Consider the following 47,136-nt stretch of genomic DNA (forward strand, 5'->3'; position numbering starts at 1 on the left):
GAACGACGCCGCGCTCAGCGCGTCGCCCGGGCATGGGTGTCGGCGAGGATGTCGCGGATCTGCGCGACGAACCACACGATCTCGTCGCGCGACATCACGAGCGGCGGCGAGAACTGCACGATCGGCGGCAGCACGGGCAATGCGATGGGCGGTACGGCGGGCGGTCTCGTCGGCGCAGCCGTGGGCGGCGGCGCGGGCGCGGCGCTGGGCGGCCACGTGTCGCGCAACAACGCCCGTTCCAACGACCACTACCACGGCAACAAGCACAAGAAGAAGCGCAACAAGCACTACGACTGAGCGTCGGTTTCCCGGTGCGTGCCGGTCGTGCCGGGTGATCGACCGCGTATGAGCGGCGAGGGCGGCGGTCCGGCGGACGTCCGTCTTTCCGCCTTCGATGCGCCGTGCGTCGAGCATCCGATGCTGGAGGAGGCGTCAAGCCGCGTCGACTGCGTCGCTTGATCGCCTGCGCCGACCAAGCGCCCTGGTTGCACGACCGGTACTGGCGTATCGACAAGCTGACGTTCAGGCATCGTGGCCGTCTTGGTCATCGGTCCGGCAACGGATGACGTTGATGCAGTGATTGGCACAGGCAAGGCCCGGATAAGAAGTCGCAGAGAAGGCAAGAAAAATCTCCGTCGTAGCGTTGTTGATGACGAATATCTTCATGGCGCTTCGGCGTGCGGCGTCCAACGCTCGCCGTCGAGCGTCCCAATCGAAAATGCCAGCACTAGCCTCGACACACGCCAATCGGCCTGAGATTGCACGACCTGACGTCGCGCCGTTGCGAGGGTAGTTTGGGCGTTCAGAACATCGAGCAGGGGACCGACGCCGGCACTGTAGCGTTTGCTCGCCACGTCGTACGCTTCCTGCGCGCTTTCCTGCGTCGAAGAGGCGACCTGTAGATTGGCCGTCTTCGTTATCACGTCCTGATAGTTGCGCCATACTGCCGACGCGACTTCCAGTTCGGCTTTGTGCAGGCTTGCGCGGTCGATATCAACTTGAGCTTCCGATGCCTGACGGTGATACTCCTGACCAAACCCTGAAAAGATCGGGATGCTGATCTGAATTCCCACATATTTGCTGTACGTGCGCGTGTCGCGTGGAAATGCGCCTAATGACTTGTCGTTGCTCAACGAGCCGGACAAGGAAATCGTGGGCAGTTCCTCCCTGTGTGCAAGTTTCGCGTTCGCGTCGTCAGCTTCGATCAGGGCTTGCGCCTCGCGTACCTTCGGGTTGACAGCTTTTGCGAGCGCCAGCAGATCAGCAATCGAAGACGTGAAATTCACGTCCGGTTGAGCGCCCGCGCTCACATCGACTTCAATGGAGGTTTCGACGGGAATTCCCATGCGTAGACACAAGGTGCCCTGCGCTGCCTTGAGCGCACCTGTCGCGTTCACGCGTGTGTAAATTGCTTCCTGCCACGCGGCCTTTGCCTGCAATTCATCGTTCAGTGTACCGGCGCCTGCAAGGTGTTTATGCCGGGCAATCTGAAAGCTTCGTTCGGCATTCGCCTCGGCGTTGCCCGCAGCATCAAGTGTGCTTTGTGCAGTCCAGACTGAGTAAAACGCCGCTGCGGCCTGTTCGAACACAGATTGCAGTGCTTCGGTATGGCTCGCCTTGGAAAGCTCAAGAAGACCGTTATAGTAGGCCAGATTCGCGTCACGCCTTCCGAAATCGAAGAGCACCCACGAGAGCCGCAACTCGCCATAACGATCCGATGCGCGGCCCATCGCATCAGGCAGTGTCGGACCAGATAGGGTTTCGGTTTCAACTGTACGCGAACGTGTGCCACTGGCGTCTAGCGTCGGCAACCACGCAGATTTTGCGACACCCACCTGAGCCGCGTTCAAGACCATGTTCGCCCAGCTCTCGCGCACGGTCGGATCGCTGCACAGAGCGCGGCTGACTGCGTCATACAGGGAAACAGGCGAATGAAGGCTCGCGTCGCTACAGGCGCCTGTAGCGCGTGCCATCCGGTTCAAATAGGGCGACACGTCTTCCAGTCCTCTTCGCGTCGAAAAAGGATCGAGTTGCGCATGCGTCAGCGGAACGACGAGCATGGCGACCGCGAGGCAGGCAACAACGAGCGCACAACGGTATGAAAGCGTCTGAAGCGCGACATTCTTCTTTCTCATGCTGTTTCCCGAACCTGCCCAAGTTCGATGACGCGATCAGCTGTTGCGATGGTTTCAGGACGGTGCGCGACAATGATCCGCGTGATGTTCAGCTTGCGCATCGCCGCGTTCACGGCGCGCTCGTTGTTCACGTCAAGATGGCTCGTCGCCTCGTCGAGCAGGAGCAGTTTCGGACGGCGGTAAAGGGCGCGTGCGAGCATCACGCGTTGCCGCTGACCTGCGGACAGGGCAGACCCCATGTCGCCGATATAGGTGTAGTAGCCCATCGGCATCGCACGAATATCAGCATTGACGGAAGCCATTTCCGCGCATTCCGTGATCCACGCGAAGTCGGGCGTTGGATCGAAGAAACTGATGTTCTCGGCAATCGATCCGGCGAACAGTCGATCTTCTTGCATCACGACGCCGATCAGGGAACGATAGTTCGCAAGCCCCATTTGCCGAATCGGTATTCCGCCCGCGATAATTTCCCCAGAATACGGTGCCAACAAGCCTGCGAGCAGTTTCAGCAACGTGGTTTTGCCTTGGCCAGATGGCCCGACAATTGCAACAGCTTCGCCGGCCTCAACACGCAGATCGAGGTTGTCGATGATCTTCGGTCCGTTCTTCGAATAGCTGTATGACAATTTCTTGACTTCGAGCGTCGGCACAAATTCATCCACGTCCGGCGCTCGCATCACTTCATCCGGCTCCCGTTTCGTGAGCACGATATCCGCCAGTCGCGCCGCGTGAAGTTTGAGAATTCGCAGCTCGTAAACTTTGTCGATCAACGCAGTAAAGCGTGCGGTGAACTGCCCACGATAGGACAGGAAGGCGAACAGCATCCCGAGCGAGAGCGACCGGTCAATGACGGCAAGCGCGCCGAAGTAGGTTACGAGAATCGCTTCGAGCCCGAAGATGAAATGATTGCTTGTGGTGGCGATCAGTTGAAGCCGCCGCGTTCGCAGATCGGCGTTCTTCTCGCTTACGATCACATTCAGCCAGCGGGCTAGCCGGTCCTCCGCCTTACCAAACAGGCGCACGCTCTGAATGCCTCGGACTGATTCCATGAGCAGACTTTTGCCTCGTGCGGCGAAAACAATCTGCTTCTGGTTCGACATGCGCAGTGCGCCATAAATACAGGCGCGCAAGATCGCGTAGAGCACCACGGCAACCACACTGATAAGCGATAGCCGGGCGTTGTAGACGATCATGATAATGATGGTGCCGATCGACATGAGACCATCGAGCACGGATTCAACGAAGCCGACCGTCAGCGCTTGCTGGATCGTGTTGACGCTATCGAAGCGGGAAACGATATCGCCGATGTGACGTTTGCCGAAATAGTCGAGCGGCAGATTCAGCAGATGTCTGAACACGTTCGCCAACCATTGCACATTCACGAGCGTGCTGAACGTCGTGACAGCCCACGATCGCATTGCCTCTGTCGCGATATGGATCACCAGCACCAACCCGAAACCCAGCGCCAAAATCAGAAGTAGGTGTCGATCGCCGGTCGTAATGGCTTGGTCCGTGACCCACTCGGGATAGAAAGGTGCAACGATGGTGAAGACTTCAAGCGCAAGGGCGAGCAGGAAGATTCTGAGCAGCCCGCGCCCGACACCACTTGCACGACCCATCAGGGAACGCAGACCGATTTCCTGCTTGTCCCGGCGAGGCTGAAAGGCCGGCGTCGGCAAGAGTTCCAATGCCATGCCGCTGAAATGCAGCGACAATTCCTTGAGCGGCATGCGCCGCGCGCCGAGCGCGGGGTCAACCAACATCACATGATCGCGGCCAACTCGTTCGAGGACGACAAAATGCCGAAAATCCCAATGCAGAATGCACGGCAGCCGCAGCAGGTGAAGCTCTTCCGGCTCCAGTCGAACCGCGCGCCCGGCAAGATCGAGGGATGCGCCGATCTTGACAAGATCGAGCAGCGTAAGCCCCTTGAGTGATGGCGAAAAGCGTCGCCGCAACGTTGGCAGATCGGTGTCGTAGCCATGAAACGTTGCGATCATGCTGATGCAGGCAAGTCCGCATTCCGTTGCTTCGGTTTGCAAATGCACGTCAACACTACGCCGAAATCCGAATTGAAGTTGGCGGTTCATGGTTGCTCTGGTTAGGGTAAAGCGTGAACTGCGGTCAGGGTGAGCGGCGGGTTAGCGTGTACAGCGGTTCCAGTACCCATTCGTACAGCTTGCGCGTATCGAGCACTACGTCTGCGTCGACGCGCATCCCGTCCTGCAAGGGAATCGACTCGCCGTAGGCGTTGATGGTCTGTGAATCGAGCGCAACCGTAATCTGATACAGGTTCTCGGACCTGTCGGCATCGCCCGTTTCGGTTGCGGTCTGCAATTGCGACGGGCTCAAGGCGGTGCGAGCGATCTGCGTGACCTTGCCCGCGTAGGCCCCAAATTTCTGATACGGGAACGCTTCGTATCGCAATTCGACGGGCGCGCCGATCTTGACGAAACCGACTGCCTTGCTCGGCGCAAACAGTTTCACGTCGAGGCTCCCGCCTTGCGGCAGTAGCGACATCAAAGGTGTTGATCCGTTGACCGACTGGCCGGGACGAGTGAGCAGAGCCGTTACGGTGCCTGCGATTTGCGCCGGTATCGTGATTTCTCGGTTGGATTCGTTGTCAGCGATTTCGCCGTCCACCTGTAGCATTTGCCGACGGATCGAGTCCAGTTGGTTTTGTTCATCAAGCGGTGCATTTCGAAGATCAGCCTTAACCTGCGCGAGTTCCACTTGAGAGGCCGTACGTTGCTTTCGCAGGTCTTCGAGTTGCGCCTGACTCATCAGCATGCTTTGCTCATGCTGCTCGAATTCGGATTGGGACACCACATCGTCACGCCGCAATTGTTCGAACCGCGCACTGTCGATTTCTGCCAGTTTTGATCGCGCCTCAAGGGTCGTGATTTCCGTCTCCAGATGCCGAATACCCGCGCTCAATTCGATGGCCTTCGCCTTGAGCATCGCAATGTTCTGTTCGACGATGCTTTGTATATGCCGCGAGTCGCCTTCCAGGCTGGAACGCCGCGCATTCAGTTCAACACCGATCTGCTGCCGCGAGTTGCCGCCAGCGATAGTGCGCTCTGTTGACACGACGACCAAAGGCCGGCCGACATTAACCACGTCTCCTTCGTTGACGAGCACGCGGATAACCGTGCCGACCGTTGGCGCGAATATCTCCGCCGCGCCGTTGTCGATCATGACCCGGCCTTGTACTTCCTCCTTTCGCGTGTACTCGCCGAAGATCATGAACAACACGACGGCGGTCGCGATTGCGAAGAACACGATGCTGGTCGTGAGGCTGCGTGCCGAACCCGTCAGCACAACCTCACCGAGCCATTGATGCTGACGAAATTCGAGCGCAGCGGGGCGGAATAGCAATGCACGGTTACTTTGCCGTGGCTGTTTCTCTTCCGGCTGCTCTGCGTTGGGGACGGTCGATATCTCGCTCATGCTTATCTTGTTGTCAGCGGATGATCACACGCGCTGAGCATCGATGGCGCTTGCGGCTTCTTTAGATACAAACCAGCCGTTCGTCTTCTTCAAAAACCAGTACATCAAAGCGAAAGGCAGGACACCTTTGAGCATGGCAAAGACAACCGCGTCAGCTATCAGGACTGGATTGTTTACGAATCCGGACGTTGAAATTTGCGCATGTTGCTGCGCGTGGGAGAACAGGATCGGCAGCATCATTGCGCTGATGTTCATCATCGTATGCGCCCCGATCGACAGTTCCAGTCGTCGATCGCGTAAACTCAATGCAGAAAACCCAAGCGAGCAAAAGAACAGTGTCGTTTTGATGGGCCAGTCGTAATGTGTGTGGTAGATCGCGAAGAGGGCGGCAACGATTGCGACGACGATGAGCGGGGAACGCACATATTGCCCGAGCGTTTGCGTCAACCACCCACGGAAAAACAATTCCTCGGCGAACGCGAGAACGAGAATGCCGAGCCACGCGCCAAGCATCCCTAGAATCCGACCAAAACTTAGAATGTCCTGCAGCGGTTGAAGATGCCCGAACGGAAGCGTCCACGCGCCAATTCGAATCGACGTATAGATGGACATGACTAAGGCTGCTATCACGAAGGCAGGAAGATAAAGGACCGCGCCGAACAGGCAACGCCGAAGTCGGAAACGCAGGTCGACGGAAATCAGGGAGAGGTACGGGCGTCGCAAGACGATCTTGCATGCAAGCCAGAAGCCTATGATGCCCGTGGTGCTGGCTGTATTGGTGTACAGCGAGATAGCTGCCCGAGCGGCATCAAAATTCTTGAAATACAGCGTCCATCCTGAAAACATCAGGACTCCAAGCGTGCCGATGATACTGACGATCGCGCTAAGAAGGATCGTCGATGCTGTTGCTCGCCAATCAGTTCGGCCAAGCTTGGCAAGATCAATAAACGCACGCGCTATATTGTCTTCATTTTTCATGGAATTATGATCGAGTGAAACAACGGTTGCTTGCTTTTGGCGACGCAATTTTCGGTGCGCTGTGTGGTGCTATACCGATGAAGATAACGCGTCCAGTCGCGGGACCAGTAGCGCGCCGTCATTCATCGATCAGGCTTGGTTCATAGCCTGTACACCAGAGCGTTGCTTAGTGGTTGTGACCGCCGCCGCCGATACCGAGCCCGTGAGCGGCAGCGCCAACCGCGTATCCTGCGGCGAAACCGATCGGAGAAGATTGGAAGGAGCCGAGGTTGGCAGTTTCAGCCTGACCTAACGACAGACCCTGTTGCGCGGCGTCATATCCGGCAACGGCCGCACCGCCCCACGTGGACATTGATTCGTCCTGCAAGCCCTTCGTGGCTTCCGCGAGTTGACCGTTGTTTTCAGCCTGCCCGATGGAATCGTTGGCATCGGAGTTGAAGCCTGCGTCGGCCAACGACGTCGCGTCGCTGCCTACTGCCGAATCGGCTGCGGAATCACCGTCGCCGTCACCATCCCCGTCGCCATCGCCATCGCCGTATCCGCCACCATCACCATCGCCGTCACCGCCGCCATCACCATCACCACCAGCCACGTAGCGCAGCAAATCCAGATCGTCAATCGTTTGCATGTGATTCACTCCTGAAGTATGCGGGTTTGACGTCTACATCCACAATGGCACCCGCGCAGCCATTGATTCACAATCGGTTGTCGAAACAGCTGACGCGAAAAGGTTGTGCGTCAGGATTCCGAGCGTTGCAGCACTTGCGACGGCGGTTGCGTGTGCGCCTGCTCGATGAATGCGCCGCGCACTGGAAGGGGATTTGCGTCGTCTGCTATCGCCCACGTCAGGCAAGGAGCGACTTCCCAGGTTGAGGCCGGAATATCCGGCAGCGCCGCGATGAACGACTCTTCGTCCGTCCATTGATGCAATGTCGATACAGGCAAGAAAGCTTGCGTCTGATTGCCATTTCGGCATATCAGTGCATCCCGATCCATGCGGAAGTGACCGCGACAGCGCGAGCGATCAACAGGACGGCCTCTGAATATCAGTGACAGGAACATGTGCGATGCACCGGCACCTTGGTCCGGCAGGGACTGTTGCAGATCACGCAAATTCGCCATCTTGGGTGCCGGCACAAGCTGCGTTGTGAACGCTGCATCCATGTACCGAGTGACGGCCAGAGCGGAAAGTCGATCTACCACGCCCGAGAGCGAATCTTCCAGCTCATCCTGCTTTCGCGGATCGAGCAACCACGACACGAAGCGCGTCAGTGTCGTCGCGTCGTATGGAAGCGGAACGCCATAGGCCGGCCACGACATGTCATCGGTCTGTCGTTTAACGGTATGACGGTAAAGCGTGTGCCCTTCGCTGGGCGTCAGTTTGGCGTTGCGCAGCGCGTGCAGATACTGACCGTGTTCGTTGCAGTATTCAGGGGAGTTCGGCAGCCCACCGCCGAGCTTGCCGCCTGCCGTTGCGCGCACGAGTATTCCGAATTTCTCGTGATCCAACTGATCGACTGCGACTTGCTCAAGCGGTCCGAACAGACTTACGCCGATGGTGGTATCGCGAAGCGAATCGACGGCCAGGTTCGCGCACGCCTTCGTCACCGCCACGATGACCGACAATTCCGGTGATAGGTCGCTTGAGTCGAACGTCCATTGACCGCCGCGCCCGATGCGCTGCAAAGTCGCGCGATTTCGCAGGCTCACGAAGACACCACCTTGCGGGAGAGCGCCGGTCAATTTGTATCCTAGCGGATCAGGCAGAGCGGTGCGATTCGCAATTGCATCGACAGCACGCCGCGCAAGCTGTAATGCGGTCACGTCGACCGTCGACTGCCCGTCTTGTGCTGGTTCGCGCACGACTGGCGGCGTCACGGACACGCCGTACAGGCGATTGGCCGTCGTCGCAACCGTGAGCATCTGATTAACCGCGTCATATTCGACGGCGGTTGTCACGGCATCAGGAAGTTGAAACACACCGGCGAGCGCAAACGTTTGAGGATCGATTGCACGTACGCGCCCGTTCGTGCTTCCGAACCAAATCCATGGGCCGATGCGGGCAGGAGACGAAAAAATCTTGGAGTGCGCGCCGATCTTCGCGATGCCTTCGCCGGTCGCCAAATCGATCACGTACAGGTACTTGTCCGTAGAGCCGCAGTAGGCGCGAGCGCCGTCGATCAGCGGTGTTGTGTAGACGGCGTTGCCGGTCTGGATGCAGAACTTCAGTTCGCCGCTATCGAGGCTTACGCCGCGAATGCCACCGTCGAACGATCCGAACACGACTTGCCGGCGATCGGGATCGAGTGCGGGCGCATGCTTGACCGCGCCGTTCGTCTGAAATTGCCAACGGAGTGCGCCGGTACGTGCGTCGAGCGCCAGCAGGGCACCGTCGTTCGTGCCGCAGAGCACAAGCGAATCATCAGCGGCATAGAGCGGGGAGCCGTGGACGTAGCAACGGACCGGGCATTCCCAGACCTTGTGACCGGTTTCAGCGTCGATCGCGGCTATGCCGCCGCCTCGCGTTGGACTGGCGTATTCAACGCCGATAAAGACCAGATTCAGGTCGGATGCGTAGGCCGGTGAAGAGCCAATCCAATCGGGTTCGACGTATCGCCAGATTTCCCGGCCGCTTTGGGCACACAACGCGTACAGGTTACCGTCGTAGCCGCCGAAGAAAACGCGTCCGGGCGTCACGTACGGCGTAGACCAAATCCCTTTTGAGCGCGCCGCCTCGATCTTGAAACTCCAGCGCGTTTCGCCGCTTGCGCCATCGATGCAGCGCATTTCGCCGCTGTCGGTTCCGAAATAGATCAAGCCGCCTTGCGCGCGCGGTGCGGATTTCGGTACGACATAGTGGTGATTCGCGGAGGTCGCTTTGCTGAGCCAGCGCACGAGGAACGAAAGCTGCGTCGAATGGCTCGTCGGAACCGACAGTTTCAGGCCGAAATCACCTAGAACGTATGCGGACTCTACTGTAACGCCATGTCGCTTTTGCCAGTCCTCACCCGTATTGGACTGGTAGTCGATCACGCTCCACACTTTCCAGATGGGGCGATCAATTTCCGCTAATACAACGCGTGATTGTTCAATGCTCGCGCCGCTGTTGAAAATATCATCCACGAGCAGAATAGGTGCATCCGAAACCTCGCCTTCGATCGCGTTCATCCGGCCATAACGCTTACGCTCTTTGTGAATGATGAAGCCGCCGAGATGGTGCCCTTTGCGTGCGCCGGCCATAAGAATCGCAGCAACGAGCGGGACGGCGGCCATTTCCATGCCGCCGACCTGAAACGGCAGTTGATCCGCATAGCGATTCCAGAATAAATCCGCAAGCGTATCGAGTCCTTCCGAAGAAAGAAGGAGTGGTCGCAAATCGATCAGCCATTTAAGGGACTTTCCGCTTGACGATACAAGCTTGTATTTTGGTGCGCGAAATATGCATTTCGACTCAATTAAATTACGTAACGCGGCCCGTCTGTTCAGGTTGGAATCATTCATGGTTTTTTGTCGGTCGATTATTTCACGTGTCCCCGCCGCGATTCGCCTGTACAGGCGGATTACATCAATCTCCATCGCACTATGTGGGATCTTGCGATCGCCAAGAATTTCAGTTATATTAACGAAAGATTGCGGATGTATTCCGCATTTGACGCTCGGAATCACCTGCGTGGAGTTCGAATTCTGCATTTCTCATACGAAGCAAAGTGAAGGTATTTTTAGAATATTTTCACGAATGAATTCATTGTGAATTTTTTATTGGTGATATAGGTGGGATTATTCCGCGCGACAGAAGCGAAATATTAAATTTAGAGATAATAAAAAGCGCGGCCATCGAAATTAAATTCTCGTTGAAACCGATTTCAGTCGAGTGGGTGCTTTGGAGCGAACACGCCGGTGTTCGCAACCTGAGCGGCCTAAGAAGGCCTCTGACACGGTGTCTTTGTCTTATAAACGCGACAAAGTGCCGGATGCGTGATCGTCAACCTGGCATCAAATGAAAGGTCGGCGTGTCAGATTAATTTGACATAATTAACATGGCGCCGAAAAGTCTGTGGTAGCCATAGGGAATTCCAAGTTCTGTACGCGTGCACTCCTGGTCAGGTGTGTACCGCTGCATTGCACGAGCGGGCGGTGGAGTAAGGAAACGCCGGCTTGATGCAGTCAACAGTCGCCCATACGCGACTTCAGCGCGCAGCAGCCGGTGCATCGGTCGGTGGTCGATCACGCTGTAGCGCCGAGGGCGTGTGGCGACCTCTTCAAGCTATTGTTTTATTGAGGAACATTCGCGGGCGTTCGCAGCCGGCGTGGGTCCTTGCAAGTTCCGATTCGAACGAAAAAAATCCAAGTTGGATGCATCTCGACAGCCATGCCGGTTCATCCGACCGGGTTTCCGCCCGCTTGCTTCCGTGAAATTGCCGTGCTAATTTTTCATGAAATTTCTCGGCGTAATTTTCACGGGAGCGCGCATGTTCGTGCAGTCCGACCGTCACGTCGCAAGCTACTACGCCGGCACCTACCCGGCGCCGATCCCGCATCGTCCGGCAGTGGACGAACGCATCGATGCCGACGTACTCGTCGTCGGCGCGGGCTTCAGCGGGCTGCATACGGCGTTGCGCCTGGCGCTGGCCGGCAAGCGCGTGGTCGTGCTCGAAGCGAGCCGCGTCGCTTGGGCGGCGTCGGGGCGCAACGGCGGGCAGGCGCTGCTCGGCTGGTCGTGCGACATGCAGCCGCTCGAGGATTCGCTCGGCCGCGACGGCGCGCGCCTGCTGTGGGACAGCATGCGCTGGGCGGCGGCCGAGGTGCGCGAACTGCCGGCGCGGCACGGTTTCGACATCGACTACCGGCCGGGCAGCCTGTGGGCGGCCGTACGGCCGCGTCGCGTCGCGATGCTCGCGCAGGCGCGCGACGAGGCGGCCGAGCGCTGGGGCTACGACCGGCTGCGCGTGATCGGCCGTGACGAGCTGCCCGAATGGATCGGCGGCAAGCGTTATCTCGCCGCGCTCCACGATCCGGAGGCCGGCCACCTGAATCCGCTGAAGCTCGCGCTCGGCCTCGCGCAGACGATCGAGCGCGCGGGCGGCCACATCTTCGAGCAGAGCCGCGTGCTCGATTGCCGCGAGACGGCCGGCGGCCACGTCGCGCGCACGGCACGCGGCGAAGTGCGCGCCGACGTACTCGTGCTGGCGTGCAACGCCTACGTCGACCGCCTCGATCGCGAGCTTGCGCGCCGCCTGCTGCCGGTCGGCACCTACCAGGTCGCGACCGCACCGCTCGCGCCCGACGTCGCGCGTGCGCTGCTGCCGCAGAACAGCTGCGTGATCGACAACCAGTTCGTGCCCGACTACTTCCGCCTGAGCCCCGACAACCGGTTGCTGTTCGGCGGCGGCTGCACGTATCTCGGCGGAATTCCGGCCGATATCGCGGCGGCGACGCGGCCGCACCTCGAACGCGTGTTCCCGCAACTGGCCGGCGTGCCGCTCGACTACGCATGGGGCGGCCATATCGACATCAGCATGCGCCGCACGCCTGACATCGGCCGACACGGGCAGCGTTTCTGGCTGCAGGGCTTCTCGGGGCACGGCGTGCTGCCGACGCTGGCCGGCGCGCGCGCGGTGGCCGACGCCGTGCTCGGCGACGAACGCCTGCTCGCGCAGTACCAGCGCATCCGCAACCCGCGTTTTCCCGGCGGCGACCGGCTCGCCGCACCGCTGGAAGCGATCGGCAAGGCCTGGTACCGTTTGCGCGATACCGTCTGACCCACCGGAACCCGTCATGAACGAACAGGAAGAGATAGAAAGTCTGGCGATCCTGATCCGCGACCTGCGCAAGCACCGCAAGGTCACGCTCAACGATCTGGCTGAACGGATCGGCCGCTCGGTCGGCTTTCTGTCGCAGGTCGAGCGCGGGCTGTCGCGCCCGACGGTCGCGGATCTCACCGCGATCGGCGAGGCGCTCGGCGTGCCGACCACGTACTTCTACAGCCTGAGCAAGCCGCGCAGCGTGCCGTGGGTCACGCGGCCCGACGAACGGCGCACCGTGTATTACGCGGCCGGCATCACCGACATTCTCGTGTCGCCGAACATGCGCTCGCGCTTCTCGATCCTCGAAAGCCATCTCGCGCCGGGCGCGAGCAGCGGCGAGCGGCCGGTCGACGACAGCGACGAGCAGGGCGGTTTCGTGCTTGAAGGAGAACTGACGATCTGGATCGACGGCGACGACACGCCCGTCACCCTCGGCCCGAACGACGCATTCCAGTTGCCCGCGCACAAGCGCTTCCGTTACGCCAACCTGACCGACGTGCCGACGCGCGTGATCTGGGTATTCACCTGAGTGGCCGGCGGGGCACGCGGTGTCACAGGCCGCCGCGCTACGCAGCCTGTTTGCAGTACTGATTGAAATGCGGCGTGCAGGATCACGCGTGCCGCGCGAATCCGGTTCGCCGCGTTGCGGCACCGCCATACCAGGACATGGAAAGGATGAGACATGGCTGACGTCGTTCCCGCGCTGGTCGATGAAGTCCGCGCGTTCCGGCAGGCACACCCCGAGATCCGTTATGTCGACCTGATCTGCCTCGATTTGCCGGGACACTTCTACGGCAAGCGTTACCCGATCGATGCGCTCGAAAAGGTCGCGGCCGGTTCGCTGCTGAAGCTGCCGCAGAACTGCGTGCTGCTCGGCACGCAGGGCGGCCTCTACAAGATCGGCGACTACTGCTTCAACGACGGCGATCCCGACGCGCCGCGCCGCTTGATTCCCGGCACGCTGAAGCCGGTGCGCTGGGAGCGGCAGCCGCTCGCGCAGATGCTGATCAGTTCCGACGGCACCGATGCGCCGATCGAGTTCGAGCCGCGCGAGGTGCTTGCGCGCGTGCTGCGGCGGTTCGCGGCGCGGGGCATCCGGCCTGTCGTCGCGTTCGAGCTCGAGTTCTACCTGTTCGCCGCGCAGCTCGCGGAAGGGATGCCGCAGTATCCGCGCGACCGGTTGAGCGACGACCGCGACGATCAGCCGAACATGCATATCGAGCGCCTGTCGCGCTTTTCCGACGTGCTGCACGAGATGGTCGATGCCGCGCGCGAGCAGGGTGTCGACGCGACGGTGATCACCGCCGAGCTCGGGCCCGGCCAGTTCGAGATCAATTTCGGCCACACCGACGACGCGCTGCGCGCGGCCGACTGGTCGGCGCTGTTCTGCCGCAGCACGCGCGGCGTCGCGTTGCAGCACGGCTATCGCGCGAGCTTCATGGGCAAGCCGTACCTGCATGCGCCGGGCAGCGGGATGCACGTGCACGTGAGCCTGTACGACGACACGGGGCGCAACCTGCTCGCGGCGGACGGGCAGGAGCCGTTGCGGCATGCGGTGGCCGGCTGCCTCGCGCTGCTGCCGCACTGCATGCCCGTGTTCGCGCCGAATCACAACGCGTTCCGGCGCTACGGGTCGATGGTGAATGCGGCGAGCCGCGCAAGCTGGGGCTTCGAGGATCGCGATGCATGCATCCGGATTCCGGAGTCGGATGCCCGCAACCTGCGGATCGAACACCGGCTCGCGAGCGCGGATGCGAATCCGTATCTGGTGCTCGCGGCGATCCTGTCAGGGATGGAACACGGGCTCGACGCGCGGATCGATCCGATCGCGCCGCTCAACGAGGATCGCGGCAGCGGGATCGATTTCCCGAAGGAGATGCTGTCGGCCGTCGCGGCGATGCAGGATCATCCGGCCGTGCGCGAAGGGCTCGGCAGCGAGTTCGTGATGGTGTATTGCGAAAACAAGCGGCAGGAAGAGCTGGATTTTCGCAATGAAATCGGCGCGCGGGAGTATCGGTGGTTTCTTTGACGGCCGTGCCGGCGGCTAGAGCCGGTCAGGGAAGCGCGCGCCAGTAGCGCACCTCCTCGATCGGCGTCCCGTCGATCTCGAACGTCTTGATGTCGTCTTCGGCGACGAAGCCTTCGCGTTCGTAGAATGCCCTGGCCCGGCGGTTCTTGATCAGTACCCACAGCGACACCCAGGCATGGCCGGCATCATGCAGCGACCGGCACGCATGATCGACCAGCGCCGCGCCGATGCCTTGCCCGCAATGCGACGGATTCAGATAGATCGCTTCGATTTCGCCCCACGCGCGATCCTTGTCGGTGTCGCGGGTCGGACCGTAGGCGATCCAGCCCGTCAACGCGTTTCCCGAGAGCGCAAGCGCGACGCAAGGCCGTCCTGCGTCGAGTGCATAACGCCACCCGGCCGTGCGCTTTTCGATAGACAGGCCGGCGAGGAACGGAGCCGGCATGATGTCCGTGTAGGTCGCTTGCCAGGATGCGACGTGGATGCCGGCAATGGCGGGCGCATCGGCGGCGGTGGCGGCGCGGATGTCGATCGTCGTCGTGTTCGGTGCCATGCGTACCTCGCCTGATCGTGTGCCGTGCGCAGCGTTGCCCTGCGCGGAATTCATTCCGCCGGATCCAGGCTGCTGTCGATGGCGAAACTGTAGCCGAGATCCACGTGTGACGCGTCGCTCGGCGTGTCGGTTTTCTTCAGCACGAACTCGAACGCGGGTTCGAACCAGCCGTTGCGCGGCACTTCGCCACCGAGGACTTCGACGTCGTACCAGCCGTTGTCGAGGTCGATCACGGGCCGGCCCGGTTCGCGATAACGCGCCAGCAGCGCGTTCACCGATTCGTCGTTGAAGCGTTCGAGAATGCGCCACGTGTAAAGCATCACCGAACGGTGTTCGACGCGCAGCACGTATCCGCCGCGCCGATGCTGCAGACGGCTTCCGGCCTTCAGCAGTTCGGGCGTGTCGTCATCCAGCGTGAAGATGACCGTATACGGATGGTTCTCGATACCGGCCAGCGGAATGACGACGCCTTCGAGCACGGCGTTGTCGCCGCTGTCGCCGGTCGTGAACGCGAACGCGACGTCGTCCGGCAGCCGATGTGTTTCCTTGTAGCGCTTCAGCAGCAGAAGATCGCCGACGAGGAAACAGTCGATCAGGTCGTTGAGGACTTCGGAGAATTCATGCCGCATCGTCGTGTCTTTCGAAGGCGGCGTGCCGCGACCTGCACGGCGGCACACCGCGTCCGACGAGCTTACTCGCCGAGCTTCGACGTCACGCACCCCGTGCTCGAGCATTCGCGCTCACGCTCGCGCAGGAACGACAGCCGCGACTGCGTCATGTCGTTCGCGCACTGGATGTCCACGAGGTAGCTGTTGTTGCGCGTCTCGCTGCACTGCGCATCGCGCTGCTTCAGCCACGCGAGCTGGCCGGCCTTCAGCGCGGCCTGCTGGTCGCCGCTCAATTGCTTGCGCAGGCGACCGTACTCGTCGTTGAGATCGCGATCGGATTGCGAGAACTGCGTGCTGGTGCAGTACACCTGGTCGAACGCGCTGCGCGGCTTCCCGCAGCCAGCCGCCTGTGCGGCGAACGGAACGGCGAGCGCGAGCAGCGCGCAGGATGCGAACAGCGTCTTCTTTTTCATCGTGATGCTCCTGACTGGGTGAAAACCGTTGGGCCCGATGGGCGTTCATCGTTTATTGCGGCGTCGTGCACGCGTCGATCCCGCCCGCGATCGCGGCGGACAGGCGCTGGATCGTCTCGCGCCGCGCGAGCCGTGCCTCTTCGTCCGGATTGACGATCACGCCGGCTTCGACGAGCACGGCCGGAATCGGCGCGGTGCGCAGCACGACGAGATCGTCGAAGCGGTGGATGCCGAGTGACGGGTCGATCAGCGGGCGGTTTTCGCCGCGGATCGGCTGCGCGTGATACAGCGACGGCCGTTCGCCGGCCGCGACCAGGCGTTCGGCGATCGCCTTCGCGCAACGCAGGCTTTCCGCGTAGCGCGGATTGCGTTCCGACACGAACACCGAGAAGCCGCGGAATTCGCGCTGCCGGCCCGCGTCGATGAACTGCTGCTGCATCGAGTCGTGATGGATCGACACGAACAGGTTCGCATCCGGCGCCTGCGTCGAGCGTTGATCGAGCTTGATCTCGCGGCCGTCGGCCGACGTGCGCAGCACGCGGTCGCCGTGCGCGGCGAGCCTGTCGGCGACCGCGCCGGACAGGTCGAGGTTGTACAGGTATTCGACGCGGCCGCTCGCACCGGTGGAGCCGGGGTGCGCGGGCGTATGGCCGGTGTCGACGACGATGTAGCGCCCGGAGGCCGCCTCGGTGCCGGGGGTGCCTGCGGTGCCGGCCGCATGCAGCGCGGGCGGCGCGCCGAGCAGAGGGACGCACGCGAGCACGCGCGCGGCGGCGCGCACGAACGGGCGAAGGCGTCGATGGATTCGGTTCGTCATTGTTGTTGTCGCGGAGGGCATACGGTGCGTCGCACGGTGCGGCACCGTCGGCCTGCTCGATGCAGTCGGAATGTCGCGCGATTATAGCGTTTGGCGGCGGCGCCGCAATGACGAACGGCGGTGGTCAGGCGAGCATGCGCCGGGCCGCGAGCATGCCCCAGTACGACGCTTCCTCGAACAGCGACAGCCCGGACAGGTCGGCATGCGCGAACACGACGGGGCCGTCGGCGTCGCGCAGCGCAAGCAGGCCCGGCCGGCTCAGGAAGCCGACGTCGGGTATCGCCATCGCATGGCCGCGCACGGTGATTTCCAGTGCCGTCGCATGCTTCCAGAGTTCGCGTCCGTAGACGGCCTGCAGGTCGATCGCGGCCTGTTCGCGCAACGCATCAGGCTTGGCCTCGGCAAGCCAGCGGCGCGTGTCGTCGGGCGTTTGCGAACTCAACGCCTGATAGGCGGAGAACACCGAGCGCGTCGGCGGCGACATCCGGATCAGCTGGTGGGTCGACACGACATAGCCGAGCCCCGCGCCGTCGTAGACGACGTTGTCCCACGCGAGCGGCACGCCGGCTTCTTCGGCCGGCATGCCGTCGAGCAGGAAGTTGGACACGAGCCAAGGCGCGCGCGGCGGCAGGTCGCGCGCGGGTTCGAAGCCATAGGCGGCAAGCTGTGGAAACACGCGCGCGGCGACGAACAGCGGCATCGCGCAGACGACGCGCCGCGCTTTCAGCGTGAACGTCGACAGCGTGCCGTCCTCGCCGAGGCGCGCGCACAGTACGTCGACGCCGCCCGCGCGCTCGGTCGCGCGCACCGCGAACCCTTCCCGCGACCACGCGTTCGAGCCGGTGCGTGCGGTGATCGAATCGCCCAGCTTCGTCACCATCGTGTGCAGCCCGTCGGGCCAGGTCAGCACCGCGCCGTCGCCCGCATCGCCCGCATGGCCGCCGCGCGACGAGAAATAGTGGAGGCCGGCCCACGCCGATACATGCTCGTAGCCCGCGCCGTAGTCGTCGCGACAGCAGTAGTTCAGGTACCAGTGCAGCGCCTTCGCGGTGTAGCCCTCGTCGAGCAGCCACTGGCGGAACGAACGCCGGTCGAGCGCGCGCCAGCGCGGGTCGCGCGACGATTCCGCGAGCGGGATGCAGAACACCTTGCGGCCGTCGGCGCCGCGCGCGGTGCGCAGGCCGTCCGTGTACGCGAAGAACTTCGCCTGCTGCGCGAGCGCGTCGGGGTCGAGGCCGGCGGTCGGCACGATGCCGTCCTGCCACTGGCCGGCGATGAAGAGCCGCTCGTCCGGCGCATGGACGAGCGCGCGTTCGTCGTACACCGGGCGGGCGGAGAACGGCGCGGATTCGATCACGCCGAGATCGGCGAGCATGTCGCGCAGGTGCGTGGATTCGAGCGACGGCAACGGCAGGTAGTGCGCGCCTTTGGGGTAGCCGAGTTCGCCGAAGCGCCCGCCGGCCGCATTGCCGCCGAATTCGGGCCCCGCGAGCACCGTGAAGCGCTTGTGGCCCGCGCGGGCGAGCTGCCATGCGCACGACAATCCGGCCGCGCCGGCGCCGAGGATCGCGACATCCGTGTCGATCGTGCCCGACGGCGGCGGCAGCGCGGCATGATCGCGCAACGCGTGGCCTTCGCGCATGCCGGGGTAGCCGACGCGCGGCGTCGTCTCGATCCAGCCGGTGCGGCCGCATGCGGCGAGCGACGCGGCCGCCGACGCAACGAGGAACGTGCGGCGGTCCATCAGCGCAGCACGTGTTTCCAGTCGTCGTCGAAGCGGCGCACGAGCGGCTGGTCGTTGAGTTCGTTCGGCGACATCGGCAGCGCCGGCATGTCGGCCGGGAAGTGGAACATCTCGGCGGCCGTCTGCGCATCGAGCCAGCGGGTCGGCACCGAGTAACGCGTCGGCACCGTGAAGTCGCGGCGCTTGCCGGCGATCACGAAGCCCCAGTCGCCGAACGACGGCACGTAGCAGTGGTACGGCCACGTGTTGAGCCCGGCTTCGTGCAGGGTCGCGATGATGGTCCAGTACGCGTGCGGCGCGAAGTACGGCGACGTCGACTGGATCACCGCATAGCCGTTCTCCGACAGGTGGCGCGCAAGCAGGCGGAACACCGGCACCGAATACAGGCGGCCGAGCCCGAAGTTGGTCGGATCGGGAAAGTCGACGACGATCGCGTCGTACACGTCGGCGTTCGATTCGAGCCAGCGTACCGCATCGTCGTTGATCACACGCACGCGCGGATCCTTCAGCGAGCCCTGGTTCAGCCTGACGAGCGGCGCGGACGTCGAGAACAGTTTCGTCATCGCGGGGTCGAGATCGACGAGCGTGATCTGTTCGAGGTTGCGATGCTTGAGCAGTTCGCGCACGGCGAGCCCGTCGCCGCCGCCAAGCACGAGCACGCGCTTCGCCCACGGCAGCGCCTCGATCGCCGGATGGATCAGCGCTTCGTGATAGCGATGCTCGTCGCGCGACGAGAACTGCAGGTTGCCGTTCAGGTACAGCCGCAGGTCGTCGTGCCACTGCGTGAGCACGATGCGCTGGTACGGCGTCGTTTCCGAATAGATCGTCTCGTCGCCGTACACGCCGTGCTCGGCCCAGTGCGTGATGCGGTCCGACAGGGCGAAGCCGGCGACGAGCAGCCCGATCACGAGCGACGCGCGCATCAGCTTGCCGCGCACGTTGCGGATCTCGTCGCGGAACAGGTGTGTCGTCCACAGCGCGACGCATGCGTTCAGGAGGCCGAACAGGAAGCTCGTGCGCAGCAGGCCGAGGCGCGGCGCGAGCACGAGCGGGAAGATCAGCGACACGGCGAGCGAGCCGAGGTAGTCGAAGGTCAGCACTTCGCTGACGGTATGTCGGAACGCCTGGCGCCGCTGCTGGAACGCACGCATCACGAGCGGGATCTCCATCCCGATCAGCAGGCCGAGCGCGAGCACGAGCGCGTAGAGCGCCGCGCGGAACGGCGCGGCGAGCCACGCGAATACCGCGAACAGCAGCGCGGCCGACACGCCGCCGAGCAGGCCGACGAGCAGCTCGATATCGACGAAGCGGTCGAGCACGTCGTCGTCCTCGACGAACTTCGCGAGCCACGAGCCGATCCCCATCGCGAACAGGTAGCAGCCGATCACCGACGAGAACTGCAGGATCGAATCGCCGAGCAGGTAGCTCGACAGCGCGCTGCTGATCAGTTCGTAGCCGAGCCCGCACGACGCGAGCACGAGAATCGACAGGACGAGCGCGCGCTTATGCAGCATGGCGCGTCCGTTGTGCAGCGATCGGCAATGTGGATATACTGGCGCGGAATTTTGACCGCTGGCCCCGCGCGGGCCGGCCGGCGACGGGGCGGCGAACCGAGCACAAAATCCGAGGGAAAGAATGAATAGTGCCTATCTCTATGCGGTTCATTTACTGTCGGCGTTCGTGCTGCTTCTTGTGTTCGCGGCAGTGTACCTGAAGGTCACCCCGTTCGACGAACTGGCGCTGATCCGCGACGGCAACGCGGCCGCGACGCTGTCGTTCGGCGGCGCGCTGATCGGTTTTTGCCTGACGCTCGCATCCAGCATCGCGCACAACTCGACGCTTGGCGAAGTCGTGGTCTGGGCCGTCGGCGCGATGATCGTGCAACTGATCACCTATGCGGCGCTGACGCGCCTGATGCCCGGCATGAATCATGCAATCGAGGATCGCAACATCGCGATGGGCGGCCTGATGGGCACCGCGTCGCTCGTCGTCGGCATCATCAATGCCGCCTGCCTGACCTGACGCGCCACGCGTCCGAGGAGACCGACATGAGTCTGGGTTCATTCATCCGTAAGCAGTTCATCGACGTCCTGCAATGGACGGAAGACACCGACGGCGTGCTGGCCTGGCGCTACCCGATGGAAGACCAGGAGATCCAGTACGGCGGCAAGCTGACCGTGCGCGAAACGCAGGTCGCGATCTTCGTCAACGAAGGCAAGGTGGCCGACGTGTTCCAGCCGGGGTTGTACACGCTGGAAACGAACACGCTGCCGGTGCTGACGTACCTGAAGAACTGGGACAAGTTCTTTCAATCGCCTTTCAAGTCCGATGTCTACTTCTTCAGCACGCGCTTGCAGCTCGGCCGTCGCTGGGGCACCGCGCAGCCGGTGACGATCCGCGATCGCGAGTTCGGCTTCGTGCAACTGCGTGCGTTCGGGATCTACTCGTACCGGATCGTCGACGCGGCCGCGTTCCACCGCGAGGTGAGCGGCACGCGTGCGCAGTACACGGTCGACGATCTCGAGCAGCAGTTGCGCAACCTGGTCGTCACCGCGATGAGCACGACGTTCGGCTCGGCCGACGTGCCGTTCGTCGACATGGCCGCGAACCAGTCGCTGCTGTCGCAGCGCGTGGCCGAGGCGCTGGTGCCGGTGTTCACGCGCTACGGGCTCGCGCTCGACGCGTTCGCGGTGGAAAGCGTGTCGCTGCCGGCCGAGCTGCAGAAGGCGCTCGACCTGCGGATCGGCGCGGGGATGGCCGGCGATCTCGCACGCGCCACGCAATACCAGACGGCGCAGGCGATTCCGCTCGCCGCGCAGAACCCGGGCGGCATCGCCGGGGTCGGTGCGGGCCTGGCCGCCGGCGCGGCGATCGGGCAGGCGATGGCCGGCCAGATCGCGGGCGCCGCGCAACCGGCGCCGCCCGCACCGCCCGCGCCCGCCGCCGCGCCGGCAGAGGGTACCGACTACGTGCAGCGGCTCGAGCAGCTGAAGGCGCTGTTCGACAAGGGCCTCGTGACCGAAGACGAATATTCGCGCGCGAAGGCCGAGATCCTCGCGAAGCTCACCCGGTAAGCCTCGCGCATGTTCAGTACCTCGTGCCCCCAGTGCGGCGCGCCGGTCGAGTTTCGCTCGGCGGCGGCCGTGATGGCCGTCTGCGCGTTCTGCCGCAGCACGCTGCTCAAGCGCGGCGCCGACGTCGAGCGGATCGGCGAGCTGGCTACCGTGATCGACGATGCGTCGCCGATCCAGATCGGTACGGCCGGGCGCTACGGCAAGCGTGCGTTCACGGTGCTCGGCCGCATCCAGATGACCTACGACGCCGGCGCGTGGAGCGAGTGGTACGTCGTGTTCGACGACGGCGCGTTCGGCTGGCTGTCGGATGCGTCGGGCCAGTACGCGGTCACGGTGCGCGAGCCCGACGATGCATCCGGCGGCGCGTGGCCCGCGTTCGGCACGCTCGAGCCGGGCATGCGGATCGACCACGGCGGCCGGGCGTATCTCGTGTCCGACGTGCGTACCGCGCGTTGCACGGGCGGCGACGGCGAATTGCCGTTTCGCGTCGACGCCGGCTGGGAGGCGCGCGTCGTCGACCTGCGGACCGGCAATGCATTCGCGACCTACGACTATTCCGACGCCGATTCGAACGGCGGCAGTCCGGCCGTCTATACGGGCGAAGCGCTGGAATTCGATGCGCTCGCATTCACCGGGCTGCGCGATACCGAACACGACACGCGCGAGAAGCGCGGCGCGGAGATGGTGCCGTTCGCGTGCCCGAGCTGCGGCGCGCCGCTGACGTATCTGCCGAACGTGGCCGACTACGTCGTGTGCGGCAGTTGCCACACGGGCGTGCAATGCACGGCCGAGCAGCAGACCGTGTTCGCCGCGCAGCGCAAGCTCGATGCGGTGAAGGGCGCGCTGGAACTCGGCGCGATCGGCACGTTCGACGGCGTGAAGTACACGGTGATCGGCATGATGCGGTGCCGCGTGCCGGGCGACGCCGAGACCTGGGACGAATACCTGCTGCTGAACCCGAAGCGAGGCTTCCTGTGGCTCGTGCAGAGCGAAGGGCGCTGGGAGCGCGTGCAGGTGCTTGACCAATGGCCGACGATCGGCGGCGAGTCCGACGTGATCGACGGCGGCAAGACCTACCGGCTGCGCGAGGCATACGACTCGGAGGTCGTCTACGTGGTCGGTGCGTTCAACTGGCGCGTGCAGGTGGGCGATCGCACGTCGATCGTCGACTATGGCTGGCAGAAGGACAAGCTGACGCGCGAGCGCAGCGACACGGAAATCGTCTGGTCGCGCGCACGGCCGCTGTCGGGCAGCGCGCTTGCCGAACGTTTCGGCACGCCGGCGCTGGCGACGGCGGCGGCCGCTTCAGGCGCGGCCGCATCGACGGGCCTGTTCGGCGGAAAGGGTCCGCACAGTTTCGCGCCGCTGCCGTGGGTGTTCAGCGCATTGCTCGTGATCTTCAACATGGGATCGCTGTTCGCGTTCAGCGGCCGTACCGTCTACGTGCTGATCGGCCTGCTGGTGCTGTGGCTGCCGGAATGGCTGTGGAAGGGTTTTGCGTCGGACGGGGGCAAGTCGTGATCCGGTACATCCTCTACGGCATCTACGGCCTGATCGTCGTCACGCTGTTCAGCTGCGCATCGATCGGCGGCAGCGGGTCGGGCGGCAGCGGCTGGGGCAGTTCGTCGGCCCGCAGCGGCTACTCGTCGTACGGGTCGCACAAATGACCGCGCGCGACGGAATCGAGCCGCCACGCGCGACGCTCGGCTCGCACGTGCTGGCCGACCTGGCCGGCGCCGACGCGGCGTTGCTGCGCGACGCGGCACGGCTCGAAGCGATCCTCACCGACGCCGCGCAACGGGCCGGCGCGCGCGTGATCGGCGCGCATTTCCATCACTTCGGCGGCGCGCACGGCGTGACGGGGGTCGTGCTGCTCGCCGAATCGCACATCACGATCCATACGTGGCCCGAGCATCGCTTCGCGGCCGTCGACGCGTTCATGTGCGGCGCGGCGCGCGCGGCCGAAGCCGTCGACGCGATCGCCGCGGCGCTCGGCACGCACGCGCAGGTCCGTCAGCAGGTGGCGCGTGGCGGGGCGTTGACCTGAAAGGGCGTTGCCCAACCGTTATCGACATGCTCAAAAGAACCGGAATGACCGCATCGATCGGCCTGGCCTGCTTCGTTGGCAACGTTGCCGCACAGTCGCCGCCAAAACCGCCCGGGCCGGTCGTGATGATCCACTTCGACTACGACGCGAGGGACGACGCGCGCCTTCACCGGCTCGAGCAACGGCTCGATCGCGCGGTGAGGCGGGCGGGGGCCGGTGAACTCGGCGAGACCGAGCTCCATCGCGACGGCAACGACGGTTACCTGTATTTCCATGGCGCCAGCGCCGACCGCCTGTACGCGATCGCGCGCCCGATCCTGAAATCGTCAGGATGGCTGACCGGAATGGAAGTGACGTTGCGCCGCGAATCGGGCACCGAAGCGTTCGTGACGCGCTAGCGGTCGAACCGGAACGTCGACACGCTGTACAGGGTCGCGGCCGGCGTGAGAACAACGCAAATGCCGAACACGATCATCTCCTCATCAGGTGGGCCGACGGCTGTCACGCAGCCGTCATGTGACGTTGCCGCACGCGGTTCGGGCTATCGGGCTCCCCGGATCGTGTTCGTGTCGATACCGTGACAGGGCGCGTGCGCGGCTCCCGCGGTCAGTGCGGCAGGGCTTCGGCTTCGGCCCAGCGCTTGAACGAATCGAGACGCCGGCGCGTCTGCACGAGATAGAACGCACCGATCAGCGGTTCGAGCAGCCAGCGCAGCCAGGACGGCTGCGCGCGGAAGTTGTACGTGAACTTCACCTCGGTCGACCCCGGCGTGTGTTCGGTGAAGTTCCAGCTGCCGCTGAAGCGTTCGAGCACCTTCGGCCCTTCGACCATTTCGACGGCGGCGACCTGCGGCGGACGGTACGAGATGTAGCGCGACACCATCGTCGCGCCCGACTGGCTGCGGCAGAATGCGTCGACGCCCACGTTGGCCGTGGTCCCGTCGAGCAGGTAGGCGTCGGTGAGGAAGCTGTCCCACACGAGCCGCCGCGCATAATCCTGCGACCACGTGAAGAGGCGCCTGCGATCGACGCCGACGGTCCGGCTGACTGAGATCCTCATGATGGCGGGCGCGAAGGCGTGGATTGGGATGCAATCGAGTGTACCCCGCCAATAACCTGCGTTTCGTCATACTTCGTCAAGTCGAGCATGCGCTCGACTGCGTGTGATTGACGCACCTCGGGATTTCCCCTAGGATTCATTCCAACCCTTCGGGACAGACCCGGAGCGTTTCAATCTCTTGAGGGAGCCTCATGAGTACGCAACAGAACCGGCGCTTCGACGCGCTCGTTTTCATTGGTCGTTTCCAGCCTCCGCATCGTGGTCACCTGAACGTGCTGAAGTCGGCACTGAGCCGGGCCGAGCGCGTGTGCGTGCTGATCGGGTCGACCGACAAGCCCCGCACCATCAAGGATCCGTTTTCGTTCGACGAGCGCCGGCAGATGCTGGCTTCGCTGCTCGACGCGTCCGAGCGCGACCGCGTGACGATCGCGCCGCTGCAGGATTCGACGTACAACGACGGCGACTGGGTGCGCTGGGTGCAGGAGGCCGTGGCCGTCACGCTCGGCGATGTCGCGCAGCGCAAGGTCGGGCTGATCGGCCACGAGAAGGACGCCACGTCCTATTACCTGCGGATGTTCCCGCAATGGGAGCTCGTCGACGTCGATGCGACGGAAGACATTTCCGCCACCGAGATCCGCGACCAGTATTTCGCCGAACGCACCAACAGCTTCGTGCAGTGGGCCGTGCCGGAACCCGTGTTCGGCTGGCTCGAGCGCTTTCGCACGCAGCCGGAATTCGCGCAGCTGAAGTCGGAAGCCGAATTCATCGCCGCGTATCGCAAGGCGTGGGCGGCCGCACCGTATCCCGTCACGTTCGTGACGGTCGACGCGGTGGTCGTGCACTCGGGCCACATCCTGCTGGTGCGTCGCCGCAGCGAGCCGGGGCGCGGCCTGTGGGCGCTGCCGGGCGGGTTCGTGAACCAGGACGAGCGGCTCGACGCGGCCTGCATCCGCGAGCTGCGCGAGGAAACCGGCCTCAAGCTGCCCGAGCCCGTGCTGCGCGGCTCGATCAAGGATCGCCAGGTATTCGATCATCCGACGCGCTCGCTGCGCGGCCGCACGATCACGCACGCATGCCTGTTCAACTTCCCGACCGGCGAGCTGCCGCGCGTGAAAGGCAGCGACGACGCCGACAAGGCGCGCTGGGTGCCGCTCAACGAGTTCGCGCAGATGCGCAACGTGATGTTCGAGGATCACTTCGACATCGCGTACCACTTCCTGGGGAAGCTGTGATCCGCTGATTCCCCGCATTCCGTCCGCCGCGACAGACGCGGCGGCACTTCAACGGCCTAGAGGAGCTCTAGCCATGCAAAACGATCCCGGCGGCTTTGCCGCGGTTCTCGCCAATCCGATTCTCAATACGGATTCCTACAAGGCTTCCCACTTCCTGCAGTATCCGCCCGATGCGTCGGCGATGTTCTCGTACGTCGAATCGCGCGGCGGCCGATACGACCGCACGGTGTTCTTCGGCCTGCAGATGCTGCTGAAGGAATATCTGTGCAAGCCGGTCACGCCCGCGATGATCGACGACGCACGCGATTTCTTCGCGGTACACGGCGAGCCGTTCAACGAAGCCGGGTGGCGTTACATCGTCGAACGCTACGACGGCTACCTGCCGGTGAAGATCCGCGCGGTGCCCGAGGGCGCGGTGGTGCCGGTGCACAACGTGCTGATGACCGTCGAATGCGACGATCCGCGGGTGTTCTGGCTTGCGTCCTATCTCGAGACGATGCTGCTGCGCATCTGGTATCCGGTGACGGTCGCGACGCGCAGCTGGCACCTGCGGCAGACGATTCGCCGCTTCCTCGAAAAGACCGACGACGATCTCGCGCAACTGCCGTTCAAGCTGCACGACTTCGGCGCGCGCGGTGTATCGAGCGCGGAATCGGCCGCGATCGGCGGCGCCGCGCACCTCGTGAACTTCATGGGCTCGGACACGGTGCTCGGCGTGCTGGCCGCGAACCGCTTCTATCGCGAGCCGATGGCCGCGTACTCGGTGCCGGCCGCCGAGCACAGCACGATCACGTCGTGGGGCCGTGACGGCGAGGCCGATGCGTATCGCAACATGATCCGCCGCTTCGGGTTGCCCGGTGCAATCGTGTCGGTCGTGTCGGATTCCTACGATCTGTTCGCCGCGCTCGATCTGTGGGGCGGCGAACTGCGGCAGGCCGTGATCGATTCGGGGGCGACGCTCGTCGTGCGGCCGGATTCGGGCGATCCCGTGACGATCGTGCTGCAGACCGTGCGCGCGCTCGACGCGTCGTTCGGTTCGACCGTAAACGGCAAGGGGCGTCGCGTGCTGAATCGCGTGCGCGTGATTCAGGGCGACGGTGTCGACGAGGCGTCGATCGAAGCGATCCTGACGGCGCTCGACGACGCGGGCTACGCGGCCGGCAACGTCGTGTTCGGCATGGGCGGCGCGCTGTTGCAGCAGGTGAACCGCGATACGCAGCGTTTCGCGATGAAGTGCTCGGCGGTCCGGCGCGGCGGCGTGTGGCACGACGTTCGCAAGGATCCGGTCACCGACCAGGGCAAGCGTTCGAAGCAGGGGCGGCTCACGCTGCTGCGCAATCGGCGCACTGGCGAGTATCGGACCGTGACGCTGCCCGTCGCGTGGGACGACCGCATGCTGGAAGGCGAGTGGGACGACGCGCTCGAGACCGTGTTCGATACGGGGCGGCTGCTCGTCGATACGACGTTTGCCGAGGTGCGCGCGCGGGCGCATGCGGGCGAGGCGTAACTGACGGCGGGCGCGGCAAGGCCGCCGCGCCCGCCGGCGCTCCGTTTACGCTTCGCCGGCGCGGGCGACGAGCCGGCGCAGCACGGCGTCGGCGTCGATTTCGCCTCGAACGACATCCGCGCGCGCCGACTCGAAATCGATCCAGCCCTCGTTGAAGCCGTCGAGCATGCGCATGCGAGGTTCGGGGTAACGCATGTGCTGCGCATCGAACAGCGCCGCCCATGTGTCGCGCGGCACGGCTTCGGCGTGCACCGGGCGCCCGAGCACGCGGGCAAATGCGGCCGCGAGGTCGTTCGGGCTGACGCGGCGAGGCCCTTCGAGCTCGACGACGCGTGTGCCGGTCCATTCGTCCTGCAGCAGTGCGGCCGCGGTCCGGCCGACGTCGTCGGTCGCCACCATCGGCACCGGTTTGTCGAGCGGCTGGAGAAAACTGTGGACGACACCGGTGTCCCGGGCGGTCGCGACGTCCCAGGCGGCATTCTCGAGGAACCACGCGGGACGCAGGAACGCGACGGGCAACGGCAAATCGGCGAATGCCTGCTCGATCATCGTCAACTGCGTCAGCAGATTCACCGGTGTCGCCTGCGCGCCGATCGTCGACAGGCAGACGACCTTGCGCGGACGCGCGGCCCGCAACGCCGTGCCGACGGCATCGATGACGGCGCGCGTTTCGGGGAACCTCGGAGACGGATCGAAGCACGGCGGCAGCAGGACGAAGACGCCGTCCGTGTTCGCGAAGGCCGCCGTCAGCGCGGCGGCGTCGGTCATGTCGGCAACCGCGACCTCGCAACCGCGCTCGGTCCACGGTGCGGCGCGGTGTGCGGCGCGCGCGACCGCGCGTACGGTTTGGCCGGAGGCGAGCAGCGTTCGGGCGAGCGCGCCGCCGACCTGCCCGGTGATACCGGTAATGGCATACATGGTTCGACATCCTCATCGAGAAGAGAGCGGGCGCACCGATTCGGTCGGGCGCCGGGACTGCATCCGGCGTTCGGACTTGCCGTCGCGATGCATCGGGTTGCATGATAGGGACTGGCGATTCCTGATGGAATCGAATTCATGTCATTGGATTGGTGATCTTGAGTCATGAGTGAAATCATGGGTATCGACGGGCGCATTCTGGCGAACGTGAGCGTGTTGGCCGCGATCGTCGAAAGCGGCAGTTTCGCGCGCGCGGCCGACGCACTCGGCTTGTCGCCCTCCGGGGTCAGCCGGGCCGTGGGGCGGCTCGAGGCACGCGTCGGCGTGCGGCTGCTCGATCGCACGACGCGGTCGGTCACGCTGACGGACGAAGGGCGCCGGCTGTACGAAGAGATCGGCCCGCTGCTTGCCGGCATCGGCGATGCGCTCACGCTGGCCGCCGGTTCGGCCGCCGCCGTGCGCGGCAGGTTGCGCGTGAACGTCGATGCGTATTTCTCGCGGCGGATGCTGGCGCCGCATCTTCCGGCGTTCCTGGCGCGCCATCCCGATCTGTCGCTGGAACTGGCGGCGCGCGAGCAACTCGGCGATCTGGTCGCCGACGGATTCGACGTGGCGGTGCGGTTCGGCGAGCCGCCCTCGTCGTCGCTGGTGGCGCGCAAACTGCTGGAAACCCGTGCGCTGACGGTCGCTTCGCCCGCTTACGTGAAGCGGCACGGCCGTCCCGTGGTGCCGGCCGATCTTGCCGGCCATGCGTGCATCCAGATGCGCAATACGCTGACCGGTCAGCCGCTCGAATGGGTCTATCGGCTGGGGCGCAAGCGCGTGCCGGTCAAGACGGCGGGCCGGCTGCTCGTCAACGACGCCGGCACGATGCTCGGCGCGTGTCTGGCCGGTGTGGGTGTCGCGCGTTTCAAGGCGAGCGGGGTGGCGGGCCTGATCGAGCAGGGGCGGCTCGTCGAGCTGCTCGCGGATTGGCGCGGCGAGTCGTTTCCGCTGTTTGCCTACTATCCGTCGCGTCACCTGCCGCCCGCAAAGGTGCGGGCGTTCGTCGATTTCGTCGCGGAGATCGTGGCGGCCGGCCCTTAGCGTGCCCGCCTGCCGTCAACGCGGGCCGGCAACCGGCCGTGCGATCGCGTGCGCCGCCGAACGCGTTGCGTCCATCGCCCGCGCAAGCGCATCGAACACGGCGGGCCCCTTGCAGCGCGATACGTTGAAGCGCAGGTACGACGTCGCGGCGTGCGACGGACTGAACACGTTGCCGGGCGCGAGCACCACGTCGTGATCCAGCGCGTGGCGAGCCACGCGCGCGGCATCGAGCCCGTCGGGCAGTTCCGCCCACACGAACAGGCCGCCGCGCGGCTCCGTCCAGATGCCGAGCCCGGCCCGGGTGAGGCGCCGGATCGTTTCGCCCATCGCATCCGCGAGACGCGCGTGCAGGCTGTCGAGATGGCGCCGGTACGTGCCGTCGATCAGCAGCCGGTGCACCACGTTCGCGCCGATCTGCGCGTTGCCGAACGACGTCGCGAGCTTCAGGTCGACGAGCGCGTCGATCCATTCCGGGCGCGCGGCGACGTAGCCGCAGCGGATCGCGGCCGACAGCGTCTTCGAGAAGCTGCCGATCGACACGACGCGCGACAGCCCGTCGAATGCCGCGAGGCGCGGCGCGGGCGTGCTTTCGAAATCCGCGAAGATGTCGTCCTCGACGATCAGCAGCCCGTGCTCGGCCGCGAGCGTCAGCAGCCGGTGCGCCACGGGCGGCGCGAGCGTCGCGCCGGTCGGGTTGTGCAGCGCCGCGTTGGTGATGTACAGGCGCGGGCGATGTTCGGCGAGCACCTGCTCGAAGCGCCCGAGATCGGGGCCGGTCGGCGTGTACGGGACGCTGACGATCCGTGCGCGGTGCGCGCGCAGCAGCGCCTGGAAATTGAAGTAGCACGGATCGTCGAGCACGACCGTGTCGCCGGGTTCCAGCAGCAGGCGGCACACGAGATCGAGCGCATGCGTGCCGCCGTCGGTCAGCATGATCTGCGTGGGCTCTACATGGACACCGTGCTGCGCGAGCCGCCACGTGAGCTGCTGGCGCAGCGCGGGCAGGCCGAGCGGCGTCGCGTAGTCGGTCAGCGCGTCGGCGTCGTCGCGCGACACGGCGCGCAGCGCACGGCGCAGGCTCTCGTCCGGCAGCCACGACGACGGCAGCCAGCCGCAGCCGGGCTTCACCGAGGTCGGCGCCGCTTCGAGCGACTGGCGCGACAGCCACAGCGGATCGAGTTCGCGATCGAGGCGCGGGCCGAGATCGGCGAGCGCGAGCGGCGGCGCGTGGCCCGACACGTAGAAGCCCGAACCGCGCCGCGCAATCAGCACGCCTTCGCTCGCGAGCCGCTCGTACGCATCGACGACCGTCGATTTCGATACCCCCAGACTGTCGGCCATCATCCGGATCGACGGCACGCGTGCGCCGGGCATCAGCGCGCGGCTCGCGATGCGTGCGTGCAAGGTATCCATCACGGTTTCGACGCGTGTACGCGACGCCGCGGGCGGAACGGGAGACGGGGCGACCTGGCTCATGGCGAAAAATGAACTGTACGGCCGGTTGTCCAGTACAGTTCGTCCGGATTGTATTGGGCTGTAGCTTACGCGCTTTTCGCGGGCGGCGGATCATCGGTGATCTACTTTTCCCGTTCAGGATTTCCCGTGCAAAAGACGACCGACGGATGGCTCAGCGGCCTGCTGGGCGTGATCATCTTCAGTGGCTCGCTGCCTGCGACGCGTATCGCGGTGCAGGGGCTCGATCCGCTGTTTCTCACGTTCGCGCGGGCGACGATCGCCGGTGCGCTCGGCCTGCTGCTGCTCGCCGTGCTGAAGCAGCGGCGGCCGACGCGTGCCGAGATCGTGTCGCTGGCCGTCGTCGCGCTCGGCGTCGTGGTCGGTTTTCCGTTATTGACGGCGCTCGCGCTGAAGCATGTCACGTCGGCGCACGCGATCGTGTTCGTCGGCCTGCTGCCGCTGGCAACCGCGTTGTTCGGCGTATGGCGCGGCGGCGAGCGGCCGCGGCTGCCGTTCTGGATCTTCTCGATCGTCGGCAGCGGCGCGGTGGCCGCGTTTGCGCTGCGCAACGGCGGGCAGGCGTCGGTCGTCGGCGATGCGCTGATGCTGGCGGCGATCGTCGCGTGCGGGCTCGGCTACGCGGAAGGCGCGCGCCTGTCGCGCCAACTCGGCGGCTGGCAGGTGATCTCGTGGGCGCTCGTGCTGTCGCTGCCGCTGATGGGGCCGCTCGCGTGGTTCACGTGGCCCGCGTCGTTCGACGCCGTCGATGCCGCCGCGTTGTGGGGGCTCGCGTACGTGTCGCTGTTCAGCATGCTGATCGGCTTCGTGTTCTGGTATCGCGGGCTCGCGCTCGGCGGGATCGCCGGTGTCGGCCAGCTGCAGTTGCTGCAGCCGTTCTTCGGTTTCCTGCTGGCGGCCGGCCTGCTGCACGAAACGGTGCCGCCGTCGATGATCGTCGTGACGGTGGTCGTGGTCGGCTGCGTGGCGGGCGCGAAGTATTTCTCGAAGATGGCGCCCGTGCGGCGCGCGGGGTGATCGAGGCGCGCGGGCGTGCGCCCCGTCCCGCGATGCGCGGCGTTATTCGAACGTCTCGAGTGCGAGCAGTTCCTCGATCGTTTGCCGGCGCCGGATCAGCCGCGGCGTGCCGTGATCGACGAGCACTTCCGGCGCGAGCGGCCGGCTGTTGTAGTTCGAGGACATCGACGCGCCGTATGCGCCCGCATCGTGCAGGAACAGCAGGTCGCCGATCTGCGGCTGCGGCAGCTTGCGGTGCGTGACCACGCCGCCCGCGTCCTGCGTGAACACGTCGCCGGATTCGCACAGCGGGCCCGCGATCGCCAGATCGACGGCCGGGCGGCCGGCCGGCGGCGTGCCGTCGTGCGCGTGCACGGACACCGCGTGATAGCTGCCGTACATCGACGGCCGCATCAGGTCGTTGAAGCCCGCGTCGATCAGCACGAAATCGTGCTTCGGCCGGCGGTTCACGGCCTGCACTTCGGTGACGAGCGTGCCGGCTTCCGCGACGAGGAAGCGGCCCGGTTCGATCTCGATGCGCACCGGGTGGCCGAGGTGCCGCTCGATCCGCTTGCGGGCGGCGTCCCACTGGCTGAAGTAGTGACCGACGTCGACGCGCGGTTCGCCGTCGCGATACGGGATCGACAGGCCGCCGCCGGCCGAGATCGCGTCGATGTCGTGGCCGAGCGACGTGACGAGATCGACCATCGCATCGCACACCTGCGACAGGTGGCCGTAGTCGACACCCGAGCCGATGTGCATGTGGATGCCGACGAGCTTCAGCCCGTACTGGCGCACGATCTCGATCGCGCGCGGCACGTCGTCGATCCAGATGCCGTGCTTGCTCTGCGGGCCGCCGGTGTTGGTCTTGTTGCTGTGGCCGTGGCCGAAGCCGGGATTGACGCGCAGCCACACGCGGTGGCCCGGCGCGTGCTCGCCGATGCGCGCGAGCATGTCGAGCGAGCCGGCGTTGACGGTTACGCCGTGCTTGAGCACGGCCGCGAGCGTCGGGCGGTCGATCAGGTCGGCCGTGAACACGACGCCTTCCGGCTCGCCGGCCGGGCTGAAGCCCGCCGCGAGGCTGCGTTCGATCTCGCCGAGCGACACGGCGTCGACGCACGCGCCTTCGTCGCGCATCAGCTTCAGGATATGGACGTTCGAGTTCGCCTTCTGCGCGTAGCGGATCACGTCGAACTGGCGCAGTTGGGCAATGCGGTCGCGGATGACGTCGGCGTCGTACACCCACAGCGGGGTGCCGTATTGCTGCGCGAGCGTCGCGAGCTGGCGGGAATCGAGTGACATATGGTGGATGAATCGGATCGAATGAACGGATAGCGTGGATGATGCACCCGATCGTCTATACAGTAAAATGCCTGTTTTTCGACATTCGATTCAGTTCTGATATAGATAGTCATGCTCACGCACCGTCACATCGAGGTATTCCGCGCGCTGATGGTCACCGGCAGCACGACGCGCGCGGCCGAGATGCTGTACACGTCGCAGCCGACGATCAGCCGCGAGCTCGCGCGGATGGAGCAGGTCGTCGGCTTCGCGCTGTTCGAGCGCGCGCATGGCCGGCTGCGGCCGACGATGGCCGCGCTCACGCTGTTCGACGACGTGCGGCTCGCGTATGTGGGGCTCGAACGCGTCGCGGCGACGGCCGCGCGCCTGCGCGAGTTTCGCGACGGCCAGCTGTCGGTGATCGCGCTGCCGGCGTTTGCGCACGCGATCCTGCCCGGCGCGGCCCGCCGTTTTCACGGCGCGCATGCGGGTGTCAGCCTGTCGGTCGAAACGCAGGAATCGCCGATGCTCGAAGAGTGGCTGACCGCGCAGCGTTACGACCTGGGGCTGACCGAGCACGACGTCGCGCCGGCCGGCACCGTGCTCACGCCGCTGCTCGAAGTCGATGAAGTATGCGTGCTGCCCGACGGTCACCCGCTGCTCGCGCAGGACGCGATCGACCTGCTGGATCTCGCCGATCGACCGTTCGTGAGCCTGTCGCTGAACGATCCGTACCGCATCCTGATCGACGAGGCGTTCGCGCAACTCGGCGTCGCGCCGCGCTCGGTGGTCGACACGCCGTCGGCCGTATCGGTGTGCGCATTCGTGCGGCAGGGGCTCGGCGCCGCGATCGTCAATCCGCTGACCGCGCTCGATTTCGTCGGGCGCGACCTGCACGTGCGGCCGCTCACGCGATCGTTTCCGTACCGCGTCAGCATGATCGTGCCCGAGCACCGGCCGAAGAATCTGCTCGTCGATGCGTTCGCCGATGCGCTGCGCGGCGAGGCGAAGGCCATCCGCAGGCGGCTGGCCGCGCACCTCGGCTAGCGGCCCCGTATGATGGGCGTTTCGCCGCCATCGTCCTCGTTTCCAGGAATCTCGCCATGACCGCCGCATCGTCTTCCCTCGAACCACCGACCCTCCGCGGCGAGCGCGTCGTCCTGCGGCCGCTCGATGCATCCGACCGGCAGGCGCTGCTCGATGCCGCCGCCGACGGCGAGTTGTGGAACCTGACGGTCACGGTCGTGCCGGGCGCGGGGACGATCGACGCGTATATCGATACCGCATTGCAGGGGCGCGCGGCCGGCACCGTGATGCCGTTCGTGATCGTCGATCGCGCATCGGGCCGCGTGATCGGCAGCACGCGCTTCTGGAAGATCGACCGCAAGAATCGCAAGCTCGAGATCGGTCATACGTGGTTGAGCGAATCGGCGCAGCGCACGCGTGCGAATACCGAGGCGAAGTGGCTGCTGCTGGCGTATGCGTTCGACACGCTGCACTGTGTGCGCGTGCAGTTCACGACCGACGAGCTGAACGAGAAATCGCGCGCGGCGATCCTGCGGATCGGCGCGAAACAGGAGGGCATCGTGCGTCACGAACGGATCATGCCGGATGGCCGCAAGCGCAATTCGGTGCGCTTCAGCATCATCGACGACGAATGGCCGGAAGTGAGCGCGCGGCTGGTGGCGAAGCTCGCGACCTGACGCGTGACGTGCGTCGCGCCGCCGGCGGGAGCGGCGGCAGCGCGACGACGGGGGAAGTGGTGTGCCGCGCGCGAGGCGCGGCGCTGTATCGCGTTACTGCGCCGAAGCGAGGTGATGACGCTGCGCGAGCTTCTGTGCGTCCGCGTAGTGCGCCTGCAGGATCGGCAGCGACTGGCGTGCGACTTCCTTCAGCTTCGTGTCGCGGCCCGAGGCGATTTCGGCCTGGAATGCCGAGATCGCCTTCTGCTGGCCCGCGAGCGCGACCTGCTCGATGTATGCCTTGTCGAACTCGGCGCCGCGCAGGTTCTTGATGCTGCTCAGCACGGCCGTGTCGGGGTCGTTGGCCGGCACGTCGACGCCGCGCGGGCTCGCCGCGCGCATCGCCTGGATGATCTTTTCATCGTCGGTCGACACGCGTTGCGCGAATGCCTTGACCTGGCTGTCCGACGTGCGCGAATCGGCGATGCGCGCCGCGTCGTGCTGCGTCGACACGGTCTTCGTGCCGTCGGTGATGAAGGCCTGGTCGGCTTCGTGGATGCGCGTCGCGGCGGCGGCCGGCGCAGCCGGTGCCGGTTGTGCGGTTTGCGCGGTCGCCGTCACGGCGACGAGAAGCAGGCCAGCGGCAGACAAAGCAAGGCGCGAGATGGGGGGGAAGCGGTTCATGAGGACCTCCTGTCAATCGGGGCTCTGGTTGAAAAACGGATCACGTGATCCGTTGCTGTGCGAGAGACCGGGCGCGCCCGGACCGGATTCGACCGCCGCTCTGCCGCGGCGCCGGTCGAAGTGTTTCCCGGCCCGACTGATTCTAGGAGGGCGGTCGGGTAGCAGGTGCAACCGCGATGTGGCTTGTGTAACGGTTGGTAAGACGAAACGATGCGCGCGCCGGCGGACAGGTAGTGCGTACCTGATGCCCCTGCGGCGGCGGCAATTTTTGCGTGCGCGTGACGCATGCGATGCATGGGACGCACGCGCGTGTCATCGGTGGTTGAGCGTCGTGCTGTCGGGTCGCGCATGCGATGCGCGAGCAAGCGTCACACGCGATCGAGCAACGCATCGAGGCGCGGCAGCAGCGGTGTCGCGCAATGTGCCTGCAATGCATCGGGCGCGGTGTAGCCCCACGCGACACCCTGGAACGCGATGCGTGCGCGTCGCGCTGCGTCGGCGTCGCGGATTTCGTCGCCGACGTACAGCACTTCGTCGGCACGTACGCCGGCCTCGCGCACCAGCGCGCGCAGGCGACGCGCCTTGCCGAACAGCGGAATGCCGCATGCGAACGTGTCGACGTGGGCACTGGCACGCGGGCCGAGCCGGTCGCGCACGATGTCTTCGGTGTTGGACGTGGCGATCGCGATACGGATGCCGCGCGCGGCGAGCGCGTCGAACGTTGCGTCGACGCCGGGGAACAGCGTCACCTGCGCGACGCGCGGCCGCATCAGGCGGCGCATGTCGATCGTCACGCGCGGCACTTTCCACATCGGCACCTCGAGCGCGCGAATGATGTCGCGTGCCGACATGCCGCGCAGCGCGGGGCGCAGTTCGGGCGTCGCGTCGCGGAAGCCGTGCAGGCGCGACGCTTCCGACAGCGCCGCGAGAAAGCTGTCGAGCGAATCGGCGAGGGTGCCGTCGAAGTCGAATGCGATGAGGCGGAAGGGCATGAGGCGACGTGACCGGTTCATGGGGCGGGTGACATTGTCGCCGATTCGGCCGCGGCGGATCGATGATGTACCTTGTCCGCCGCTTCACGGCGCGGTATCGTCGATGCTCCGCCTTCCGACCTCGACCGGAGAACCGCCGTGCCCGCAGCCGCCCCCGCCACGCTGAGATTTTCCACCGACAAGCGCGAACTCGACATCGACGCGATCCACGACTTCCTGCATCGCGATGCGTACTGGTCGCAGGGCATTCCGCGCGACGTGGTCGAGAAGGCGATCGAGGGTTCGCTGTGCTTCGGTGCGTATGTCGGCGACCGGCTCGTCGGGTTCGCGCGGCTCGTTACCGATCATGCGACGTTCGCGTACCTGTGCGACGTGTTCGTGTTGCCGGCCGATCGCGGCAACGGCTACGGCCGTGCGCTGATCGATCACGTGTTCGCGCAGGAGATGGTGCAGCGGCTGCGCCGCATCATGCTCGTGACGACCGATGCGCACGAACTGTACCGGCCGGTCGGCTTCGGGCCGTCCGCGAATCCCGAGCGGCTGATGGAGATCCGCCGTCCCGACATCTACGCGAAACGCTGACGCGCGGCGCAGCGCATACAATACGCGCTTTCCGTTTTTTGCCGAAGAGAAGCCCATCATGACCGAACAGGAAGCCGAACAGCTCGCGACGCACCGTCACTACAAGGGCGGGCTGTACCGCTACATCGGCGTTGCACGCCACTCCGAAACCGAGGAATCGGTGGTCGTGTACGAGCATCTGTGGCCGCATGCGCGCGGGCTGTGGGTGCGTCCGGAAGCGATGTTCAACGGGAACCTCGAGGACGGTACGCCGCGCTTTCGCAAGCTGCGCGACTGATCCGTGCCGGCGGCGCGTGCGCCGCCGCCGCGAGGGCCGGCCAATCCGTCACGCGCCGGTCAGCGCCTTCACCAGCTCGGGCGGCGCGTGTCTGACCGTTACCTCCGGTGTGCCGTGCCACGCCGCGAGTCTCTTCACGGCCTTCGCGACGTCGGCCGCGAGCCCCGCACCGACGCGCACGCCCGGCTCGACATGCACCGCCTTCAGCTCGAACGTACCCAGCGTGCGATGCGCTTTCGCATCGACGCGGCCGACCAGCCGGCCGCGATGCAGCACGGGCAGGCAGAAATAACCGTAGCGCCGCTTGTGCTCGGGCGTATAGCACTCGATCGTGTAGTCGAAGCCGAACAGCGTCGACGCGCGCCGCCGGTCCCAGACGACCGGATCGAACGGCGACAGCAGCGTCGTGACCGTCGAGCGCAGCGTGTCGGCCTCGGCGGCCGGCAGCCAGGCTTCGAGCGAGCGATGCACGTAGGCCGGTTCCTTCCAGTCGTCGATCCGCACCGGAATCAGGTCGCCGGCTGCCGCGAGCCGCTCCAGTTCGTCGCGGTACGAGCGGCGCGGCAGCCGGTAGTAGTCGGCGACCCAGTCCGCGCGCACGACGCCGAGCGCACGGCACGTGTAGTCGAGCAGCGCCGGCAGCACGGCTTCGCGTGGCGGCAGGTCGCGTGAATCGTCCCAGCCGGGCAGCACGCGTTCGCGGACGTCGTACACGCGCTGGAAATTGCGGCGTTCCGACACCATCAGGTCACCCGTCGTGAACAGCACCTCCAGGTGCCGTTTCTCCGGCTTGCGATCCCACCATCCGTTGCCCTTCGCGCCATCCTCGCGCGCGAAATCGGCCGACCGCACCGGGCCCTCGTCGCGAATCCGCGCGAGCAGCCGCTCGATGTCGGGCCGGTTGCGCTCATGCCATTCGGCCGCGTATTTCCAGCCCATCCCCGACGGATCGAGCATCTTGTAGCGCATCAGCCCGAACTGCTCGACCGGCAGGAAGCACGCCTCGTGCGACCAGTACTCGAACAGGCGCGCTTCGGCGAGATGTTCGTCGAGCCACTGCGGCGCGAAATCGCCGAGGCGGCTGAACAACACGAGATACGGGCTGCGCGCGACGACGTGAATGGTGTCGATCTGCAACTGCGCCATGCGGCGGATCGTGTCGAGCACGTCGGTTTTGGTTGCCTTGCGGCGGGGCGGCGTCAGCAGGCCCTGCGCGGCGAGATGCAGCGCGCGGGCGGCGGCGGGCGAGAGCGTAAGCATCGGAATGGCGGTCGAGGGTGGTGATCGGGGACCACTTTAGCGCGAAAGCGGCGCACGCGTGCGATGCGCTGCCGCCGCGCGTCTGACAATGCTTGACAGATAGGTTTCGCAAGTTTCCCTATAGTGCAGTTCATGGCGCGGCGACAAATGCGCGCAACGATTCCGCTTCCGACGCACATATGTCCATGGCACGCAGGAAGCGAATCCTGGATTCTCAACCCCCATCGGGAATTCAGGAGCCCTGAGCGGACATCCATGCGGCTGTGCACCGGCCCCGAGTGGATGTCCGCTGATTTTTTTGTATCGCCGGATTTTCACGCGCCGCCGCCGTGCCTGTCACGCCGCGGCACTCGTTTCCCCGGGCCGCAGCGCGCGCGACAGGTCGTAGTGTCTGGCCGCACCGTAGCGTGGCGAACCGAAATGCCAGTCGTAGTTGCCGCGGATGTACGAGCGCGCGCCTTCGAGCAGGCGCAGCGACGTTCGATCGTCGGTGCGCGCCCGCACGCGGGCCTCCAGTTCCAGATAACGCATCAGATACCCGTTGTGGATCGCGGCCGCCGCGTCGAGCGCGGCTTGCGGCGCGAGGCCGCGCTCGTGCATCAGGACGCAGACGAGATTGCTGCTCGATTCGCCGGCTTCCTTCGGATACGAAAAGATGTCGTTGCAGAGGCACAGGATCAGGCCGGACAGCTTGCGCAGGCGCCGGACCTCTTCGTCCGCATAGAATGCGACGGGCGCTTCGTACCCCGCCGCGATGTCGATCAGTGCAAACGCGCCTTCGCCGCATCCGTTGTACGTGCGGCCGGAAAGGTATTCGGCCTCGCCCGGCACGACATCCGTCGCGTAGCGGCCGGCCTCCCACAGCGTCGAAAACAGGAACGTCATCATGCCGGCCGTCCAGCGTGCGTATTGCGCGGCCGTGGACGCGGCTGCGATGCGCGTGCAGATGTCCTGCGTCGCGCGTTGCAGCGCGGGCAGGAACGCGGCCATGTGCGGCAGGCGCGCGGCCAGCGCATCGCGCAGCGGCACCGGATCGTGACCGGCCGGATCCGCGATCATCTCGTACAGCCACAGGTAGAGCGCCCCGAGATCGCCCGGCGAGCGGGCGACGCCATGCAGGCTGCACAGGCCGTCGTCGATCGAGAAAATCCAGCCGTACGCGCGGGTCGCCGAGCACAGGCCGTCGAAGGTCGAGTACGCATAGACCCGCGCGCAGTATTCGCCGATCTTGCCGTGACGGATGCCGCTGGCCCAGCGCGGATCCTCGAGCAGGCCATGACCGTTCATCCAGGCCTGCAGGTCGGCTTCGGCGCGGTCGGCGTCGGGGTGCACGGGCGTCCGGAACGGGTGAAACAGGTGCGGAAGCACCAGCGTGGGCGCGGCGGCAACGGTTTCGACGGCGGACATGGCGTACCTCGCGGATAGCGGGTGACAACGGGTGTCGTGAAGGGAGTCCGGCTTATTTGCCGAACCGGCGCGCGCGCTTGCCGTACGCATCGATGGCCTGATCGAAATCGTCCCGTCCGAAATCGGGCCAGCAGGTCGGCGTGAAATAGAACTCCGAGAAGGCGGTTTGCCAGAGCATGAAATTCGACAGGCGCTGCTCGCCGGACGTGCGGATCACGAGGTCCGGCTCGGGCTGGCCGGCCGTACAGAGCCGGCTCGCGATCATTTCCGGGCTGAGTTGCGCGAGCAACTGATCGACGGTACCGGCCGCGACGTGCTCCTCGATCAGCGACCGGATCGCATTCAGCAGGTCGAGGCGGCCGCTGTACGCGACGGCGATGTTGACGTCGAGCCCGCGCGCATCGGCCGTGCGTCGTTGCGCGGCGCCGATCCGTTCGGCCGTGTCGGGCGGCAGCTTCGTCAGGTCGCCGATCACGTGCAGGCGCCAGCGGCCGCTGGCGGCGAGCTCGTCGAAAACGTCGGTGATCACCGCGAGCAGCCCGCGCAATTCCTCGGCGTCGCGGTTCAGGTTTTCGGTGGACAGCGGCCACAGCGTGACGAACGGGATGGCGGCTTCCTCGCACCACGACAGCAGCGCATGCACGTTGCGGCCGCCGGCCCGGTAGCCGTCGGCGGTCGGCAGGCCGAGCCGGTCGGCCCAGCGCCGGTTGCCGTCGAGGATGACGGCGAGATGCGTGGGCAGCGGCTGTGCCGCAACGCTCGGTACGGCGGGCGAATCGATGGCGAATGTTTCCGGCGCGCGCACAATCAGCTCTTGAGTCATGGCGACTCCTTCGAGGCGGGAAGCGATCGAAACGTCAAACAGCAGGGGGATTGTTATGCCAACTTCCGTATGTCGGCGTGGGGATGAATGTTCGCGCCGATGCGACCGCCCATTATTGGCCGATATATTCGGGATTTTCAAGTTAACGACGTGCGCGCAATCGCGGTGCGTCGGCCGTGCGGCCGGGCGGGCATTGCACCGCGGCGCATGGATCTCCGATCCGATTCGGTGCAGGCGATTTTCCAGCTGATGTCTTGTCGAAGCCGTCATTCCGGCCCGCGTTTTTCGCGCGTTTCGATTTCTTGAATAAACCGGAAATTAAAAAATAAAAACGAGGCAATCGACAGGCGGCCGAGGGCGGCGGAAACGATTCCGATGCGCCGACCGCGTGTTGCCGCTCATTGCCGTTTGCCGCGCGCCACTTCGTCGCCGGCGCCGGGCGGCAGCCGCCGCGTGATCGGAATCGACGCGAACGAGCACAGCCCGACCACCAGGAACGCGGGCCAGAAATCCGACCACATCATCTTCTGGTGGCCCTGCAGCCAGTGCGACACGTGCAGCACGAGGCCGGCCACCGTCACGCCGAGGCCGAGCGACATCTGCTGCACGACGCTGCCGAGGCTCGTGGCACGGCCCGCGTCGCGCGGCGAGATGTCCGCGTAGATCATCGAGTTCAGGCTCGTGAACTGCAGCGCGGGGAAGATGCCGCCGACGAGCACGATCAGCCAGATCGCCCAGGTCGCCATGCCGGGATGGAACACGCCGTACGCGGCGATCGCGAGGCCCGCGAAGGCCGCGTTGTAGATCAGCACCGTGCGAAAGCCGAAGCGGCGCAGCGTATGCGTGGCCGTCGAGCGGCTCACCGCGCCGCCGAGCGCGGACGCGCACGTGATGAGCCCCGAATGGAACGCGCTCATGCCGAGTCCTTCCTGCAGCGCGAGCGGCAGCAGGAACGGCACCGCGCCGAGGCCGATGCGGAACAGCGACCCGCCGACGACGCTCGCGTGATACGTCGGGATCTTCAGGAAACTGAGATCGAGCACCGGCCGTTCCTTGCGGCGCGCATACGGCACGTAGAGCGCCAGCATCGCGGTGCCGGCCACGCACATGAGGAGCGCGTTCGAGCGCGACGTGAGCGCGCCGTCGATCAGCGTGAGCCCCATCAGCAGCAGGGCGGCGCCGCTCGCCGACAGCAGGAAGCCGAACCAGTCGAGCGGGCCGGGATCGGGCTCGTGCGTGTTCGCGATGTGCTTGCTCGCGAGATAGATCCCGTAGAGGCCGATCGGCACGTTGATGAAGAAGATCATCCGCCAGTGCAGGTAGGTCGTGATGAAGCCGCCGACGAGCGGTCCGACCGTGGGCCCGAACAGCGCGGGAATCGCGAGGTAGTTCATCGCGCGCACGAGATCGGAGCGCGGCACCGCGCGGAAGATGATGATGCGGCCGACCGGGACCATCATCGCGCCGCCGACGCCCTGGATGAAGCGCGCGAACGTGAGCACGCCGAGCGAGTTGGAGGCCGCGCACATCAGCGAGCCGACGACGAAGATGCCGATCGCGGTGCGGAACACGGAGCGTGCGCTGAAGCGGTCGGCGAGCCAGCCGCAGATCGGAATGAACACGCCGAGGCCGACCACGTAGGCCGTGATCGCGATGTTCAGTGTGACGGGGTTGTGCCCGAAGTCCCTCGCCATCGCGGGCAGGGCGGTGACGATGATGTTCGCGTCGACGCTTTCCATGAACAACGCACAGGCAACGATGAGCGGTGCTAGAAAGACGGGCGACATGGGCTGGGCGCGCGGTAAAGACGCCATTATGCCCACAATGTGACCGTTGCGTCACGCATGACAACAGTTGTTCAGCATGTTGCAACAGTCGTCCTTTCCGGCCGGATGTGCGGAAGGAACGACTGCGCATGCGTGCCGATTTCTTTTGACGGTGGGCACGTGCGTTTCTAGAATATGAGCGTTTGCTCATATTCGAAACTCGCCTGTCCGCCATGTCCGGATCGTCCTCGCGTATCGCGCTGTCGCCCCGCAAGGCGCCGCGCCAGCGCCGCTCGGCGGCCACCGTCGACGCGATCGTCGAGGCCGCTGCCCGCATTCTGGAGCGCGACGGCTTCGACGGTTACACGACGAACGCCGTCGCCGCGCTGGCCGGCGTGAGCATCGGCTCGCTCTATCAATACTTCCCGAATCGCGACGCGCTGACGGCCGCGCTCGTCGAGCGCGAGAGTGCGCATCTGCTCGACGACGTCGACCGGGCGGCCGCGCTGTCGTCCTGCGACGACGTGCTGCGCGCCCTGGTGCGCGGAGCCGTCGCGCACCAGATGCGCCGGCCGGTGCTCGCGCGGCTGATCGATTTCGAGGAAGCGCGGCTGCCGCTCGGTGCGCGTGCGGCACGCGTCGCGGACCGCATCCACGCGACGCTGCTGCATGCGCTCGGCTTGCGCGATGCGCCGCGTGTCGCCGCGCCCGACGTCGTCGCGCACGATCTGCTGGCGATCGTGAAAGGGATTGTCGACGCGGCGGGCGCGCGCGGCGAGACCGATGCGGCGGCGCTCGAGGCGCGTGCATGGCGGGCCGTGCGCGGTTACCTGCGCGAGTCGCGCGAATCGAAACTTGCTTGATGTGCGCGTTTCGTGCGACAGTCGGACCGACTCGCACCACCACATGACGCGTATCGATTGAGGGCCATCGAGACGAACGCGCGCGCGAACGAGACCCCTTGCCGATCCATTCACCATCGAAAGGAGGGGACACGTCATGACGCCACGTCGTGCCGCATCGATTGCAACTCGCTTCCCGGTTCATCTCTCGTCACGCGCTGCGCCGCCCGCGCCGCGTCTTCGCTGGGCGGCCACGCTGGCCGTCGCCTATCTCGCTGTCGCAGGCTGCGCCGCGCAGGCTGACAACGCGAACCAGACCGCCGCGCAAGCGGCGGGCCAGTCTCCGGCCGCGGCCGCCACCGCCGCGGCACCCGCCGTATCGGGCACGCTGCTGCCGCCGCCGAGCCAGCTCTACGGCGACCTGTTCGTCGCGGTGCAGACCGCGCAGATCTACCCCGACCAGAAGACCTTCGTCGACGCGACGCCCGATACCGATCCCGCGACGATCGTGCAGTTGTATCAGCAACAGAAATCGCAACCGGGCTTTTCGCTGAAGACGTTCGTCGGCCAGCACTTCACGCCGCCGCCGGAAAGCGGCGTGACGCCGCCGCCGAACCAGACGCTGCGCCAGCACATCGACTGGCTGTGGCCGCAGCTCACGCGCACGAGCGTCACGGTGCCCCAATACGGTTCGCTGATCGCGATGCCGAAACCGTATGTCGTGCCGGGCGGCCGCTTTCGCGAAGGCTACTACTGGGATACCTATTTCACGATGCTCGGCCTGCAGGTGTCGGGACGCGAGGATCTCGTCGACAACATGCTCGACAACTTCGCATATCTGATCGATACGATCGGCCACATCCCGAACGGCAACCGGACGTATTACGCGAGCCGCTCGCAGCCGCCGTTCTTCGCGTACATGGTCACGCTCGCCGCGCAGGCCGAAGGCGACAGGGTCTACCAGAAATACCTGCCGGAGCTGCGCAAGGAACACGCGTACTGGATGCAGGGCGAAACCACGACGCCGCGCGGGCAGGCCGCGCGCCACGTGGTCGCGATGCCCGACGGCGCGGTACTGAACCGCTACTGGGACGCGAGCGACACGCCGCGCGACGAGTCGTATCTGGAGGACGTGGCGACCGCGAAGTCGGCAACCGGCCGCCCGGCGAACGAGGTCTACCGCGACCTGCGTGCGGGCGCCGAAAGCGGCTGGGACTACAGCTCGCGCTGGTTCGGCGACGGCAAGACGCTGGCGACGATCCGCACGACGTCGATCGTGCCGGTCGACCTGAACAGCCTGATGTTCCATCTCGAGACGACGATCGTGAAGGGCTGCACGGTCGCGCGCGACATGGCATGCGTGATCGATTTCTCCGGGCGCGCGGCACGGCGTGCGGCCGCGATCAACCGTTACCTGTGGAATCGTCACGGCTATTACGGCGACTACGACTGGCAGTTGCGCAAGCCGCGCGACGGCGTGACGGCGGCCACGCTGTATCCGCTGTTCGCGGGCGTCGCATGGCCCGAGCGCGCGAAGGCGACCGCGCGCGAAGTGCGCAAGACGCTGCTGCAACCGGGCGGGCTCGCGACGACGACCGAGAACACGGGCCAGCAGTGGGATGCGCCGAACGGGTGGGCGCCGCTGCAGTGGATCGCGATCGACGGGCTGCGCCGTTATGGCGAACCGGCGCTCGCGAAGGACATCGGCACGCGCTTCCTGTCCGACGTGAAGCATGTGTATGCGACGGAAGGCAAGCTCGTCGAGAAGTACGTGGTCGAAGGCGCCGGCACGGGCGGGGGCGGAGGCGGTGAATATCCGCTGCAGGACGGGTTCGGCTGGACCAACGGCGTCACGCTGAAACTGCTCGGGCTGTACGGCGAGTAATTCGCGGCGCGGCACACGAGCAAACGGGCCGGACGGTCGCGCGAGCGGCCGACCGGCCCGTGTTTTCATGCGGCGCGCATCAGAACGTGATCGTCGTGCGTACGCCGACCACCGTTTCGTCGCCGATGCGCGCGCCGGCCGCGTTCGGGTTCGGGATGCCGCCGCCCGGGCGGAAGAAGTGCTGCAGGTCGGCCTGCAACTGCCACCACGGCGTGACCTGGTACTGGTAGGTCGCTTCGACGACCGTCTCCGCGCGACGCACCGGATAGCCGGGCGTCGTGTACACGCCGGTGTCGCCGTCGAGGCCGCGCGCATGCGAGCCGATCTTCGCGTAGCCAATCGCGATGCCGGCGACGTCGTTGTCGCGTCCGGCGAACGGCGCCTTCAGCGTCACGCCTGCGTTGGCCGCGAAGTCGACGACATTGCGGTCGCCGGGTGCGCCCATCACGCGTGCGAACACGCCGAGCGCGCGCGGGCTGTCGGCCGACGGCCGCCACACCATCTGGTCCGCGACCGCATAGAACCCGTAGTTGCCGCGATGCGTGGCGGGCGTGCCGTGACTCGCCGGATCCGCGAGCGACAGGCCGTCGGTGCCGTAACGCGGGTCGTTCGCGTGCTGCGACTGATACCAGAAGCCGAGCTTGTACGTGCCGGGCAGGCCGACGGGCTGCGGCGCCTTCGGATCGGCCGGCGGCGCGTTCAGCGCGTACTGCACCTCGCCGATCACGAACGCACCGCTGCGCAGGTTGAAGTGGGTGCCGTGCGCGTTCAGCACCTGCGCGTCGCCGTCGGTGCGGCCGGCCGGGTTGCCGTCGAACACGCCGATCATCGCGGTCCACGCGTCTGCCGGCTTCACGCGCAGGCGCACGCCGAGCGACGACAGCGGATACGCGGGGCCGCCGGCCGGCAGGTCGGTCGACGGCAGCACGGGCCAGCCGAACGTCGCGTTCATGAACGTCGACGCGTTCTGGCTTACCATGAATTCCTGGTCGACGCTCTGCTGGCCGACCTTCACGTCGATCTTGCCGTCGAGCAACGACTGCTGGTACCAGAGCTCCCACAGGCGCGTGGTCGAGTTCGCTTCGATGCCGGTCGCGGTCTGCAGTGTCTGCAGGTAGCGCTGCGTGAGGTTGGTGCCGTGGATCTGCAGCCCCGACACGTTGAACGTGCCGCCCGGCAGGCCGATCGCCTTGCCGGTATCGACGTTGAGACCGAATTGCGTGAGCCCCTGGTACGCGCCGCCGCGATGCGTGCCGCCGGACGTGTTGTACAGGTACTCGCTGGTTTCCTGCAGGCTCAGCGTGACGCCGTGATCGCCCAGCAGGTCGCGCAGGCCGCCCATGTCGCCGAGCAGGTTCGAACGCTCCCAGAAGCCGGTGGGGGCGGGCGCGGCGGCATCGGCGGCCTGTCGTGCGGGCGCGGCGGCGTCGCTGGCGCCGGCTGCCGGCTCGGCCGCGGCCGGTGACGACGCCTGCGCGAACGCGGGTGTGGCGGCAAGCGACAGCAACAGCGTGGCGAGCGCATTGACGCGGCGCTTGCGCGGGACAGGTTCGAGGTGATTCTTCATGCGGATTCCGTTGATGGTTTGATTAGCTAGACTGAATAAATGAAGGCGCGATGCGGGAAATGCGACGAGACGATCGCGCGGCGTTCCAGGGCGAGTGGTACCGCC

43 protein-coding genes and 1 pseudogene are annotated in these 47,136 nt (G+C 65.4%); 20 read left to right on the forward strand and 24 right to left on the reverse strand.

The features are described from left to right. Positions 1-297 (forward strand): annotated as a pseudogene (locus tag G3N62_RS16705) (hypothetical protein); the annotation flags it as partial. A gap of 225 nt (positions 298-522) precedes the next feature. Here the strand turns inward: G3N62_RS16705 and G3N62_RS16710 are convergent. From G3N62_RS16710 to G3N62_RS16740, 7 genes are all read right to left on the reverse strand, one after another. Beyond that, positions 523-666: a hypothetical protein gene (locus tag G3N62_RS16710; RefSeq protein WP_185733089.1), complete on the reverse strand. Its 144-nt coding sequence runs from the start codon at positions 664-666 to the stop codon at positions 523-525. After that, a complete protein-coding gene (locus G3N62_RS16715; protein WP_080287874.1) occupies positions 663-2,135 on the reverse strand; it encodes a TolC family protein in 1,473 nt (490 codons plus the stop codon). The genes G3N62_RS16710 and G3N62_RS16715 overlap by 4 nt, the downstream gene beginning before the upstream one ends. Beyond that, on the reverse strand, positions 2,132-4,225 hold the full coding sequence (locus tag G3N62_RS16720; RefSeq protein WP_034189359.1) for a peptidase domain-containing ABC transporter: 2,094 nt from the start codon (positions 4,223-4,225) through the stop codon (positions 2,132-2,134). The genes G3N62_RS16715 and G3N62_RS16720 overlap by 4 nt, the downstream gene beginning before the upstream one ends. A gap of 34 nt (positions 4,226-4,259) precedes the next feature. Beyond that, positions 4,260-5,585 carry an HlyD family efflux transporter periplasmic adaptor subunit gene (locus G3N62_RS16725; protein WP_124670260.1) on the reverse strand — a complete coding sequence of 442 codons (1,326 nt, stop codon included), beginning with the start codon at positions 5,583-5,585 and terminating at the stop codon, positions 4,260-4,262. A gap of 24 nt (positions 5,586-5,609) precedes the next feature. Further along, complete coding sequence (locus G3N62_RS16730; protein ID WP_124670261.1) at positions 5,610-6,563, reverse strand: CPBP family intramembrane glutamic endopeptidase; 954 nt, start codon at positions 6,561-6,563, stop codon at positions 5,610-5,612. A gap of 166 nt (positions 6,564-6,729) precedes the next feature. Continuing rightward, positions 6,730-7,191, reverse strand: coding sequence for a hypothetical protein (locus tag G3N62_RS16735; protein ID WP_185732745.1), 462 nt, complete (start codon positions 7,189-7,191; stop codon positions 6,730-6,732). Positions 7,192-7,301: 110 nt separating this feature from the next. Continuing rightward, positions 7,302-10,064: a PQQ-binding-like beta-propeller repeat protein gene (locus G3N62_RS16740; RefSeq protein ID WP_185733090.1), complete on the reverse strand. Its 2,763-nt coding sequence runs from the start codon at positions 10,062-10,064 to the stop codon at positions 7,302-7,304. Between the two features lie 968 nt (positions 10,065-11,032). On the opposite strand from G3N62_RS16740, the gene G3N62_RS16745 reads away from it, so the two are divergent. The 3 genes from G3N62_RS16745 to G3N62_RS16755 all read left to right on the forward strand — a co-directional run bounded on the left by G3N62_RS16745 (position 11,033) and on the right by G3N62_RS16755 (position 14,396). Further along, on the forward strand, positions 11,033-12,322 hold the full coding sequence (locus G3N62_RS16745) for an FAD-binding oxidoreductase (RefSeq protein ID WP_124670263.1): 1,290 nt from the start codon (positions 11,033-11,035) through the stop codon (positions 12,320-12,322). A 16-nt stretch (positions 12,323-12,338) separates the two neighbouring features. Then, positions 12,339-12,896, forward strand: coding sequence for an XRE family transcriptional regulator (locus G3N62_RS16750; RefSeq protein ID WP_034189364.1), 558 nt, complete (start codon positions 12,339-12,341; stop codon positions 12,894-12,896). Positions 12,897-13,049: 153 nt separating this feature from the next. Beyond that, positions 13,050-14,396, forward strand: a complete 1,347-nt coding sequence (locus G3N62_RS16755) for a glutamine synthetase family protein (RefSeq protein WP_124670264.1) — start codon at positions 13,050-13,052, stop codon at positions 14,394-14,396. A gap of 25 nt (positions 14,397-14,421) precedes the next feature. Here the strand turns inward: G3N62_RS16755 and G3N62_RS16760 are convergent, their stop codons facing one another. The 6 genes from G3N62_RS16760 to G3N62_RS16785 all read right to left on the reverse strand — a co-directional run bounded on the left by G3N62_RS16760 (position 14,422) and on the right by G3N62_RS16785 (position 20,105). Continuing rightward, on the reverse strand, positions 14,422-14,949 hold the full coding sequence (locus G3N62_RS16760) for a GNAT family N-acetyltransferase (RefSeq protein ID WP_124670265.1): 528 nt from the start codon (positions 14,947-14,949) through the stop codon (positions 14,422-14,424). A 50-nt stretch (positions 14,950-14,999) separates the two neighbouring features. Then, the gene (locus G3N62_RS16765; RefSeq protein ID WP_034189517.1) at positions 15,000-15,578 is read right to left on the reverse strand and encodes a hypothetical protein; all 579 of its coding nucleotides are present in this window, start codon (positions 15,576-15,578) and stop codon (positions 15,000-15,002) included. A gap of 62 nt (positions 15,579-15,640) precedes the next feature. Then, the gene (locus G3N62_RS16770) at positions 15,641-16,030 is read right to left on the reverse strand and encodes a lysozyme inhibitor LprI family protein (RefSeq protein ID WP_034189366.1); all 390 of its coding nucleotides are present in this window, start codon (positions 16,028-16,030) and stop codon (positions 15,641-15,643) included. A 52-nt stretch (positions 16,031-16,082) separates the two neighbouring features. After that, complete coding sequence (locus tag G3N62_RS16775) at positions 16,083-16,847, reverse strand: N-acetylmuramoyl-L-alanine amidase (RefSeq protein ID WP_124670267.1); 765 nt, start codon at positions 16,845-16,847, stop codon at positions 16,083-16,085. 124 nt (positions 16,848-16,971) lie between these two features. Continuing rightward, entirely contained in the window at positions 16,972-18,591 is a 1,620-nt protein-coding gene (locus G3N62_RS16780; RefSeq protein ID WP_124670268.1) for an NAD(P)/FAD-dependent oxidoreductase, read from the reverse strand. Continuing rightward, on the reverse strand, positions 18,591-20,105 hold the full coding sequence (locus G3N62_RS16785; RefSeq protein ID WP_049033466.1) for a polyamine aminopropyltransferase: 1,515 nt from the start codon (positions 20,103-20,105) through the stop codon (positions 18,591-18,593). The genes G3N62_RS16780 and G3N62_RS16785 overlap by 1 nt, the downstream gene beginning before the upstream one ends. Positions 20,106-20,226: 121 nt before the next feature. Between G3N62_RS16785 and G3N62_RS16790 the strand changes: the two genes are divergently transcribed. The 6 genes from G3N62_RS16790 to G3N62_RS16815 are packed head-to-tail and all read left to right on the forward strand — an operon-like array spanning position 20,227 to position 24,110. Further along, the gene (locus tag G3N62_RS16790; RefSeq protein ID WP_034189370.1) at positions 20,227-20,613 is read left to right on the forward strand and encodes a DUF350 domain-containing protein; all 387 of its coding nucleotides are present in this window, start codon (positions 20,227-20,229) and stop codon (positions 20,611-20,613) included. Positions 20,614-20,639: 26 nt separating this feature from the next. Continuing rightward, complete coding sequence (locus tag G3N62_RS16795) at positions 20,640-21,665, forward strand: SPFH domain-containing protein (protein ID WP_069706815.1); 1,026 nt, start codon at positions 20,640-20,642, stop codon at positions 21,663-21,665. Between the two features lie 9 nt (positions 21,666-21,674). Further along, on the forward strand, positions 21,675-23,186 hold the full coding sequence (locus G3N62_RS16800) for a DUF4178 domain-containing protein (protein ID WP_124670269.1): 1,512 nt from the start codon (positions 21,675-21,677) through the stop codon (positions 23,184-23,186). Beyond that, complete coding sequence (locus G3N62_RS16805) at positions 23,183-23,332, forward strand: hypothetical protein (RefSeq protein ID WP_155291822.1); 150 nt, start codon at positions 23,183-23,185, stop codon at positions 23,330-23,332. Before G3N62_RS16800 ends, G3N62_RS16805 begins: the two co-directional genes overlap by 4 nt. Further along, entirely contained in the window at positions 23,329-23,712 is a 384-nt protein-coding gene (gene speD / locus G3N62_RS16810) for an adenosylmethionine decarboxylase (protein WP_049035595.1), read from the forward strand. Before G3N62_RS16805 ends, speD begins: the two co-directional genes overlap by 4 nt. A 44-nt stretch (positions 23,713-23,756) precedes the next feature. After that, complete coding sequence (locus G3N62_RS16815) at positions 23,757-24,110, forward strand: hypothetical protein (protein ID WP_241013122.1); 354 nt, start codon at positions 23,757-23,759, stop codon at positions 24,108-24,110. A 208-nt stretch (positions 24,111-24,318) separates the two neighbouring features. On the opposite strand, the gene G3N62_RS16820 is transcribed toward G3N62_RS16815, so the two are convergent. Next, positions 24,319-24,771, reverse strand: a complete 453-nt coding sequence (locus tag G3N62_RS16820; RefSeq protein WP_034189375.1) for an SRPBCC family protein — start codon at positions 24,769-24,771, stop codon at positions 24,319-24,321. A 191-nt stretch (positions 24,772-24,962) separates the two neighbouring features. On the opposite strand from G3N62_RS16820, the gene G3N62_RS16825 reads away from it, so the two are divergent. Continuing rightward, the gene (locus tag G3N62_RS16825) at positions 24,963-26,003 is read left to right on the forward strand and encodes a bifunctional nicotinamide-nucleotide adenylyltransferase/Nudix hydroxylase (protein ID WP_034189376.1); all 1,041 of its coding nucleotides are present in this window, start codon (positions 24,963-24,965) and stop codon (positions 26,001-26,003) included. 73 nt (positions 26,004-26,076) lie between these two features. Then, complete coding sequence (locus G3N62_RS16830) at positions 26,077-27,510, forward strand: nicotinate phosphoribosyltransferase (protein ID WP_124670271.1); 1,434 nt, start codon at positions 26,077-26,079, stop codon at positions 27,508-27,510. Positions 27,511-27,555: 45 nt separating this feature from the next. On the opposite strand, the gene G3N62_RS16835 is transcribed toward G3N62_RS16830, so the two are convergent. Then, positions 27,556-28,428 carry an NAD(P)H-binding protein gene (locus G3N62_RS16835; RefSeq protein WP_124670272.1) on the reverse strand — a complete coding sequence of 291 codons (873 nt, stop codon included), beginning with the start codon at positions 28,426-28,428 and terminating at the stop codon, positions 27,556-27,558. 177 nt (positions 28,429-28,605) lie between these two features. Between G3N62_RS16835 and G3N62_RS16840 the strand changes: the two genes are divergently transcribed. Then, positions 28,606-29,514, forward strand: a complete 909-nt coding sequence (locus G3N62_RS16840; RefSeq protein WP_034189518.1) for a LysR family transcriptional regulator — start codon at positions 28,606-28,608, stop codon at positions 29,512-29,514. Positions 29,515-29,529: 15 nt separating this feature from the next. On the opposite strand, the gene G3N62_RS16845 is transcribed toward G3N62_RS16840, so the two are convergent. Next, on the reverse strand, positions 29,530-30,990 hold the full coding sequence (locus G3N62_RS16845; protein ID WP_124670273.1) for a PLP-dependent aminotransferase family protein: 1,461 nt from the start codon (positions 30,988-30,990) through the stop codon (positions 29,530-29,532). Positions 30,991-31,116: 126 nt separating this feature from the next. Here G3N62_RS16845 and G3N62_RS16850 point away from each other — a divergent pair, with 126 nt between their 5' ends. Beyond that, entirely contained in the window at positions 31,117-32,004 is an 888-nt protein-coding gene (locus G3N62_RS16850; RefSeq protein WP_034189380.1) for a DMT family transporter, read from the forward strand. A 42-nt stretch (positions 32,005-32,046) separates the two neighbouring features. Here the strand turns inward: G3N62_RS16850 and lysA are convergent, their stop codons facing one another. Further along, positions 32,047-33,285, reverse strand: a complete 1,239-nt coding sequence (gene lysA, locus G3N62_RS16855) for a diaminopimelate decarboxylase (RefSeq protein ID WP_124670274.1) — start codon at positions 33,283-33,285, stop codon at positions 32,047-32,049. A 111-nt stretch (positions 33,286-33,396) separates the two neighbouring features. Here lysA and G3N62_RS16860 point away from each other — a divergent pair, with 111 nt between their 5' ends. Further along, the gene (locus G3N62_RS16860) at positions 33,397-34,311 is read left to right on the forward strand and encodes a LysR family transcriptional regulator (protein ID WP_059556801.1); all 915 of its coding nucleotides are present in this window, start codon (positions 33,397-33,399) and stop codon (positions 34,309-34,311) included. 56 nt (positions 34,312-34,367) lie between these two features. After that, complete coding sequence (locus tag G3N62_RS16865; protein WP_059556800.1) at positions 34,368-34,967, forward strand: GNAT family protein; 600 nt, start codon at positions 34,368-34,370, stop codon at positions 34,965-34,967. Positions 34,968-35,060: 93 nt separating this feature from the next. Here G3N62_RS16865 and G3N62_RS16870 read toward each other — a convergent pair whose 3' ends face one another. Both G3N62_RS16870 and G3N62_RS16875 read right to left on the reverse strand, forming a co-directional pair. Then, positions 35,061-35,630 carry a DUF4142 domain-containing protein gene (locus G3N62_RS16870; protein ID WP_049034712.1) on the reverse strand — a complete coding sequence of 190 codons (570 nt, stop codon included), beginning with the start codon at positions 35,628-35,630 and terminating at the stop codon, positions 35,061-35,063. Between the two features lie 368 nt (positions 35,631-35,998). Next, the gene (locus G3N62_RS16875; protein ID WP_124670275.1) at positions 35,999-36,622 is read right to left on the reverse strand and encodes an HAD hydrolase-like protein; all 624 of its coding nucleotides are present in this window, start codon (positions 36,620-36,622) and stop codon (positions 35,999-36,001) included. A 138-nt stretch (positions 36,623-36,760) separates the two neighbouring features. On the opposite strand from G3N62_RS16875, the gene G3N62_RS16880 reads away from it, so the two are divergent. Both G3N62_RS16880 and G3N62_RS16885 read left to right on the forward strand, forming a co-directional pair. Next, positions 36,761-37,204, forward strand: a complete 444-nt coding sequence (locus tag G3N62_RS16880; RefSeq protein ID WP_034189386.1) for a GNAT family N-acetyltransferase — start codon at positions 36,761-36,763, stop codon at positions 37,202-37,204. A 58-nt stretch (positions 37,205-37,262) separates the two neighbouring features. Continuing rightward, entirely contained in the window at positions 37,263-37,481 is a 219-nt protein-coding gene (locus G3N62_RS16885) for a DUF1653 domain-containing protein (protein ID WP_006480837.1), read from the forward strand. Between the two features lie 48 nt (positions 37,482-37,529). Here the strand turns inward: G3N62_RS16885 and G3N62_RS16890 are convergent, their stop codons facing one another. From G3N62_RS16890 to G3N62_RS16905, 4 genes are all read right to left on the reverse strand, one after another. Next, entirely contained in the window at positions 37,530-38,741 is a 1,212-nt protein-coding gene (locus tag G3N62_RS16890; RefSeq protein WP_124670276.1) for a crosslink repair DNA glycosylase YcaQ family protein, read from the reverse strand. A 336-nt stretch (positions 38,742-39,077) separates the two neighbouring features. After that, a complete protein-coding gene (locus tag G3N62_RS16895) occupies positions 39,078-40,148 on the reverse strand; it encodes a terpene synthase (protein WP_049032136.1) in 1,071 nt (356 codons plus the stop codon). Between the two features lie 52 nt (positions 40,149-40,200). Continuing rightward, on the reverse strand, positions 40,201-41,241 hold the full coding sequence (gene uppS, locus G3N62_RS16900; protein WP_241013123.1) for a polyprenyl diphosphate synthase: 1,041 nt from the start codon (positions 41,239-41,241) through the stop codon (positions 40,201-40,203). A gap of 128 nt (positions 41,242-41,369) precedes the next feature. After that, positions 41,370-42,758 (reverse strand): MFS transporter, encoded by a 1,389-nt coding sequence (locus G3N62_RS16905; protein WP_059556796.1) that lies wholly within the window; start codon positions 42,756-42,758, stop codon positions 41,370-41,372. A 212-nt stretch (positions 42,759-42,970) separates the two neighbouring features. On the opposite strand from G3N62_RS16905, the gene G3N62_RS16910 reads away from it, so the two are divergent. After that, positions 42,971-43,600: a TetR/AcrR family transcriptional regulator gene (locus G3N62_RS16910; protein WP_034189391.1), complete on the forward strand. Its 630-nt coding sequence runs from the start codon at positions 42,971-42,973 to the stop codon at positions 43,598-43,600. Positions 43,601-43,736: 136 nt separating this feature from the next. Further along, on the forward strand, positions 43,737-45,464 hold the full coding sequence (gene treA, locus G3N62_RS16915) for an alpha,alpha-trehalase TreA (protein ID WP_124670277.1): 1,728 nt from the start codon (positions 43,737-43,739) through the stop codon (positions 45,462-45,464). A 79-nt stretch (positions 45,465-45,543) separates the two neighbouring features. Here the strand turns inward: treA and G3N62_RS16920 are convergent, their stop codons facing one another. Then, entirely contained in the window at positions 45,544-47,031 is a 1,488-nt protein-coding gene (locus G3N62_RS16920; RefSeq protein ID WP_124670278.1) for a carbohydrate porin, read from the reverse strand. Between the last annotated feature and the right edge of the window lie 105 nt (positions 47,032-47,136).

It is taken from the genome of Burkholderia sp. Tr-20355, from assembly GCF_017104685.1.
GTDB classification, from domain to species: Bacteria; Pseudomonadota; Gammaproteobacteria; order Burkholderiales; family Burkholderiaceae; genus Burkholderia; species Burkholderia seminalis.

Excerpts from the sequence above, each read along its gene's own strand:
- G3N62_RS16750 (WP_034189364.1), top strand. The coding sequence starts at position 12,339 with ATGAACGAACAGGAAGAGATAGAAAGTCTGGCGATCCTGATCCGCGAC.
- G3N62_RS16720 (WP_034189359.1), bottom strand. The coding sequence starts at position 4,225 with ATGAACCGCCAACTTCAATTCGGATTTCGGCGTAGTGTTGACGTGCAT.
- G3N62_RS16775 (WP_124670267.1), bottom strand. The coding sequence starts at position 16,847 with ATGACGAACCGAATCCATCGACGCCTTCGCCCGTTCGTGCGCGCCGCC.
- G3N62_RS16905 (WP_059556796.1), bottom strand. The coding sequence starts at position 42,758 with ATGTCGCCCGTCTTTCTAGCACCGCTCATCGTTGCCTGTGCGTTGTTC.
- lysA (WP_124670274.1), bottom strand. The coding sequence starts at position 33,285 with ATGTCACTCGATTCCCGCCAGCTCGCGACGCTCGCGCAGCAATACGGC.
- G3N62_RS16760 (WP_124670265.1), bottom strand. The coding sequence starts at position 14,949 with ATGGCACCGAACACGACGACGATCGACATCCGCGCCGCCACCGCCGCC.
- G3N62_RS16770 (WP_034189366.1), bottom strand. The coding sequence starts at position 16,030 with ATGAAAAAGAAGACGCTGTTCGCATCCTGCGCGCTGCTCGCGCTCGCC.
- G3N62_RS16795 (WP_069706815.1), top strand. The coding sequence starts at position 20,640 with ATGAGTCTGGGTTCATTCATCCGTAAGCAGTTCATCGACGTCCTGCAA.
- G3N62_RS16820 (WP_034189375.1), bottom strand. The coding sequence starts at position 24,771 with ATGAGGATCTCAGTCAGCCGGACCGTCGGCGTCGATCGCAGGCGCCTC.
- G3N62_RS16730 (WP_124670261.1), bottom strand. The coding sequence starts at position 6,563 with ATGAAAAATGAAGACAATATAGCGCGTGCGTTTATTGATCTTGCCAAG.
- G3N62_RS16735 (WP_185732745.1), bottom strand. The coding sequence starts at position 7,191 with ATGCAAACGATTGACGATCTGGATTTGCTGCGCTACGTGGCTGGTGGT.
- G3N62_RS16845 (WP_124670273.1), bottom strand. The coding sequence starts at position 30,990 with ATGAGCCAGGTCGCCCCGTCTCCCGTTCCGCCCGCGGCGTCGCGTACA.
- G3N62_RS16745 (WP_124670263.1), top strand. The coding sequence starts at position 11,033 with ATGTTCGTGCAGTCCGACCGTCACGTCGCAAGCTACTACGCCGGCACC.
- G3N62_RS16785 (WP_049033466.1), bottom strand. The coding sequence starts at position 20,105 with ATGCTGCATAAGCGCGCGCTCGTCCTGTCGATTCTCGTGCTCGCGTCG.
- uppS (WP_241013123.1), bottom strand. The coding sequence starts at position 41,241 with ATGACGGCTTCGACAAGACATCAGCTGGAAAATCGCCTGCACCGAATC.
- G3N62_RS16870 (WP_049034712.1), bottom strand. The coding sequence starts at position 35,630 with ATGAACCGCTTCCCCCCCATCTCGCGCCTTGCTTTGTCTGCCGCTGGC.
- G3N62_RS16920 (WP_124670278.1), bottom strand. The coding sequence starts at position 47,031 with ATGAAGAATCACCTCGAACCTGTCCCGCGCAAGCGCCGCGTCAATGCG.
- G3N62_RS16840 (WP_034189518.1), top strand. The coding sequence starts at position 28,606 with ATGGGTATCGACGGGCGCATTCTGGCGAACGTGAGCGTGTTGGCCGCG.
- G3N62_RS16835 (WP_124670272.1), bottom strand. The coding sequence starts at position 28,428 with ATGTATGCCATTACCGGTATCACCGGGCAGGTCGGCGGCGCGCTCGCC.
- G3N62_RS16865 (WP_059556800.1), top strand. The coding sequence starts at position 34,368 with ATGACCGCCGCATCGTCTTCCCTCGAACCACCGACCCTCCGCGGCGAG.
- G3N62_RS16830 (WP_124670271.1), top strand. The coding sequence starts at position 26,077 with ATGCAAAACGATCCCGGCGGCTTTGCCGCGGTTCTCGCCAATCCGATT.
- G3N62_RS16710 (WP_185733089.1), bottom strand. The coding sequence starts at position 666 with ATGAAGATATTCGTCATCAACAACGCTACGACGGAGATTTTTCTTGCC.
- G3N62_RS16725 (WP_124670260.1), bottom strand. The coding sequence starts at position 5,585 with ATGAGCGAGATATCGACCGTCCCCAACGCAGAGCAGCCGGAAGAGAAA.
- G3N62_RS16815 (WP_241013122.1), top strand. The coding sequence starts at position 23,757 with ATGACCGCATCGATCGGCCTGGCCTGCTTCGTTGGCAACGTTGCCGCA.
- G3N62_RS16790 (WP_034189370.1), top strand. The coding sequence starts at position 20,227 with ATGAATAGTGCCTATCTCTATGCGGTTCATTTACTGTCGGCGTTCGTG.
- G3N62_RS16890 (WP_124670276.1), bottom strand. The coding sequence starts at position 38,741 with ATGCTTACGCTCTCGCCCGCCGCCGCCCGCGCGCTGCATCTCGCCGCG.
- treA (WP_124670277.1), top strand. The coding sequence starts at position 43,737 with ATGACGCCACGTCGTGCCGCATCGATTGCAACTCGCTTCCCGGTTCAT.
- G3N62_RS16765 (WP_034189517.1), bottom strand. The coding sequence starts at position 15,578 with ATGCGGCATGAATTCTCCGAAGTCCTCAACGACCTGATCGACTGTTTC.
- G3N62_RS16895 (WP_049032136.1), bottom strand. The coding sequence starts at position 40,148 with ATGTCCGCCGTCGAAACCGTTGCCGCCGCGCCCACGCTGGTGCTTCCG.
- G3N62_RS16910 (WP_034189391.1), top strand. The coding sequence starts at position 42,971 with ATGTCCGGATCGTCCTCGCGTATCGCGCTGTCGCCCCGCAAGGCGCCG.
- G3N62_RS16780 (WP_124670268.1), bottom strand. The coding sequence starts at position 18,591 with ATGGACCGCCGCACGTTCCTCGTTGCGTCGGCGGCCGCGTCGCTCGCC.
- G3N62_RS16715 (WP_080287874.1), bottom strand. The coding sequence starts at position 2,135 with ATGAGAAAGAAGAATGTCGCGCTTCAGACGCTTTCATACCGTTGTGCG.
- G3N62_RS16860 (WP_059556801.1), top strand. The coding sequence starts at position 33,397 with ATGCTCACGCACCGTCACATCGAGGTATTCCGCGCGCTGATGGTCACC.
- G3N62_RS16755 (WP_124670264.1), top strand. The coding sequence starts at position 13,050 with ATGGCTGACGTCGTTCCCGCGCTGGTCGATGAAGTCCGCGCGTTCCGG.
- G3N62_RS16825 (WP_034189376.1), top strand. The coding sequence starts at position 24,963 with ATGAGTACGCAACAGAACCGGCGCTTCGACGCGCTCGTTTTCATTGGT.
- speD (WP_049035595.1), top strand. The coding sequence starts at position 23,329 with ATGACCGCGCGCGACGGAATCGAGCCGCCACGCGCGACGCTCGGCTCG.
- G3N62_RS16740 (WP_185733090.1), bottom strand. The coding sequence starts at position 10,064 with ATGAATGATTCCAACCTGAACAGACGGGCCGCGTTACGTAATTTAATT.
- G3N62_RS16885 (WP_006480837.1), top strand. The coding sequence starts at position 37,263 with ATGACCGAACAGGAAGCCGAACAGCTCGCGACGCACCGTCACTACAAG.
- G3N62_RS16800 (WP_124670269.1), top strand. The coding sequence starts at position 21,675 with ATGTTCAGTACCTCGTGCCCCCAGTGCGGCGCGCCGGTCGAGTTTCGC.
- G3N62_RS16875 (WP_124670275.1), bottom strand. The coding sequence starts at position 36,622 with ATGCCCTTCCGCCTCATCGCATTCGACTTCGACGGCACCCTCGCCGAT.